The sequence below is a fragment of the Chryseobacterium sp. JUb7 genome (genome assembly GCF_024806495.1).
GTDB lineage: Bacteria > Bacteroidota > Bacteroidia > Flavobacteriales > Weeksellaceae > Chryseobacterium.
Window position 1 is genome coordinate 519,041 of record NZ_JANUFF010000002.1, and the last position, 57,671, is coordinate 576,711.

Sequence of the window (57,671 nt, forward strand, 5' to 3'; positions counted from 1 at the left end):
TTTCGCCATTCCTAAGACTTGTAATAAAGTCTACATTAAGATTTTTATCTGTAAGTAGCTTCATCTGCTTTTCCGTTTTATCCGGAAGCCATTCATCATCAGAATCCAAAAATGCAATATAATCTCCTTTTGCAATACTCAAACCTTTGTTTCTTGCTTTTGAAACGCCTCCATTTGGCTGATCAACAATTATAATACAGATGTCCGGATGAGTATTTTTATAATGCTCGACGACATTTTTACTTTGATCTTCAGAACCGTCATTAATCACAATCACTTCAAATTCATCCAGATTATAATTTTGATGAACAACAGAATCTAAAGCTTTAACAATAGTCTCTTCAGCATTATACATTGGAATTATTACGGAAATCATGATTTGGTTTTTAGGATGACAGAAAAAGAATCAGGAATTGCTTTCATTATAGGGAAGCCTGTTCATGATAGACCTCCCCAGAGATATTTCGTCAGCATATTCCAGTTCGTCACCCACAGAAATACCTCTGGCAATACTGGAAAAATTAACATTAAAACCTTTAAATTTCTTATAAATATAATAGGCTGTGGTATCCCCTTCCATCGTAGCACTCAAAGCAAAGATAAATTCTTTTACTTTACCTTCATTAAGCTTCTTTTCAATGCTCGAAATATTCAGTTGGTTAGGTCCTACTCCTTCCATTGGAGAAATTTTACCTCCCAAGATCAAATATTTCCCTGTATATTTCCCTGTATTTTCAATAGCAATAACATCACGAACATCCTCAACAATGCAGATCAACTGATCATTTCTCTTTTCATTGCTGCATATTTCACAAATCTCAAAATCCGAAAAATTATGACATTCTTTACAGTATTTTATCTCATTAACAAGATTAATCACTGAATTCCCCAAAGTTACCGCTCGGGAATTGGGTTGTTTTAATAAATGTAATGCCAAACGCAAAGCCGTTTTCCTGCCAATCCCGGGCAGTCCCGAGATTTCATCTACTGCTTTTGCTAAAACTTTACTAGGATAATCCATAGCTACAAAAATAGCGATAATAGTTGTAAAGTGTAAATAGTCACTTTACAATTATAAAACAATTCATGATTCATTTATAAAATAAATTCAATGTTTCTGTTTTCTGTTATCATTATCCCAACATAAGTGCTCATCAACGTAACTTATCATTGTATCTTTAAAAAAACTTCTATCTTTGCTCCTCCTAAATATTAATTGAAAATTTAAACTAAATGGTACTTAACAATTTAAATTATCCTCTGGATTTTAAATTCAAAATCACGACTCTTGCCAGTGATTTCAACATTACAGACAGGAACGGAAACTATGTGGCTTACGTTCGTCAGAAAATGTTTAAACTAAAAGAAGATGTCATCGTTTTCAATGACGAAAGCAAATCAAAAGAACTTTTCAGAATCCGTGCTAACAAATGGATTGATTTTAACGCTTCTTATGCATTAACTGAAGTAAACACCGGAAAAAACTACGGCAGACTGGCAAGAAAAGGAATGCGTTCTATCTGGAAAGCCAGCTATGATATTCTGGATGCTCAGGATCAGCCTAAGTTTAAAGTTCAGGAAAACAGTGCATGGGTAAGATTCTGGGATAATTTCGTAGGTGAAATACCAATCATCGGCATGTTTACAGGATATTTTCTTAATCCTACTTACACGGTAACAGGAATTGACGGAAAAGCCTATTTTAAACTTAAAAAAATGCCTTCTTTCTTTGGAAGAAGATTTCAGCTGGACAGACTTATTGATATTGACGATGAGGAAGAAAGCTTAGTAATCCTTTCATTATTAATGATGACCCTTCTTGAAAGATCAAGAGGATAAAATAACACAAAACCACAAACAATGAAATACCTAATTATTTTCTTTTCGGCGTTCCTTTTGGTCGCTTGTAAAAAAGACAAAACAACTGTTTCTGATAAAGGAACCGCAGATTCCATTAACATCGTTCAGGATTCTGCAAAAACAGAGGCTTCCTTAGGAAAAATTTTAGTGGAAACTTTTCCGTTTCCTACTGAAATTAAAGAATGTTCATGCTATTTTGCCAAAAATAAAGCTGATTTTGAAGCTGAAAAATACATTTACGCTGATGATGCCGGTAAAACAGCTTATATGAAACTGGACGGTAAAAGAATAGCCATGAAGCTGATCTCATCCAGCGACATGGAAGTGGATGAAGAATTAACCAAAGAAATTGAAAGTGACAACTATAAAATTTCAGTAAAAGGTAAAAAAATAAAACATGAAGAGGCCCTCCTGTTTGAAGGGACGCTGACGATTGAAAAACCTGACGGAACTGTAGAAACAATGCCTATCTACGGAGAATGCGGATGCTAATCCCGTTTCCAACAAAAATAATGCTCCTGAATTTACGGGAGCATTTTTTATTTCGTAATTTTGAGAAAAATAAATTTCATGGAATTATCTAATATAGAACCGCAGATAATATGGAAAAATTTCTCCAAATTAAATGCTGTTCCAAGACCATCAAAAAAAGAGGAAAAAGTAATTGCTTTCATCAAAGAATTTGGTGAAAATCTAGGATTGGAAACAACAGTAGATGAAGTAGGAAATGTGATCATCAGAAAACCCGCCACGGCAGGTATGGAAAATCGTAAATCGGTGGTTCTTCAGTCTCACCTGGACATGGTTTGCCAGAAAAACAATGACGTTAATTTTGATTTTGAAACAGAAGGTATCAAGATGGAAGTTGACGGTGACTGGGTAAAAGCTAAAGGAACAACTCTTGGAGCTGACAACGGTTTGGGAGTTGCTACTATTATGTCGATTCTTGAAAGCTCAGATATTGCTCACCCCGCTTTGGAAGCACTTTTCACTATTGATGAAGAAACAGGTATGACAGGAGCTCTAGGATTAAAGCCTGGTCAATTAACCGGACAAATTTTATTAAATCTTGATACTGAAGAAGACGATGAAATTGATATCGGCTGTGCCGGTGGAATTGATGTAACGATTACACAAAACTATGAAACTGAAGCTCCCAAAGGTCAAATCGTAAGAATTGAAGTAAAAGGATTACAAGGAGGTCACTCCGGAATGGATATCCACAAAGGTTTCGGAAATGCCAATATGATCTTAGGAAGACTTCTTTACAAGGGTCTGGAAAAAGAAAACATTCAGTTGATCTCTATTGATGGTGGCGGATTGAGAAATGCGATTCCAAGAGAAGCTGTAGCTATTGTTTCAGTAAGAAATGCTCAGGAATTCATCGAAGAGGCAACTACCGGACTTAAAAAAGAAATTTTAGAAGAATTTGCAACGGTAGAACCTAATATTCATATTAATATTGAAAACTCCACAAGTTCTGATCAAGCTGTTTCGGAAACTGATTCTAAAAAAATCATCCTGACATTAAAGTCTCTTCACAACGGAGTTTACAGAATGAGCCCTGATGTAAAAGATCTTGTTGAATCTTCAAATAACGTAGCAAGAGTTGAGTTAAAAGGTGGAGCGCTTAAAATTTTAAACCTTTCAAGATCATCTGTAGATTCATCTAAAGATTCTGTAGCAGAGCAATTAAAATCTGTTGCGGAACTAGCAGGAATGAATACAGAATTCAGCGGTTCTTATCCTGGATGGAAACCGAAGCCGGGGTCTGAAATTGTTCAGCTGATGGAAAAAATCTATGTTGAAAAATTCACAGAAAAGCCTCATGTTGTAGCTTGTCACGCTGGTCTTGAATGTGGAATTATTGGCGCCAATTATCCGGAAATGGAGATGGTAAGCTTTGGTCCAACGATCAGAGGAGCTCACTCTCCCGATGAAAAAGCAAATATTTCTTCAACGCAGAAATTCTGGAGTTTCACTAAAGATATTTTAGCGAATATTCCTCAAAAATAAACTGCAAAAATTTATATTTGGATATCCAGAGTCATTTGATTTTGGATATTCTTTTTTTTAATAAAGTAAGAAACGATACACCAATTATGAAACTCAAAACATTATTCGTTTTATTTTTAATTTCCTTTAAAGCATACAGTCAGGAGAAAGTAGCCGGTGATGCACTCTATTTTGAAAATTAAACTGCTTACACTCAGGCAGATCATAAAAAGTTTACCGGAATTTCACAGTATAAAAAGAAAAACGGGAATCTCAGCTATGAGACTATTTATGAAAACGGGAATCTTATAAAAGCATTGGCTTATTATAGATTTAAAGACAAACAGATGGTATCGGATGAATTTATTTATGATCCTAAAACATCTAAAAAGGTAAAACATTTCCGCTATAGTTCAGACGGATTGCAGTATTGGGAAACGCAATTTGATGAGAATGAAACCAAAACAGCTTACGATATATACAAAAATAAAATACTGATTGTGCACCAGGAATTCAAAAATAAAAAAAAGCATGGAAGTTGGCTCTGCATCAATAAGAATGGGGCAAAATGTGTAACGGAATACAATAACGGAAAAAAAATAAAACCAGAAACAAGATTATAAATTATTATGAAAAGTATCACTGTATTTTGCGGTTCAAGTTTCGGTTCTGATGATCTCTTTAAAGATCAGGCTACTTTACTTGGGCAAACCTTGGCAAAACAAAATATTCAATTGATTTATGGCGGCGCAAATGTTGGTTTAATGGGAGCTGTCGCAGACGGAGCATTAAATTCAGGAGGAAAAGTTACAGGAGTCCTTCCCCACTTTTTACAATCCAAAGAAATCGCACACAAAGAACTGACCGAGCTCATTCTTGTCGAAACCATGCATGAAAGAAAAACCAAAATGAATGAGCTCTGTGATGGAGTGATCGTTCTGCCAGGAGGGTACGGAACACTGGAAGAGTTTTTCGAAATGATCACCTGGGCACAGCTCGGACTTCATAAAAAACCAATTGCTGTTTTAAATATTGACGGGTTTTATGATGATTTGATCAAACTCGTTCAAACTATGGTTGACAAAGGGTTTTTAAAGCAAATCAATCGTGATATGCTATTAATAAGCAATACCATTGATGAATTATTAGAAATGATGAAAAATTATCAGGCTCCGAGTGTAGGAAAATGGATTTCGAAGGAGGAATTATAGTACATTTGTAATATCACAAAGAAAAGAAATATACAATCATGAAAAATATTATTTTATCTGCCAGTTTATTTGCAAGTCATTTATTTTTAGCACAGTATAATTATCCTAAGACTCCGGAAAAGCCCGTTACAGATGATTATTTCGGAACTAAAATTACAGATAACTACAGATGGCTGGAAGACATTAAAAATCCTGAAGTGGAAAAATGGTTTAAGGCTCAGTCAGATTTCAGCCATAGCGTTATTGATAAAATTCCACATCGTGAGGATCTTTATAAACGCATGAAAGAAGTGCAGGAAATGAACGGTGATTCTTTCAGTACAGTATTTCAGAGGGAAAATAAATATTTTTACACTAAGACCAGAAAAAATGAAAGCCTTTCTAAACTCTATTCGAGAGATCTTTCCACTGGAAAAGAAACATTAATATTTGATCCTGAAACTCTTGGTAATAAAACTCAAATTACCAGTTTCGCAATTGACTCCAAAGCCAAAAAAATTGCCCTTTTATTATCAAAATCCGGAGGGGAAATTTGTCATTTAAGAATTTTAGATCTTGGTACAAAAAAACTACTGAATGATGAGATCGGTCCGATATGGAGCGAATTTGCATTCGAATTTACCCCGGATGACAAGGCAATTACGTATACCAAAATGAGTACCGCAGATCCAAACAGCAATATGCTTCTAAAAGATATGAAAGCGATGCTGCATGTACTTGGTACTGATACAAAAACAGATAAAATATTAGCATCAAGAGAGGATTATCCCGGACTGAATGCTTTAACGGAACAATTTCCTATGATCAATTTCACGGACGATTACCAACATATTGTTCTTCGGTTAGGCTCTGTAAAATCCGAAAGCCCTATTTTTGTCGCTCCTTATTCAGAATTAAAAAATAAAAAAATAAATTGGCGACAGATTGTGAAGCCATCAGATGATATCACTGATGTATTTATTTCCGGAGATCAACTTTTCCTGCTGACTCACAAAGATTCTCCAAACTATAAAATTACACTAACAAGCTTATCAAAGCCTGATTTTAATAACGCAAAAGTCGTTGTCCCGGAAAATAAAGACAAAGTAATTATCAGTATTCACAATTCCAAAAACTATCTTTATTATTCATTAGGAGATGGTATTGTAAGAGATAAGTATCAGGTAAATATCAATACACTGGCTGGAAAAAAAGTTGATCTTCCGACTGGAGTTAATAGTTCACTATCGCTCAATCAGCGTGAAAATGATAATATTTTCTGTAATAATGTCAACTGGCTGACTCCTTTAACGACCTATGAGTATAATCCGGAAAAAGGCAGTCCTGTAAAAAGTAAATTTCTTAATTCTGAGACCAATTTTCCTGACTATAATAAATTGTATGCTGTAAAGGAAGTTGAAATTAAAAGCCACGATGGGGTTATGGTTCCCCTTTCTATTATCTACCCTAAAAACATAAAAATGGATGGTAATAATCCTGCGTATATTACAGGGTATGGCGGATATGGATTTTCTTATGAGCCTCGTTTTTCAACAAGACTTTCGGTACTGCTGGAACAGGGAGTTGTACTTGCCATTGCCCATGTAAGAGGAGGTGGTGAAAAAGGTGAAAAATGGCACGAGGCAGGCATGAAAGCTACGAAGCCAAACACCTGGAAAGACTTTATTGCCTGTTCAGAATATTTAGTAAACCAAAAGTATACGTCTCCGTCAAAATTAATCGGAAACGGAGTAAGTGCAGGAGGAATCCTTATTGGCAGGGCGATTACTGAAAGACCGGATCTTTTTGCTGTGGCAATTGCGGAAGTTGGATTAACCAATGCTATAAGAACAGAAGTAACCGCAAATGGCCCCAACCAAATCCCCGAAATAGGCACCTTAAAAAGTGAAGAAGATACAAAGTATTTACTTGAAATGGACGCCCAGAGTAAAGTGAAAAAGGGCGCGAAATATCCTGCAGTAATTATACGAGTAGGAATGAACGATTCCAGAGTAGTTCCCTGGATGCCTGGTAAATTTGCAGGAATTCTGCAAAATAATTCAGCTTCAGGAAAGCCAGTTTTACTGTATGCAAACTATGATAATGGTCACTTTACCAGCGATTTTGATGTAGTCTTTAAAGAATATGCAGATATTTATTCATTTGCTTTGTGGCAGGTAGGACATCCGAAGTTTCAACCTTCAAAGAACTAAAATAGATGAAAGGTTTGTTAATAAAACACAAAAATTTAGATATCTTATTTGTGGAAATTATAAAATCATTTACTATACCTGCACAAAAACAAATAAAATTATCATTTCAAATACTTTTGATGCAAGATAAAATCCTTTAAAATAAAACAAAATAATTTTTTGACTAAAAACAAAAAACTCCCGAAGACAATCTTCGGGAGTTTTTATATAATGTAAATAAAACTTCTAAGGATAAGGAGCGATTTCCACTTCAAGCCCTTCCATTTCCATCACCATATGCAACTGACAACCCAGTCTGCTGTTTTCTTTCACATGGAAAGCTTCAGCAAGCATAGCGTCTTCTTCATCTCCCATCGGCTCAAGCCCGGGATCATTGGTTACATATACCTGGCACGAAGCGCACATCGCCATTCCTCCACAAACTCCGATGGTTCCTTCTTCTGCCAATTCATATGAACGGATGATTTCCATTAAATTCATGGACATATCCGTTGGGGCAACAACCTCGTGAGTTACACCTTCTCTATCGGTGATTTTTATATTTATATCGCTCATTTTAATTGATAGTTGATCTTTTGTAGTTGATGGTAAAAGCAAGTTTTAACTTTCAACTCATAACCGTCAACTGGCAACAAATTTAGTCAATTTTTTTAACAACAGCTTTCTCTGCTTCTTTTCTACTTCCGTCGAAACCATCTACACCACTCACGGTTGTATATTTCAGCACGAATTTTTTACCCGGATTCAATCTGTTATAAACACTCTGGCACATTAAAGTCGCCTCATGGAAACCACAAAGAATAAGCTTTAGTTTTCCCGGATACGTATTGATATCTCCGATGGCGTAGATTCCGTCAATATTTGTCTGATAATCCAAAGCGTTATTTACAACGATTGCATTTTTTTCAATATTTAATCCCCAGTTTCCAATTTCACCCAATTTCGGAGTCAGACCGAATAACGGAATAAAATAATCAGTTTCAATATCGTAAGCATCCTGACCATCAACCTGTACTGTGATAGCCTCCACTTTTCCATCCCCTTTAATAGCAGTAACTTCAGCTGGAGTAATTAATTTAATTTTTCCTTGATTTTTCAGCTCCTGAACCTTTTCTACAGAATCCAAAGCTCCTCTGAACTCATTTCTTCTGTGAATCAATGTTACTTCACTTGCAACATTTGATAAAAATACACTCCAGTCAAGCGCAGAATCCCCACCTCCGGCGATTACCACTTTTTTGTTTCTGAAATGTTCAGGTTCTTTTACGAAATATTCAAGACCTTTTTCTTCATAATCAGCAACATTGTCCATCGTAGGTTTTCTAGGCTCGAAAGTTCCCAAACCACCTGCAATAGCGATCGCTTTAGCTCTGTGAACCGTTCCTTTGTTGGTAACAACTTCAAACCATTCATCATCTACTTTTGTATAAGAAACAGCTGTTTCTCCCAATGTAAATCCAGGCTGAAACTGCTTGATCTGCTCCATTAAGTTATCTACCAATTCTCCTGCATTTACAGAAGGATAACCCGGAATATCGAAAATAGGTTTTTTAGGATACAATTCTGCCAGCTGCCCTCCAGGTTGAGGAAGTGCATCGATAATGTGGCATTTCATTTTAAGCAAACCTGCTTCAAATACAGCAAAAAGTCCCGTTGGTCCTGCTCCTATAATCAATATGTCTGTAGTTATCATAATTTTAAAGATAATTTAATTATATATGTAGCCGCAAATTTACTAATTTTAATGCGAAGCATATTTAATTCAGTCTAAATAAAAAACTGAGATTTATCAAATACCATGAAAATTTAAATTTGGCAACCTTTTTGTAAACCACTTAACATGAAGAAAATATTTGTTATTTTAACTTTATTTCTATTCTGTTTGGGTACAGCCCAGATAGATAACATAGCTAACGGCGAATCCATAACCCTCAGGATTCATTATGGTTTTTTAAACGCCGGCACCGCTAATCTAACCACAAAAACCACAACCTATCAGGGCGTTCCACACCTTTATGTAAAAGGTACAGGGGCAACCACAGGTGCTGTAAAAGCATTCTTTAAGGTAGAAGATTTATACGAAAGTTTTATCAATATACAAACTGGGCTTCCTAGCTTTTATGTAAGAAATGTCAAAGAAGGCAGCTATCGTCAACACTTTGAAACGGTTTTTAATCATGATAATAATACGTTAATCTTAACGGATAAAAAAACGCCTGCCAACGGTTCTAAGGTCATAAAATCTGTAAAAGGAGTTCAGGATATGCTTTCCTGCTTTTATTATTTAAGAAGCAAAAGCCCCTCGGAGTTAAAAGTAGGGACCATTATCAATATGAATGTATGGATTGACGATGAGATGTTTCCTTTTCAGCTGAAAGTAGTGGGAACAGAAAATTTAAAAACAAAATTCGGAACAATTAATTGTTTAAAAATTATTCCGTCTGTAAAGAGCGGAAGAGTCTTTAAAGAAAAGGAAGGGGTAACAATGTGGGTATCCAATGATGCCAACCATATTCCGATGCTTTTGAAGGCCGAATTGGCTGTAGGTTCTCTGAAAGCAAGTATTGATGATTATAAAAATGTGAAATATCCTTTAAAATTCACAAATTAAAAATATAGTTAGTTTTAAATAAAGATGTCTGCAGTTTTTTTGCAGGCATTTTTTATTTAAAATTCTTTGTATCTATTATTTTATTGCTTTGCTGAAAATCTTAATTTTCTTGTGCCTTAAAGGTGCTCGGATAAAATACGTCGCGCTTTTGCAATCTCCAACAAAATATTTTCTATTTTTTATAAAAGCAAACCGTCTTTCATGTAATATATTTCAAATCTAGATTGTCTTAATAGTAACGATATCCAACATCCTGAAAACTCAATGACTTATATTACAATAAGCGTATCGCTATATATTGAATGTTTTTATTGTAGACGCTTCGAAAATGAAATCGGAGCGTCTTTTATTGACACAGTGTAAATTTTTAATATAGTTACTTCGTTTTTAATTACGTTTTGTTTCTAAGGTCAGTAATTAAAAACAAAAAGCTCCGAAAATTTTCGGAGCTTTGATTTTCTATCATCTGTGTTAGTGTGTGTGTATAGGATTCTGAATCCTTTTTAATCTTTTATGTCTGTCAAAACCAAAGATTTTTTATTTGTTGTTTTTGTTATTACAAATGTACCAACATATGGGTATAAAACCATCATACATGCTGTAGATATATATCTTTCAGATTGTAGATATTTTTCTACAAATCAAGTTAATATCCTTTAATTAAATAAGGCATATTACTTTCTTCGCATTTTTTTATAATCCTATTTTATATTTATAGGTAATAGAATAAATTAAATAACAAATCTGAAATCATATACCCAATAAAAAAACCTCTGAATTGATCAGAGGTTTTGGCTTTTCTATCATCTGTATTTGTGGAGTCTTTGATTCTTTCTCATCATTTGTGTTACAAGGAGAACCAAAGGTTATTTTTTTAATAGTTTGTCTTATTTGACTGTACAAATGTACCAACATCAAAGCATATTATCACATCAAAGTCTGTAGATATATATCGTTCTGCTTGTAGATATTTATCTACAGTTATAGGATTTCTTTTATAATAAAATAAAACCTACAACATACTTTTGTTTTTGAATAAGGACTAGTCACAAAAAGAAAAAACCTCCGATCGTTTCGGAGGTTTCTTTTCTGATCATTTGTGTGTGTTTGTGTTGAGAAGTTTTACTTCCTTTTCATCATATGTGTTTTTTATAGAAATCAAAAGGTTAATTAAAAATATCTTGTTCTTTTTTCTATTACAAATGTACCAACATCTCAACATACTATCATACTAAATAATGTAGATATATATCGTTTTATTATAGATATTTTTCTACAAAACAACTAATTATATTATTTAAAAATAGTTAAAGTATATTTTATCGGAAAAATTTTCAAACTTTTAGCTAACAATTATTTCAGCAATATCTCTGATAATAAAAACAAAAAAACCTCTGGTCAATTTCAGAGGTTTTGGATTTTTCGATCATCTGTGTTTGTGTAGGAACTTTAACTTTTTTAAATCATCTGTGTTGTATCGACTTTGATTCTTTCTCATCATTTGTGTTTGTAAGCAGAACCAAAGTCTTTTGTAAATAACTTGTCTTGTTTGTAATACAAATGTACCAACATATAAGCTTATCATCATCTTAATTCTTGTAGATATAGATCGTACAGTCTGTAGATATTTTTCTACTAATCATATCAATTACACCCATGCAATCAGTTAAAATAATAATTATGTGAAAAATATTCTAATTTCTATCTATAATGAAAATCTAATTAGAATGATGGATCTCATTACTGTATAAGCAAAACAAAAACCTCTGGTCAATTTCAGAGGTTTTGGATTTTTCGATCATCTGTGTTTGTGTAGGAACTTTAACTTTTTTAAATCATCTGTGTTGTATCGACTTTGATTCTTTCTCATCATTTGTGTTTGTAAGCAGAACCAAAGTCTTTTGTAAATAACTTGTCTTGTTTGTAATACAAATGTACCAACATATAAGCTTATCATCATCTTAATTCTTGTAGATATAGATCGTACAGTATGTAGATATTTTTCTACTAATCATATCAATTACACCCATGCAATCAGTTAAAATAATAATTATGTGAAAAATATTCTAATTTCTATCTATAATGAAAATCTAATTAGAATGATGGATCTCATTACTGTATAAGCAAAACAAAAACCTCTGGTCAATTTCAGAGGTTTTGGATTTTTCGATCATCTGTGTTTGTGTAGGAACTTTAACTTTTTTAAATCATCTGTGTTGTATCGACTTTGATTCTTTCTCATCATTTGTGTTTGTAAGCAGAACCAAAGTCTTCTTTAAATAACTTGTCTTGTTTGTATTACAAATATACCAACATAAAGAAATAGAATTACCACAAATGATGTAGATATATATCGGCAGGTCTGTAGATATTTATCTACAATTTTATTATTTATTTTTAATAAGCTCAATAAGCTCTACAATATTTTCTATTCCAAGTTTATCAAATATCCTTCTTTTAATAGTGCTTACTGTATTTTGTTTAACGTCCAGTCTGTTGGCAATTTCAAGGTTTCCATATCCTTCTGCATACATTTCTGCAATTTGCAGTTCTCGCTCAGTTAGAGATGATAATGGATTGATAAGAGTAGGATTTTTCATTGAATTCATCAACAAGGCCTGTGTCGTAGGTGAGATGTATTCTCCTTTTTCCAGCATTTTAAGAATTGCCTGTTTTATTTCTTCCTCTTCACTCATTTTGCTTAGAAAGCCATTGGCACCAGCATTTATAAACTTAAGCGCATATTTATCTTCTTCAATTCCCGTAAAAACCAGAATTTTAGTCTCCGGACTTATTTTTTTTATTTCCGGTAAAATAGTCATGCTGTTTCCATCAGGAAAATGAGCATCTATTATTGTAATGTCTATAGACTGATTTTTTACAGTTTCCAATGCCTGCTGCAGATTTGAAGCCTGAAAAATTTCACAATCAAGCTCAATATCTTCCAATAGAAAAACAATCCCCTGTCTTATCAGACTATGATCATCTGCAAGCAGAATCTGTATCGTTTTATTATTTATCTGATTCATTTATTACGATTTAAATTTATCGAAAAAATTACGGTCGTTCCTTTGTTCACTTCGCTGGATACTGATATGTTGCCATCATATAGCTCTACAATTTCCTTACATAAACTTAATCCCAGACCAGCTCCCAGGTTTTCTATATCTTCTGATAATATTCCCTGATAGTAAGGTTCAAATATTTTTTCCAAATCGGATTTGGAAATTCCAATTCCGGTATCACTTATTTTTGTTGTAAAAGAAATTATATTGTCATCGATAGTTTCCGTGGTTATGTTTACATTAATCTCTCCATTTTCAGTAAACTTATTGGCATTACCGAGAATATTCATAAAGACCTGATTTATTTTCTTATTGTCCGAATACACAGTAAGATCAGGATGTATATTTTCGGTAATGATAAATCTGTTATTTCTTGTTTCTATATAAGGTTCAATAGAATTCAGGATTGATCGGGTCTCGTCTTTCAGATTAAAGACCACAGGAATCAGTTTATTTTCCACTGCCTGATTTTTGGTATATTCCAGAATCTGGTTTGCCTGTATCAATAACGTATCGTTTGTGAAACTTATGGATTTAAGATATTCCTTAATTTTCTCATCATCTGTTTTCTTATTAATTCGATTGATGAAAAGACCTATAATTTTTAACGGTGATCGCAATTCGTGACTCAGCATTCCCAAAATCCTGTTTTTAAAATTCAGGTTTTCTTTAATTTGTGTGTTGGCAGCATTCAGTTTCTTCTCGTAAATAAATGCTATTCTGGTTAATAGCATGATCAGTATGGATACGACAAACATCAGAATCATCGATCCGAATATTAAATACGTCCTGATCCTGTTATTTTTTGAATTCTGTTTATTATATTCTTTTTCAAGATCGGCTTTAGATTCTTTGATAGCAGATTCATAAATATTCATCAATCCATCACTGTAAATCAATAGATTACTGAACATTTTATAAATTTCACTGTTATTATTCTGTTTTTCGGTAGCGTTTATCTGTATTTTTTTAACCTCGCCTGAATAATGATTATTCACCAATTTAAAAATACTGTCCAATTCTTTACGGATAACAGAAGCATCGGGAGTTTTCCCTTGTTTCAGAGTAATAACAGTACTTTCTTTGCGTACATTTTCCTTTCCTGATATTGCGTCCCCCAAACGCCCAAACAGTCCCTTTTTCTTAACCGTATCAGAATAGGTTTTCGTTTCAACATTGAAATTAAATTTATCTAAGCTATTTCCAAAATCATATTTCTCAAGCTTAGGAACATCATTGCGGATTTTAAAATTCGGTTTAGTTGAAAACTGATACGTAGAATCAATTAATAATTTTAATTTTTTAATTTCTAATGAATCTTTTTTTTGAGAGGCCAAAGTCGTTTTCAGCTTTGGATATTTATTTTTATAATGACTGATACTGTCTAAATTATTGCCCAGTTTGTTTAAAGACTGAAAGTAAGATGCCAGATATTGATCATCCTCACTCATGACATATTTCTGAAGATAGGTCTGGGCATTGATCAGTTCTTTTCTGGAATTATCTGTCAAATTTTCCAACGAGTGCACCTCTTTCAATTGTTGTTCAATAAAAGTTAAGTTTTTCCTATTGATAAATTCATTATAAAAAAAAGCAGCTATGATGATTTGTATCAATAAAATACAGATAATGAGAGAATAATGAACAATTTTTCTTAATTTAAAATTCAACAGTTTTCCAAACATTTTTTTCTCTGATTTATTATAAAATTAATAAAAAATCCTGTAAATTAAATTTTTACAGGATTTGATTTATTTAAGTTTAACTTTTTTTATAAAGTTTTAAACTGTTCTAAGGTTCTGATATCATTTTCAAAGAACATTCTGATGTCGCTCATTTGATAAAGAAGCATTACAATTCTTTCAATTCCCATTCCAAAAGCATATCCGGAATATTTCTCAGCGTCAATATTTACATTTTTCAGAACAGCAGGATCTACCATACCGCAACCCATAATTTCAAGCCAGCCTGTTCCTTTTGTAATTCTGTAATCTGTCTCTGAATTTAATCCCCAATATACGTCAATTTCTGCACTTGGCTCTGTAAAAGGGAAGTAAGAAGGTCTCATTCTGATTTTAGATTTTCCGAAAAGTTCAGTCGTAAAAAACTGAATCGTCTGTTTTAAATCTGCAAAACTTACATTCTCATCAATATACAATCCTTCAATCTGATGAAAAATACAGTGTGAACGTGAAGAAACCGCTTCATTTCTAAACACTCTTCCCGGAGATAAAATCCTGATCGGAGGTTTATTCTCCTCCATATAACGGATCTGTACCGAAGAAGTATGGGTTCTCAACAGAATATCTGGGTTTTGTTCAATAAAGAAAGTATCCTGCATATCTCTTGCCGGATGATATTCAGGAAGATTCAAGGCGGTAAAGTTGTGCCAGTCGTCTTCAATTTCTGGTCCGTCTGCTACTGCGAATCCGATAGATTTGAAAATTTCAATGATTCTGTTTTTCACTAAATTAATAGGATGTCTGGAACCCAAATCCAACGGAAAAGCCGGTTTCGTAAGATCTTCTTTTTCTAAGATAATAGAAGATTCGGAAGAATTTTTCAAATCCTCCAATTTAACGTTAACAGCCTGCTTCAAGGTATTGATTTTCTGACCGAATTCTTTCTTCTGATCGTTAGGAACTTCTTTGAATTTTTCAAAAAAATCATTCAGAATTCCTTTCTTACCATTATACTTGATGCGGAAGTTTTCGATCTCTTCCTTAGATGTAGTACTGAAGCTGTTTACCTCAACCAGTAGTTCTTCTATCTTTTCTATCATTGTTTTACCCTTTCTAAATGTTTTGCAAAAATACGGTTTTTCAATGGAATAATTTTCCTTAATCTGTTAAAAAAAATCTGCCTCTTATTCGGAGGCAGACTTCAATCACTTATTTCACTTAAATAAAAAAATTATTTTTTTTCTAAAGCTTTAACGTTTATCTGAAGAGTTACCTCATCTTTAATGACTCCGTTTTCAGCAGGAGCCTGGAATTTTACACCAAACTCTTCTCTTTTGATATCTTTGGGTTCAGTATTAATGCTTACTTCACCATCTTTCAAAGCTACATTTGCTTTAAACTGTACAGGCTTTGTAATTCCTTTTACCGTTAAATTTCCATCCAGAGTTGTATTATAATCACCTTCCATAGCAGGGGTAACTTTTGTAATTTCATAAGAAGCTGTAGGAAACTTTTCAACTTCAAAGAAATCTCCACTTTTAAGATGACCATTTAGTTTTCCTAATTGTTCAGCATCATTCTTAAGATCCTCAGAAGTTAAAGAATTCATATCAGCAACAAATTTTCCGCTTTCAAGCTTTCCTTCTTTCACTGTAACATCACCACTTTCAAACTTTATCGTTCCAAAATGGCTGGTGCTTTCAGATTTAAAAATTTTATATCCTTTCCACTCTACTCTACTGTTTAAAGTATCCAGTACATATTGAATCCCATCTTTTGTAGTAGCCACTTCATTGCTTTCACTGGTAAGAGGTTTTTCTTTTTTACAGGAAACCACTACAACAGCAGCAAAAAGAGCCGGAATAGCTATCGAAAACAGTCTTTTTTTCATATTTATATTAATTTTATTACTAGTGCTAATATAATAAAAAATTCCATTGCTTCCTAAAAACGTAACATTTCATTACATTTGTAATATGCTATTAGAAATAAACAATTTATACTTCTCTCACACAAAGGAAAAACCTCTGTTTCAGAACCTGAATCTAAGGTTTGAGGAAGGTAAAATTATTGCATTAGCTGGGGAAAGCGGATGCGGAAAATCGACTTTATTGAATCTAATTTACGGGCTTCTCGATTGGGAAAGCGGGCAGATTATTTTTAAAGAAACACCCCTTTTGGGGCCTAAAGGAAATCTTGTTCCGGGAGAAGCGGACATGAAATTTGTAGCTCAGAATTTTGATTTAATGCCTTATGCTACAGTAGCTGAAAATGTAGGAAAATTCATTTCAAATATTAATCTGACTCAGAAAAAGGAAACCGTTACAGAGCTTCTTGAAGTCGTAGGGTTATCAGAATACGCAAATATTCTGCCTAAATATCTAAGTGGTGGGCAACAGCAGAGAGTAGCCATTGCCAGAGCTCTTTCTGTACTTCCGAAACTTTTGATCCTTGATGAACCTTTCAGTAATCTTGATTTTTCAAGAAAAATTGAATTGCGCGAAAAGCTGTTCAAATATGTCAAACAGAATAATATTTCGCTGCTTATTTCTACTCATGAGCTACAGGATGTCATTCCATGGCTGGATCAGATTGTTATTCTACAAGATGGAAGACTCATCCAGAATGAAAATCCGGAAGAAATATATAGAAATCCCTACAATCCTTACGTGGCAAAACTTTTTGGTGAGGTAAATATTTTCAGTGAGGATGAAATAGCATATTTTAATCTTTCAAAATTCTGCTATTACCCTAAAGAGATAAAAATCTCTGAAACCGGCTTTGAAACAGAAGTTTTAGAAAGCAGGTTTGCAGGCAACCATTATTGGAATAAATTAAAAGTGAAGGAAAAAGAGCTGATAATTTATACGGATCACAAAATCCAGGGAATAGTTAAAATTTCTTTTACGTAAATTAAATTATCCACAATTTGTGATCTTTCAATAATTCAAAAAAGTAAAAAAAATAGTTGGAGAGCATTCACCTACAGAGTCTTTCAATACGGTAAAATTCATATTCATTCCTACTATTAAGAAGTTAATTTTGTCATCTTAACTATAACATAACCTACACATTTACTAACACTTATTGTAAATTTGTGGATAAAAAAAAAATACAAACATAAGATTTGTGTTTAAAACTTTTTCTTACATTTGTATTTCCACAGCATAAGGAAATTTTTGGTTAATTCTCTTTCTGCCTTAAAGACGGACATTAGTCATGTTGAAAAACGAGACAATCAAGTTTTTGAAAGATTACACTGTCCAATTTTTTCCTTTTTTTTATGCTTTTTTCACAAATTCTGATTTCAGAGCCATTGAACCGAAACCATCAATTTTACAATCAATATTATGGTCGCTGTCTGGTCTCAAACGAATATTTTTAACTTTGGTTCCTGCTTTCACCGGTTTTGGAGCACCTTTTACAGGAAGATCTTTAATAACCACCACAGAATCTCCATCTTGCAGCTCATTACCATTCGAATCTAAAATTTTTCCTGAATTTAAGGCTTCTGTAGTAATTTCTTCCGGATTCCATTCATAGAAGCATTGGGAACACACCATCATATCATCACTCGGATAGGTAAATTCGGAACTACATTTCGGACAAAGTACAGTATCACTCATATTTTTAATTTTTTGCAAAGGTAGGATTTTTGAGTTATGAGTTTGAAATTATCAGTTATTAGATTGTAAGTAAATTTAATTTTAACATGATATTTATTATGTATTTTAACGAGTTCCCACTATTTATTTTAAATTAAAACAAGAATTAACTCATAATTCATAACTTACAATTTATAACTAAAAAACGTTTAAAATTTCGTATTTTTGCAGATTCAAAATAGCAGAACCCAATTTTATGGAACTTATTCACAGAAATTTAGCAATCGGAATTCACGATGCTTTACAAGAAACATTTTTCGAGAAAAATAAATATGCCGATAAAGTCATTGAAAGACTTTTAAAAGCACACAGAAAATGGGGAAGCCAAGACAGAGCGGTTGTTTCTGAGATTTTCTATAATATCATCCGTTGGAAAAAACGTCTTGAATACTATATGGGTGAAGGGGTAAAACCTAATAATATTTACAAATTGATCATTGCTTATCTTCTTTGGAGCAAGACAAATTATAAAAAATTTGAAGAATTTGACGGAATAAAAATCGCTGATATCCTTACAAAGCTTAAAAAAAATACAGTTCCTACCAAAGCTATTGAACATTCTATTCCTGAATGGCTTGCTGAAACTTTGGAAAAAGAATTAGGAGACCAATGGGAAAAGGAAATGCTAGCTTTAAACGAGCAGGCTCCGACAGTTTTAAGAGCAAACTCTTTAAGGACGACTCCAAGAGAGCTTATTTCTGATCTTTCTGATGAAAATATTGTAGCTTATCCTATCAAAAACTATCCTGATGCGGTACAGTTAGAAGAAAAAAAGAACGTTTTTCTTACAACTGCATTTAAAGAAGGATTATTTGAAGTTCAGGATGCTTCATCTCAAAAAATCGGATATTTTCTTGATGTAAAAGAAGGTCAGAGAGTTGTTGACGCTTGTGCAGGTGCAGGAGGAAAAACCCTTCACTTGGCTGCTTTGATGGGAAACAAAGGACAGATCATTGCCTTAGATATTTTCGAATGGAAACTGGCAGAGTTGAAGCGTCGTGCAAAAAGAGCCGGAGCCCACAACATCGAAACACGTATGATTTCTGATAATAAAGTAATCAAAAGACTGCATGAAAAAGCAGACAGATTATTGATCGATGCCCCATGTTCAGGTCTTGGAGTTTTGAAAAGAAATCCGGACAGCAAATGGAAAATCGATCAGGATTTTATTGACAGAATTAAAAAAGAGCAGCAACAGATTCTTCAGGATTACTCTAAAATGCTAAAAAAAGGAGGACAGATGGTTTATGCAACATGTTCAATCCTTCCTTCAGAAAATAGCGGACAGGTTGAGGAATTCATTAAAAACAATCCGAATTTCAGAATGCTTAAGGATGAGAAAGTAATGCCTAGTCAGGGCTACGATGGATTCTATATGGCTTTAATTGAAAGAGTTTCTTAAATAATATAATAGCATTTATATCAAAATATCAAGACTACTCTATTTCAGGGTAGTCTTTTTGTTGACCGTTGATTCAGTAATTTAATTCTAATCATCTGGAATTAATATTGGCAAATGATATTTTCAATTCGTAAGAGTAACCTTCAAATAAAGTTTTACACTTATCCTCTAAAAACTATTTTAAAATTCACAAAGTTGATAGTCTGTTAACTAAAATTTATCTTTGTGAAAAACCATTTTCTATTATGCGTCAAAGAATTTTAGTAAGTTTCTTTAGCTTTTTATTCTGCCTGAATTTTGCGCAGACCTATGAAGTTCAATACATCAGTTCATACAACGGAAAAGTACTGACCGAACAAACTCCTACGCTGGTTTGGGCTAATGACAAAGAAAATTTCATTCTCAACAATAAAATCAGAGAACAAAAAGCAGAATATCCTTTCGAAATAACAAAAGTTGAGAAACCGTCAAATGCGGTCATTTCTTTTGCTTTCTTAAAACCAAACGAGATAATCTCAGCTTCAGATACGGAATCTGTCGGAAAACAAACTTTCGAGCTCACGAATGAAACAAAAAAAATCTTAGGCTATAACTGTAAAAAAGCAGTTACTAAAATCAACTCAAATACTATTGAAGTATGGTATACCAATGACTTAAAAATCAAAGGCGGACCATCCAGCCTTGGACAAAACCTGGGCTTTGTACTGGAAATTGAAAGGAATAAAAATTCAGTGATTACAGCCAATTCCATTAAAAAAGTAAAAAAAACAGATATTGAAAATCTAATAAAAGGATCGATCAACCCTACCGATCAGTTAGGATATAAAGATCTTCTGTGGAAAAGCAGATTCACAACATTACCCGTTTTTGACAACGAAACCATTAATTTTTCAGACCAGTCAAAATCTGACCAGAACATAAAAAGATTCGCCAACGGAACAATTATTCTTAAAAAAATTAAGTTTCCTAAAATCTCAGAAGGCGAACTTATTTTCGCAGAACTGAAGCAACAGTCAAATGGTGACGCTTATGACAGAACAGGAACTGTTTTTGTTGTTCCGCAGGATAAATCCCAATCTTTCTTCGACGGACTGGAAAAAGGTGCTAAAACACTTCCTACCTATGACAATGGAAACGGAAAACAGTATTACGGAATAACTGCTACAGAAAAATACAGTCCTTCCATTGAAATGATGCGTTTTTTTACCGCATTCGGGATTAATAAATTTAATCATATTCAATTAAAAGATAAAAACTGGCAAAGCATAAGTCCTTACCGTCAGGATATCACAGAACTTAAACCTTCTCTTTCTGAAAAAGAACTTTGGGTAGGTGTATTTATCGGAAATTATGATAAAGGCGGGCACAAAGTGAGTTTAGAAATTACCATTCACAAAAGCGATCAGACCGTCAGTAAAAACAATACAGTTATTCCTTTATTCAATAGCTTAAACATTATGGAAATGGACGGACAGGATTATTCTACCATGTTTAATCAGGACAAAGGTTTGTTTGTAGAGTTTACATTAAAAAAAGATTTAAAAAATGCGCAGCTGAGATACATCACCACAGGTCATGGCGGTTGGGAAAACGGAGACGAATTCGTTCCTAAAGCCAATTCTATTTTTCTGGACGGAAAAATGACGTACTCTTTTGTACCGTGGAGATCAGACTGCGGCTCTTACCGTCTTTACAATCCTGCATCAGGAAATTTTCCGGACGGACTTTCATCATCGGACCTGAGCAGATCAAACTGGTGTCCGGGAACAGTTACCAATCCGAACTTTATTCAATTGGGAGATTTAAAAGCGGGAAAACACACCATCCAGGTGATAATTCCACAAGGTCCTACAGAAGGAACGAGCTTTAGTTCCTGGAATGTTTCAGGAGTATTACTAGGGTCTGAATAAAAACAAAACCTTCTCGCAAACTGAATTGCAAGAAGGTAAAAACACAAATGATGAAAAAAAATTATTTCGAGCCACAAAGTAAAGCCAAAAATTCCAATTATTAATTAACATAGATTAATAAATATTTCATTTTTATTTCGTATACAGATAATGATTTCGATTGCACAGCGAAAAAAATCAACCAAAATCATGTTTTTCATTGAAAATAATTAAAATTTTACTTTAAAATAAATTATTACATTAAAAATTTAAACTTAATTAAAATTTTTATTGTTAATTTTAAACTACAGTTATACTTTTGTTTCAAATAAATGATAAAAAATGTGCGGAATTGTATGCTTGTTTGATGCCAAACAAAAAACAGAAATATTAAGACCTCAGGTCTTGGAAATGTCAAAAAAAATTCGTCATAGAGGACCGGATTGGAGCGGCGTATTTCAAAATGAAAAAGTAATTTTCTCTCACGAAAGACTGGCAATTGTAGATCCTACTTCAGGAAAACAGCCGTTATTTTCTAAAGACGGCACTCTTGTTTTAGCCGTAAACGGAGAAATATATAACCATAGAGAATTAAAAGAAGAGTTTCCTGATTATGAATTTCAGACTCAATCTGACTGTGAAGTTATTTTAGCACTTTATGAGAAATACGGAAAAGATTTTATAGAAAAACTTAACGGAATTTTCGCTTTTTCACTCTACGATATCAAAAATGACACCTATTTAATTGCCCGCGACCATATGGGAATCTGCCCTCTTTATCACGGGTGGGATAAAAACGGAAATTATTATGTTGCTTCTGAACTGAAAGCATTAGAAGGAATCTGCAAAACGATTGAAACATTTTTACCAGGACACCTTGTGCACAGTAAAGACGGAAACCAGCTTCAACAATGGTATAAAAGAGACTGGGAAAGTTTTGATCATGTAAAAGATAACGAGACTGATATTTCAAAAATTAGAAAAGGCCTTGAAGATGCCGTTCACAGACAATTAATGAGTGATGTTCCTTATGGTGTTCTTCTTTCTGGAGGATTGGATTCGTCGGTCATTTCTGCGATCACGGCGAAGTTTGCAAGACAAAGAATTGAAAGCGGGGATACTCAGGAAGCCTGGTATCCAAGGTTACACAGTTTTGCCGTTGGACTGGTTGGTTCTCCGGATCTTGCCGCTGCTCAAAAAGCAGCAGAACATATCGGATCTGTCCACCACGAAGTTAACTTTACGGTTCAGGAAGGTCTTGATGCTATCCGGGATGTAATTTATCATTTAGAAACCTATGACGTAACGACAATCAGAGCATCTACCCCGATGTACCTTTTAGCAAGAGTTATCAAATCAATGGGGATCAAAATGGTACTTTCCGGAGAAGGATCCGATGAGCTGTTTGGTGGATATCTGTATTTCCATAAGGCACCGAATGCAAAAGAATTTCACGATGAAACCGTAAGAAAATTAGGAAAACTCCATCTTTACGATTGTCTGAGGGCTAATAAGGCTTTAATGAGCTGGGGAATTGAGGGCCGTGTCCCTTTCCTCGATAAAGAATTCATGGATATCGCGATGGCAGTAAATCCTCAGGATAAAATGATCAGTATTTCTGAAGGAAAAATTGAAAAATGGGTCTTAAGAAAAGCTTTTGAAGATATGCTTCCGGATTCTATTGTCTGGAGACAAAAAGAACAGTTTTCAGATGGTGTCGGGTATTCCTGGATTGATACCTTAAAAGAAGTTGCTGAAAAAGAAGTCACTGATGAGATGATGGCTAATGCTAAATTCAGATTTCCGCTCAATACTCCACAGAATAAAGAAGAATATCGTTACCGAACCATTTTTGAAGAACATTTTCCAAGTGAAACCGCTGCTGCAACAGTTCCTTCTGTACCCTCAGTAGCCTGCTCCACTCCTATCGCGCTGGAATGGGACGAAGCCTTCAAAAAAATGAATGATCCAAGCGGAAGAGCGGTAAAAGTACATGAAACGTCTTATGAATAAAGGATTTAGAGACCGGGGTTTATGGCTTATTTTAAATGAGTTATAATTAATTTTAATTCACAATCTGAACCAAATCCTACGCCCTAAAACCTATTACCTGAAAAATAATTTTATTAATCCTGTAGCGATACAGGATTTTCTTTTGAATTAACGATAATAATATTGTCAGATTTTAACCGTTAATCAAAAATAATATCTAATAAATAATTATATTTGGAAAACGAAAATATCAATTATAAGAAAATGAGAAGAAACCTTACTATTTTATTTGCCTTATTATCTATATCTTTTGCTTTTGGACAAGGAAAATATGGCAAATATCTTAATTCAAGAAAGCTTGCTTTATCCTATAAAAGTGTGAAGGATGCTGATAAAGATGACTACTATCAACAATATTATTGGTTAGTAAAAGCTGAGCAGCTAAAAACTTACCCCCACCTTAAAGATGTAAAACCTGTGGTTTTATACGAATTCGTAAAGAAGGTAAACCCTCAGAATACTACTAAAAAATTAGATGACAGAGGAAAAGAACTTAGAAAAACTGCAGAATTATCATTGGATCAGTATTTTAAAAATAAAAATTTCGAGAATAATTCTGTATTGATGTATAATCTTGAAACCTATGTAGATCCTTCTAAAGGTCAGTATTATACTAAAGTAGATGCTGAAAAAATTAAGGAGCTCGTTCCGAAAGAATTGTTTGCTTTCAATTCCAATAACAGAAATACAGGTGAAGATAAAACATTCTATCTTTGGATTGACAAGAAAAAAGACGGTTTCAATATTGTAGATATTATTCCAAACGAAAAGGACAATAAGGATTTCTATGCAAGAGTAAAACAATATCTTCCAACATATAAATTCTCCAAATATGTTCCTTCAGTGAAAAAAGGTAATAAAACAGACAAAACAGACGTAAACTTTTACTACATCATGCCTTTTGAACAAAACACTGATAATATAGAATACAAAACAGAGGACTTCAAAACTTTTTATTTAAGCCAGTACAGAAAAGCCGGTGACGAATGGAAAGGAGTAGAAAAATCCAGAAAATAAAACTAAAAGTCTTGTGAAATTTCGCAAGACTTTTTTAATTTTATATGGATTTCTTTATCTAAAAGAATGGACTGTTTTTTGAACAGTAGTCTTTGAACAAAAAAAATCTGGAACTTTTTGGTTTCAGTGAATAAAAAATGTCAGAAGTAATCTCACAACCCAATTCAATTAAAAAAATTCTCCCGTTGATTCTTGCAACCGCTATTTTTATGCAAATGCTGGATTCAACAATCCTTAACACCTCTTTACCATCTATCGCAAGAGATCTTCAGGAATCTCCGCTCAATATGCAGAATGCAATCATCAGCTATGTATTGACATTGGCAGTATTTATGCCGGCAAGCGGATTTCTGGCAGACAGGTTCGGAACCCAAAAGATCTTTATTTTTTCTTTAATTCTTTTCAGTTTGGGATCGTTGTTTTGTGCAATGTCCCAAAACCTTACCCACCTTGTAATTTCCAGAGTTATTCAGGGTGTTGGAGGAAGTTTAATGACCCCTGTCGGAAAATTAGCTTTGATCAAAACCTTCGATAAAAATGAATTATTAAAAGCTATGAATTTCGCCATTATCCCTGCGCTGATTGGACCCGTTTTAGGGCCTTTAGTGGGTGGATATATGGTAGATTATCTTTCCTGGCACTGGATTTTTTTAATTAATATTCCCATCGGAATTCTTGGAATTGTTTTAGGATTAAAATTTATGCCCAATTATAAATCTGAAAATGTAGATTTTGATTTAAAAGGCTTTCTTATTTTTGCAGCTGCCTCTCTCCTGCTTTCTGTTTCTCTGGAACTATTCGGGGATCTTCAGAATACCACTCCGGTTTTAGTGGTTTTCATTCTGGGTTTCCTTTTTATGTATTATTATTACAGACATGCAAAAAGAGATAACAGCCCGATTTTTCCGCTCAACTTGTTTCAGGTAAGAACTTTCAGAGTAGGAATTGTAGGAAACCTGGCTACCAGACTGGGAATCAGTGCTATTCCACTGTTACTTCCTTTAATGATTCAGATTGCTTATAAACAATCGGCTGTCACTTCAGGATGGATTATCGCTCCGATGGCTATCACTGCGATGTTCGGAAAATCTTACGTCATTAAAATCTTAAATAAATTCGGGTACCGACAGACTTTAATGACCAATACTTTCATTATCGGAACTTTGATCTGTCTTCTTGCTATTCCTGATGTTCACACGTCTTTATATTGGTTTATCCCGATTATTGCCATCTTAGGATTTTTCAACTCAATTCAGTTCACCTCTATGAATACCATCTCCATTGCCGATCTGAGAAATTTTCAAACCAGCAGCGGAAATTCCCTATTGGCCGTAAATCAGCAGCTTGCCATTGGTTTCGGAATCGCTTTCGGACTGATTGTTTTAAAAATATTTGAAAACTCAGATTTTATAAAAGGGGAAGTTCATAATGCTTTCAGATATACATTCCTTACGGTCGGAATCTTAACTATTTTTTCAGGTTTTGTATTCAGAAGACTTCACATTTCTGACGGAAAAAACATGAAATCGAAAGAAGATTAATAAAAATAGTGTAGATCATTTGCAGCAGTTGTTTATTAAACCATTTATCAAACCATTCACATAAAATCCTCGTCCCTTAATTATCACAGATCAATGGATCTGATTTTCCTGTGTCGTAATTTTGCTCTATTAATACCACACTATTATGGCAACTAAAAAAGTAGAAAAAATAATACCTCCAAAGCCTGCTCATTTTGTGGGTGACGGTTTTAGAGTTCATAATTTTATTCCGGGCATTCATGGATTGGATATGAAAAGAATGGATCCTTTCATCATGCTTGATTATAATTCAAAATTTCATTTTAACGGAACAGATCAGCCCCGAGGGGTCGGCGTACACCCTCACAGAGGTTTTGAAACCGTAACCATCGCTTATCAGGGTCGCGTTCAGCATCATGACAGTGCCGGCGGTGGCGGAATTATCGGAGAAGGAGATGTACAGTGGATGACTGCCGCAAAAGGTGTTCTTCACAAAGAATACCATGAAACGGAGTGGGCAAAAACAGGCGGAATCTTCCAGATGGTTCAGCTTTGGGTCAATCTTCCTTCTGTTTATAAAATGAGCTGTCCGAAATATCAGGCTATTAAAAAAGCTGATATGAAAAAAATTGATCTTGACGAAAATGGTTTCATCGAATTGATTTCCGGCCAGTATCAGGATCAAAAAGGTCCCGCTTTCACTTTCAGTCCGGTTCATATGATGAATGCAAAACTGAAGAAAGGCGGAAAAGCAAATTTTAATTTCCCTGCAAACTTTAATACGGGAGCGCTGATTGTAGAAGGAAATATCATCATCAACGGAGAGGAAAAAGCGCCCACCAATAATTTTGTTTTATTCAAAAATGAAGGAGAGCAGTTCACTATTGAAGCAACAGAAGATTCAGTCGTTTTAATCATCAGCGGGATGCCTTTGGAAGAACCTATTTATCCACATGGACCCTTTGTAATGAATTCCAGAGAAGAAATTATGCAGGCTTTTGAAGATTATAATCTGGGAAGATTCGGATATCTGGCAGATTAATATAGATTTTAATTATTTCTTTTTTCTTAATTTTATTTAGCTGGATTTTGCAAAGACACAAAGTTTATTGATAAGCATCATGCTTTAATTTATCTTTGATAAAATTGTTAGCTTAACTTTTGTCATACCGAGCTAACTCAAAGAATTTGTGTCTTTGTGAACATCCAACATAATTAAAAAAAATTATGAAACAGGAATTTGAAAATATACCTCTAATAAATACAGGCAGCCGATTTGAAATTGAGTTCAACGGGCATTTAGCCTTCATCGATTATCGCGAAATGGGAAGCCAGATCGCTTTAAATCATACCGAAGCAGATTTACTTATCTCAGGAACAGTGGTCGAAAAGACATTACACTACATCGAAGACCATCAAAAGAAAGCACTCCCCTTTTGTCCGTACGTCGCCTCATTCATTAAAAAAAATCCCGAATGGAAACGCGTTGTCGATGAAAGGTTTCATGGATACGATCAACTTTAAATTTCATTAAAGTACCATAAATAGTAGAAAATTTACCTACATTAGCTTAAACAAAAATTGAAAAACCACTTTATACACCATGTCAAACATAGGACTTATCATTGAAGAAAAATCGGCAGATATAGGAAACTTTTTAGTGGGAAGACTATTGCCTTTCCGTGAAAAAAGAGCAGTCGGACCATTTGTTTTTATCGATCATATGGGACCTTCTGATTTAAAAGATTATCAGAATCTTGACGTTCCTCCACATCCGCATATCGGACTTTCAACATTAACTTATCTTCTGGAAGGATCGATATTTCACAGAGACAGTATTGGCAGTGCCCTAGAAATCCAGCCGGGAGCTGTAAACTGGATGACAGCCGGAAAAGGTGTTGTACATTCAGAAAGGACTCCCGAATATCTGAGACATTCCGATAAAAGACTTCACGGCTTTCAGATCTGGGTAGGACTACCGAAGCATCTGGAACAGTCTGAACCCACTTTTCATCATATCGAATCCAACGAGATTCCGGTTTGGGAAGAAGACGGAATTCAATATAAATTAATCGCAGGAGAGGCATTCGGAAAAAAATCTCCGGTTCCGGTCCACAGCAAATTATTTTTTATTGAAATTAAAACAAAAGAAGCTAAAAAAATAAGCATCGGAAAGGATCTTTATGGCGAAGCTGCCATGTATGTTTTGGATGGCACAGTTTCCACAGACGGAAATTCTTATGGTTCAAAACAATTAATGATTGCCAAAGATACCAAACTCTGCGAATTTGATATGAGCGAAAACGGAACCGTTTATCTTTTTGGCGGTGAGCCTTTCGATGAAGAACGTTTTATATTCTGGAATTTTGTAAATTCAGACAAAGAACTGATCGACCAGGCAAAAGTAAACTGGAATGATCAGAATCATGAGGCTTTTCCTCTTGTTCCAGGAGATGAAGAAGAATATGTTCCGCTTCCGAAAGCAATTTTAAACAGAAAACCATAGAGTATTATAAAAATATAAACGATGAAAATATTAGCATTTGCAGGAAGTACATCTTCCACATCTATTAACAGGGAACTGGTAAAATTTGTTTTAAAAGATTTTCAGGATGAAGAAATTAATTTAATTGATTTAAATGATTTCGATATGCCCGTTTTTTCTGTAGACCGCGAAAAGAAAGGTTTTCCGGATGAAGCTCATCATTTTCTCAAAGTAATTGAAGAATGCGACATCATTATATGTTCTCTGGCTGAGCACAACAGGTCTTACAGTGCAGCATTCAAAAATGTTTTCGACTGGGCCTCGAGGATTAATGTTAAGGTTTTTCAAAACAAACCCATGCTTTTATTATCAACCTCTCCGGGAGGCTATGGTGGCGGAAATGTAATGAATACCGCAAAAACATTTTTCCCTCAATTCGGAGCCGATATTAAAGATACTTTTTCGATTTCTAAATTTTATGAAAATTTCGATTTGGAAAGTGGTATTATTAACCCGGAAATGCTGAAAGAACTGAAAGATAAAATTGCGAATTTTAAAAATCAAATCAAAAACTGAACATTAATTATATCAAACTAAAAAAATGGCAGTAACCGTAAAAGCAAGTTTAGGAAGAGAAAAATATTATACAGAAGTTATCGCAGGTGAAAACAAACTGATAACCGATGAGCCTATTGATAAAGGCGGTCAAAACAAAGGGTTCAACCCGTTTGAAATCCTGGCAACTTCTTTGGCCAGCTGTACAGCAGCAACATTGAGAATGTATATCGACAGAAAAGAATGGAATGTGGAAAAAATAGATGTAGAAGTGGAACTTGAAAATTTTCCGTTAACAAAACTTGCTGTTTTCAAAAGAAACATTAGCTTTGAAGGAACGAATCTTGATGAAGAACAAATGAAAAGACTTCATACTATCGCGGATGCATGCCCGGTACATAAAATGTTAACAAACGAAATAGAAATTCAAACCAAATTTTCATAATATGACAGAAGTAAAACAAAACAACGACGAGAAACACGGAAGTTTTGAAGCTTTCATAGACGGAACCCGCGCAGGATTAATGACTTATACCTGGGCCGGAGAGGAGAGATTTATTATAGACCATACGGAAGTAGGTGACGAATATAATGGTAAGGGCGTAGGCAAAGATATGCTTTTAGCTGCGGTAGATTTCGCAAGAAAAAATGGAAAAACAATCATTCCGCTTTGTCCTTTTGCAAAAGCTACCTTTCAGAAACATGAAGAACTTCAGGATGTTTTAGTTAATCAGACTCAGGCTTAGTTTTAAACTAAGATTAAGGTTGAAATTCAGAATATTTTTTTCAATCTTACTCTTAGACTCAACCTTAATATATACAAACCTTTCGGAATACAGATCCGGAAGGTTTTTTCTTTTCTGAACAGAACATAAAAAAACTATATTTGTAAAATTTTAATCGAGTAAATATGTCTCCAATTGTATTATTATCCATCATTATCATCTATTTCGCATTGCTGCTTTGGGTAGCTTACAGAACCGGAAAAGGAAGTGATAATGAAAGTTTCTTCATCGGAAACCGTAAAAGTAATTGGATGCTCGTAGCCTTCGGAATGATCGGAACATCTCTTTCAGGAGTTACTTTTGTGAGTGTTCCGGGTGCTGTGGGAAATGATAAATTTGCCTATTTGCAGATTACTTTAGGCTATCTTATTGGATATATTGTCATAGCCTATGTTCTCCTTCCTTTATATTATCGATTAAAACTGACATCAATTTACGGTTATCTTCAACAAAGAATGGGACAGCTTTCTTACAAATCAGGAGCCTGGATTTTCATTGTTTCAAGATTGGTGGGAGCTACAGCAAGACTCTACCTTGTTGTCAATATATTACAGGTTTCCATTTTAGACAGCTTGGGAGTTCCGTTTATTGTGACTACACTGATCATCCTCTCAATGATCATTCTTTACACTTATGAGGGCGGAGTGAAAACTATCGTATGGACTGATACACTGCAGACTTCATGCATGCTTTTAGGATTGATTATCTGTACCGTTTACATGCTGAATCATTTAGGATTGAATGTTGGAGAAAGTTTAACTGCCATGAATGAAAAAGGATACACCAGAATCTTTGATTTTGATCCTAATCAAAAAAGTTTCTTTATCAAACAAGTATTGGCAGGGGCATTCATTACCATTACCATGACCGGAATCGATCAGGAAATGATGCAGAAGAGTTTATCTGTTACCAAACTGAAAGATTCACAGAAAAATATGGTTACCCTGGGCTTCATTCTGCTTGGAGTAATTTCATTGTTTCTTTATATGGGCGGGCTTCTGCACCTTTATGGAGCTGAAGAACATGTAGCGAGCGCAGGAGATCAGTTATTTCCTGATATTGCATTAAATCATATGCCGCCATTTATTTCGATTATTTTTATCATTGCTTTGATTTCGGCTTTATTCCCAAGTGCAGACGGTGCGATGACCGCTCTAACCTCCTCTTTATGCATCGATGTTTTCGGAATGAAAGAAAAAAAAGACTGGGATGATAAGAAAAAAGAAAGGTTCAGAAAAAATATACATTTGATTGTAGCATTTTCTTTCCTGATTATGGTTGTTATTTTCAAACTGATTAACGATAATTCCATGATTGGATTGATCCTGAAACTGGCAGGATTTACGTACGGACCTTTATTAGGACTTTTTGCTTTCGGAATTTTCACGAAATATAAAGTTCAGGATAAATTAGTACCTTTTGTCTGTATCGCCTCTCCTATTGCTTCTTATTTTATTGACAAATATCAGGAAGTCCTTTTCGGAGAATTCAAAATAGGATTGGAATTATTAATAATTAATGGACTACTTACCTTCATCGGATTGTGGATGATAAGAGATAAATCACGTTAGTATCTATAAATTTATTAAATGAAATATTTATTAATTCTTACTTTTCTGTTTATAAAATGTAATTCTCAAAATAAAAATATCATCCCTGTAACTAAAAGTTTCAAAGTTGTACATTCGAATCTGATTAATGAGAATGATTTAGATAAATATGAATTAGCCGATTATGGAAAAATCAGAAATGAACAGGCTCCAATTGGTGATCAGATATCAAGAATGTGGCAAAATTTTGGCAAGCCTGAAACAATAATGTTTGAAGGATTTGATTATTATATTCAAGATGAAAAAAGTGGAGTTATATTTATTGCTTATTTTGGAGCCGGAGGCCCGGCTTATGCTTCGTCAAAAGATGATATTCCAAAAATAAATGCAATAATTAAAGATTTTGAAAATCTGTTAGATAATTCCATAAATGCAGATTGTGAAATTGAAATTCAGAATGATTTTGGAACTTTTTTGTGTGGAGCAAAGAATGGAATTCCATATGACAGAGAAAAATAATATATTTAGTTTGATCTAATTTTATCATAACAAATCAATTAAAAGATTGCTTCTACGCTCGAAGTATTTATCATAAAAATTCAAAATCCGGGTTTCTAATCCGGATTTTTGCATTTCCGTAAGCCAGTAAAAAATTGTAAATTCGCGTGCAAATAAATCTTATATAATGAGTAAAAGTATCGAAGAGTTAAAATCTCTTACTACGCAAATCAGAAGAGACATTTTAAGAATGGTTCACGCTGTAAATTCTGGTCACCCGGGTGGAAGTTTAGGTTGTACAGAATACTTCACAGCCCTTTATGGAAAGGTAATGAACTACAAACTTCCTTTCACGATGGAAGGTAAAAATGAAGATCATTTCTATCTTTCAAACGGACACATTTCTCCGGTTTACTATTCGACTTTAGCTAGATTCGACTTTTTCCCGGTAGATGAGTTGAGAACTTTCAGAAAATTAAATTCAAGATTGCAAGGTCACCCGACTACTCACGAAGGGCTTGAAGGAATCAGAATAGCTTCAGGATCTCTTGGTCAGGGGCTTTCTGTAGCTCTTGGTGTAGCTCAGGGTAAAAAATTAGATGGTGACACATCTCTTGTTTATACACTTCACGGAGATGGTGAATTACAAGAAGGACAGGTTTGGGAAGCATTTATGTATGCTGCTGCTAAAAAAGTTGATAATATCATTTCAACAATTGACTACAATGGCCGCCAGATTGACGGAGATACCGATGATGTATTAAGCTTAGGCAATCTTCATGCAAAATTAGAAGCATTCGGGTGGATCGTTTTGGAAGAGAAAAACGGAAATGATCTTGAGGCTGTCATTGCTATTTTAGAAAAAGCGAAAACAGAAACCGGAAAAGGAAAACCTGTTGTGATCATCCTTCATACAGAGATGGGATTCGGAGTAGATTATATGATGGGAAGCCATGCTTGGCACGGAAAAGCTCCTAATGACGAGCAATTGGAGACTGCATTCAAACAATTATATTTAGAAGCTCCGGCTGATTACTAATATCTTTTATCATTTTTTTAAGTTACCATGAAAAAGCTTTTATTCATCTGTTTATTTTTCAGTTTCTTTCTGGGGATTTCTCAGGAAAAGAAAATTAATTTCGACAAGGAAATTGATTATAAGATAATGGATAAAAATAAGTTTGATGGTTTTCTGAAAACATACACCAGCAAAAGCGGTGAGTTTTTAACTAAAATAACGATTAAAAATTTACCCGTATATTTTTTTACAGACAAGATCGGAACCTCTTCGGTAGGTTTAGAAATGAACAATCGTCTTGAAGGTTCTGATATATTAAATTCATCAATGTATTATGGATTTAATAATTATTCTTACCTCTCAGACGATAAAAAAGAATACCGTCTTGAAAGTAAAAAAATGGATACCAAAGAAACCATACTGGGAATTCCGTGTTCTCATTATTTATTGAATTTTAAACAGAAAGACAGTGATGAAAGGAAGGAATCTTTTAAGGTATGCATTGATGATCACTCATCATACAATAATGTTCCTGTTCTGAGCGGACTGATTAATTTCTTTGATAAAAATACAAAGATTAAAAGTTCGGGGCTGAAAGGACTTATCTTAAAAGGTGGTCCGGAGAAAACGTATGATACAGAGTATTTTGTAGCATCTTCTATGAAAGACTCTAAAGACTTTGTTTATTTTGATCATCTGAAAACGATGATGAAACAACAAAGGAAGCAGGACTCTATCATGCTGGCTCATCAAAAGGAAGAAGAAGATATGGTAACAGATACAGTAGCTTATGCAGATTCTTCATTTGTAGAGATAGATTCTACTACTGCTTTAGCTAGTCCTACACATTACGTTCAAGTTGATTCTTACATTCCGAATTATGTTTCTGAATATAAAAAAATTCAAAGTGATGCTTCTGACTTAGCAATAAACAATACGATCAATAAGAATCTTCTGAAGGGAATTCCAAAACACTGTAAAAACTTTGAAGCAGAAATTCCTTCATTTAATCATAAAGGTCTTAAAGGTCATTTGAAAAATTATGTCGGTCAGATGTGTGATATGTATCTTACCCAATCCGATAACCATTCAGTGGGAATCAAAATCACATTGGATGAAATAAGAAGAGAGGTTCTGTATCTCAATGAAATTCAGGAAAAACTTGATCAATCTGATAAAAAGAAATTAAACAATTATTTAAAAAATCTCGATTAAAAAAATAAAAATGAAATATACATATACAGAAAAAAAGGATACTCGTTCAGGATTCGGAGCCGGATTAGCTGAGCTTGCTGATAAAAATCCTAATGTAGTAGCACTTTGTGCAGACCTTATCGGTTCTTTGAAAATGGAGAAATTCATTGAAAAAGCTCCGGAAAGATTCTTTCAGGTAGGTATCGCAGAAGCCAATATGATAGGACTTGCTGCAGGTCTTAGCATTACAGGAAAAATTCCTTTCACAGGAACTTTCGCGAACTTCTCTACTTCAAGAGTATATGACCAGATCCGTCAGTCTGTTGCCTATTCAGGTAAAAATGTAAAAATCTGTGCATCTCACGCAGGTCTTACACTAGGAGAAGACGGAGCAACCCACCAGGTACTGGAAGATATCGGTATGATGAAAATGCTACCTGGAATGACGGTAATCAATCCTTGTGACTACAACCAGACAAAAGCTGCTACTATTGCCATTGCTGATCACGAAGGTCCTGTATATTTAAGATTCGGAAGACCTACAGTTCCGGTTTTCATTCCTGAAGATATGCCTTTCGAAATCGGAAAAGGGATTCTTTTACAGGAAGGTACAGATGTGACAATTGTTGCAACTGGTCACCTTGTTTGGGAATCTTTAGTTGCTGCTGACGAACTTGAAAAAGAAGGTATTTCTTGTGAGGTAATCAACATCCACACAATTAAGCCTCTTGACGAAGAAATCATCTTAAAATCGGTTGAAAAAACCGGTAAAATCGTAACGGCTGAAGAACACAACTATCTTGGTGGTTTAGGAGAATCTGTTGCGGGAATGCTTGCGAGAAAGAGACCGACAAGACAGGAATTCGTAGCTGTAAACGATTCTTTCGGAGAATCTGCGACACCTGCTGAATTAATGAAAAAATATAAAATCGACTCTACTGCTGTAAAAGAAGCAATAAAGAGAATTTTAGAAAAATAATTCTTTGCATCGATACAAAGCAAAAGCATCCAATTTCTGGATGCTTTTTTGTTTATTTACGTTTTTTAAAATGAAAAATGAAAAAAGCTACCAGCCAGGACAGAGAAATTGCGGTTGATATATTATGCCGTGCTTTTATTAATATTATGGTCCCGAATTCAATTAATTATGTCATAAAAAAATCCGGTAACAGATATAAAACACTTAAAATATTAATGGAGTATCAATTTGATCTTTCTTTACTGTACGGAAGTATATTTTTGAGTGATGATAATAATGGTTGTATTTTATATTTAGATCAGCCTAAATTCAGCCCAAAACGATTCATTCTTGAGCTTAAATTACTTTTCTGCTGTATTGGATTTGAAAATATATTTAAGGTCTTAAAAAGAGAGAAACTTCTGAAGAGTTTTCATCCTGAAGAAAAATTCATTCACCTTTGGTTAATGGCCGTTTGTCCTGATGAACAGGGAAAGGGAATTGGAACTAAGCTGTTGCAGGAATCTTTGGCAATGTACAGAGGTGAGCTCATATATGTAGAAACGACCACTCCTGAAAATCGTACTTTTTACAGTCAAAATGGTTTCAAAATTTTTCATGAAACTTTTGAACTGGATTACCCTCTTTATTTTTTAAATAAAACAGAACATTAATTTAAATAAAAAAACGGACCGAAGCCCGTTTGCATTATCTTGTTGTGATTGATTGACTATTTAAAAAATTTCCATTTCGGAATAATTGCCAGCATTCCGAATCCCGTAAAAAGGAAAAGATTGGTAACATCCGTGTATAAAAATGTCGATAAATAATAATTATGCATAAAGAAATGCAGAACCAACAAAGCCGGAAAAGTAAAAATGCCTGCTTTTTTATAAAAGAACATCAGCACAAGGCTTACAACCATCAGGAAATCTATTGAGAAAATGATATAGAAATACCATCTCGGAATATTAAGAAACTCATGTTGCAAATATTCATCAAAATCAATTCCCAGTCCCATAATGGTAAACAACATCAAAGAAGCAAATGCCAAAATAAAGCCCCATCCTTTCTTCGGATCCTCGTCAAAATAACTGTATTCTTCCATAGGTACAAAAATAAAGAACTTATGAGAGATTTCATAAGTTCTTTTGTATAATATTCGTTTAAAATTTGAATTAAATAGAAATAGCGTTGATCAATCTATTTTTGTCACTTAAGTATTCTTCCATAGAAATCATACTTTCAGTTCTCATTACATCTTGAATGTCGTCTATTTGATAAATAATTCTCTTAGCATCATCAGTATTCTTAGCTCTTACTTTACAGAAAATGTTATATTTTCCTGAAATAACGCTTGCTTCAATAACGTTAGGAATTGTTGAAAGTTCTTTCAATACCTCCTGCGTTCTGTTTGATTTTGTTAAAAGAATCCCGATGAAAGCTGTAAAGTGATAGTCCAGCTTGCCATAATCGATATTAAGAGATGATCCCAAAATAATACCCGCATCTTCCATTTTCTTCACTCTTACGTGAATTGTTCCAGCAGAAACATCCATCTGCTTTGCAATCTCTGTAAAAGGCATTCTTGTGTTCTCTACCAAGAAATCAAGAATTTTCTTGTCTATTTCGTCCAGTTGATAGTTCATATTAGTTAAATTACAATTTTCTTAAAAAATATAAGTATTTTTTGCAAATTTATAAAAAATAATTTAACTAAAAAAATTATATCAAACATTAACAATAATTAACACGGATGATAAAAATCATTAAAATATTCAGATTATTTACCCCCTGATTTTGTAGAATCTGTTTTTATTTCAGTTTTGGCATCTGCCTGTTTTTTATCTTTTTTCTTCTTTTTAAACAAAGAATTGAAGCTCTTCGTCCATACAATACCTCCACCATAGGCTTGATTAGCAGTTCCGTTTGACCCTGCTCCATTTACCATACCGATGTTTGAAGGCTTTGAATATCCTCTTAAAATTAAACCTCCGTCATTCTTTTTAGAAATGTCATACTCAATTGACCCTTCACCTGAGAGGTAATTTGTCTCCGTATTTTCAGTTTTTGTCAAAGGAATTCCAAGTCCAGTTTTCACCTTAATACGTGGTGAAAGCGCAAAGCTAACCCCTGCATTGGCACGGTCTCCTGTATTGGAATACTGATCTCCCTTTACATAATTAAGGTCAATCTGAAATTCGTTACTCATTGTATTAAGAACTGAGCCTAGCTGTTTCAACAGCATATTGTAACCAGAAGATTCGGCTACACCGGCCACATCTACATCTACTCCACCCGTATTGGAAACATTGAAACTATTCAGTAACAGAATAGATCCGAACTGAAGAACTTTTTCCCCTTCCTGACTCATTTTTGCAGCCAGTGTTTCTTTCACCTGACTGGAAACATCCAGCGCAGAAACATTAAGATCCACTTTTGGATCTATCAGTGACTGTGTGATATTAGCCTGCAGCAAAATACTGATCGGCTGAAGACTTCCCATATTCAGATATTCTCCTGCATTGGAAACCATTCTTACATAATTTGCACTGATATCAAGAGCAGGCTTCATCGCATCACCATCCCAGCGGATACTGCTTCCTTTCTCAATCTGGAATGTTTTATTAAGGATCGCTTTGGATACGAATGTTCCGTTATCCACTTTATAAGTACCGCCCATGGCAATATTCCCCTGTCTGCTCATCTGGAATCTCAAATCGTCAGCAACCCCTTTTACAGTAATATTTCCAACATCATCTCCGACCAAGACATTTACCGTTGTCCCCTTATCAACATCAAGATTGAAATCGATATTCATATTGGCGCCTGTTTTTTTCTTTTCTTCAAGGGTGATCAATCCGTCTTTTCCTTCTTTTAAGAACCTCAGCATTTTAAACTCTTCAACATTTGAAGTCGACCCTGAATTAAAAGTAAAGGTACTTCCATTCAGCGCTTTCATATTTGGTGTTGAAATACTTAATCCGGAAACAGGTCCGTCCACATATAAATCTCCCTGCCCATATACCCTTCCCCAGAAAAGATCATAATCTTTTTGGGTTGTATTAAGCATCAGTAAATTATCCGCCCTCATTACAAGGTTGACGCCCATCGAAGAAAGAGTTTCAAACTGTATCGCTCCTGAAATATTTCCTTTGGAGTTTGATCTTCCGTCATGTACTTCAATATTGTTAAGAATTGCAAGACCTTTTGTTAAAGGAATAACAGTATCATCAAATGAATAATCAACTCCGGTGAATAAAAGTTTCAGACCAAAACCTTTCAAAGCAATATCTCCACTGTAATCAAGATCATTAAACTTACCTGTAACTTTAAGATCTCCGGTTGCCTTACCTCTTAAATTTCCAAAAATGGTGTGTACAAACTGCTGTGCAAAAGCAACATCAAAATCCCGCATTTCAGCAGTCAAATCAATGGTTGGAGAAGCCGTATTATTATTGATTGTTCCGATAACACTCAGATTATTATTACCCAGAACTCCTGCAGAAGCGACTTTGATATCAATATCATAAACATTTAATGAAAAACCATTGGTTGCCGAGATGGTGATATTTCCCATATCATTTCCATTCATTTTAATGTCATCAATCGTCATATCCACCAAAGGCTGAAGCGTACTTTTGTCCATTTTGATCTTCACACTCCCATTGGCAAGCCCCTTGATATCCATAGAATTTCCACCGGACTGCATGTCCAGAAGCTTTTCAATGGCAAAATTGTCGATATCGGCATCTACATAAAAATCTTTTGCCGATTTAAACTGTGCATCTTTTATCAAAAGAGCACTGTTATCAGAATAGATTCTCAGGTTATGAATATCAAAATCTGCTGTTTTCTTCCGGTACGTAATAGAATGATCCAATTCAGGGCTGGTATCAATTGCCCAGGTAACATTATTAAATTTTACTTCTGTGGGTTCAAATCTGAATACATAATCACCTATCGTATTGGTAGATTGATTGACGTTAATAGCATACTCTTTCAGATTATCATTCGTTTCATCTTCCTGGTTACCATGCTTGAATTTCGTAGCCAGATGGAGAATAGAATTATTCTCGTTTCTGCCACTCAGTGTAATATCTTTAAGGATATTTTTATTGTATTCTATCCTGTTTATTTTTGCAAAAATCTGTTCGTCAAGATTGGCGGTATTAATTCTCACCATGACACTATCGACCATCGCACTGTCTTTGGAGATATTCCCCCTTTCGTTAATTTTATACTCAGGGTTTGCTGCTGCCAAAGCTTTATCTGCCTCTGTGATTTCTTCTTTTTTGGTCATCAGATACTTTAGAGAAGCTGCATCCAGATTTAATACTAAATTATTAGAATTCCCATCATACTTCCCTTCCACTTTAGCTCCCTGCGGAAGTTTGAGATCTGGCAGAAAATAACTTACCAGCCCCTGCTGAACATCAAAATTCATATCAAATTCCTGTCCTCGGTACAGTTTTCTGGGTGGCGGACCTACCAGTATTTTACCCAGCCCGTTCTGAACCATTCCTGATAAATCTGCAAGGCTGTATCTTCCCGAAATTTTACCATTAACAGCTCCCGGAGCATCAACATCAATCACACGGTTTCCTCCTTCAACAAAAGTCTTAAGCTTAGCATTCGGAATAATATATTTTTGATCAGCTGTTGCAAAGTTCACCTGATTAGCCTCTATATCCAGAATAAGATCATTAATCGTAGACATAGACATTTTACCAACCACCTGACCGCTTACAATCTGATTTCCGGGCTTATCTGTGAAATAATTCATATTCAGATAGCTCACATCAGCATCCACATCCATTGAAATCCTTGGAGTACTGAAATCAATCAGCCCTTTTACAGTGGCTTTTGCCTGTTCATCATTTACCGTAATCAGTCCATTATATTTTTTATGATCCAGTAAACCGTCCAGATTAAGATTATTGATCTCCTTATTCATAATCTCAATACTTGAAATTTGAGATTTTGTAGTAAGGCGCATCGTATTAACGTCAAAACTCTGTCCGTTAACATCAAAATTTCCGGAGATTAAACCTACCGATTTATTTTTTGTAATAACTGAAGTATTCAGATCTCTTACCTCCAGATATCCGCTGTATTTTGGAAGTGTTGTGCTGTATCCTGTAAGAGAAAACTTGGTAATTTTTGCCTGTCCTATTCCTGTCATCAGATTACCCGCTGACACATATACCTGTTGGGGAGTCACTCGCGCAGCTCCATTGTACTTTAATTTTCCAAAATCATCAGCAAAATTCTTCATTTTTGTAGAAATAAATGAAGGCATCATTGCTTTCAGATCTTTATATGTGAAATCTGTTGAAAGATTATTCGTCTCAATTAAAAAATTTCCTTTTAATAAATTGTCAACCCTCATTGTTTTGGTTGCAATATTTACATCAGGATTTCGGATCAGAAAATTTTCAAGATGGAACTTATTCAAAGGCCCGGTCATTTTTCCGGAGACATTGAAAGGTTTAAAATTATCCCAGTTAGTCACAAAATAGCTGATATCATAACCACTCAGCTGGCTTCCCTGCTGAAGGTTCATATCCCAGCGCACTCTGTCTGCAAAATCGGCCCATGATCCTTTATTAAGGTTAAATTTAATATCTCCCTGTAAAAGGGTGTGATCCGTATTTAATGTCAAATCTTTCAGAGACAGAAAATCCTGAGTCATCGAAAGTTCAGTTGAAAAAGTATCTACTGTATGAGATTTTCCCCATCTGGTGGTGACAAAGGACATATTATTAATCAAAGCAGAAATATTAGCTCCGTTTACTTTAACATTCGGAGCTTTTAAGTTGAACTTTGTAGCAGTCAACCACTTCCCTGCTTCTCCAGGCGAATTCTGATTAACAATAGAAACTTTGGAATCAAGAATCTGAAGTCTTGAGTTTAACTGAAAAGGAGGTTTGTTCGGATCTCTTTTTTTTCCACTGTCGAATAATTGTGTAAAACGGATAAAGTTTGAAATACTGTCACCTTTATAAGTAATAACTTTTACATCCGCATTTTTAAGAGTAAGAGAATTAAAGCTTAAAGAGTTATTTTTTCCGATATTAGTGGCTAGGGAAAACCAGTCGGAATTAGCTGTGAATTCCTTTGCGGTAATAAAATCAAGTCCTTTATAATCTTTAATTTTTAAGCCTTTGATTTTTACATTTCCAAAAAAATTAACTTCCACACTCTCCGTAGACATTTTAGCCTTAAAATCTCTGTTTACGATTTGTAAAGCCTGATTGGCAGCCCATTGCTTGGTAACCGGAAGATTGATGATGATGATTATGGCGGTGGTAAGAAAAAATCCGAGCCAGAAAATAATCAATAACAATTTTGCCCACCACGAATAGCTCGTAACATCTTTTACGGCCTGTTTTCCGAATTCTTCAGCAGTTTCTACGGGATGATGAATAGCATCTGAAGCCAGCTCAGATGCTTCTTTCACTGTTTCCTTCACTACCCCTTCAGCATTTTCAACAGCTTTTTGTACCTGATCACCTAAGTTGCCAGCTACTGATTTTTTGTTCTCATTCTCGTTATTATTCTCTAACTTTGCCATTATTATGAGCGACTCTATAATTTTAGGTATTGAATCGTCTTGCGACGACACATCAGCAGCTATCATCAAGGGAAATTCTATTCTGTCTAATATTGCAGCGAATCAGGCTATCCATAAAGAATATGGAGGCGTTGTTCCCGAGTTGGCATCGCGTGCACATCAGCAAAATATCATCCCCGTTGTTGAAAAATCTTTAACTAAAGCAAATATACAACAAAATGCAATTTCTGCTATAGGATTTACACGTGGACCCGGACTTTTAGGATCACTTCTTGTAGGAACATCATTTGCTAAGTCTTTGGCAATGAGTTTGGATGTTCCGTTAATTGAAGTAAACCACCTCCAGGCGCACATTTTAGCGCATTTCATTGAGGATGCAAATCCTATGCCGCCCAAATTTCCTTTTTTGTGCCTTACCGTAAGTGGTGGGCATACCATGATTGTTTTGGTGAAGGACTATTTTGATATGGAAATCATTGGAAAAACCATTGATGATGCCGCAGGAGAAGCATTTGACAAGATTGGAAAAATCTTTGATCTGGATTATCCTGCAGGTCCGATTATCGATAAACTGGCTAAAGAGGGAAATCCTGATACTTTTAAATTTAATAAACCAAAACTGGAGAATTACGATTATTCTTTCAGCGGAGTAAAGACTTCTGTATTATATTTTATACAAAAAGAAGTTAAAAAAGATCCGGATTTTATTAAAAATAATTTAATTGATCTGTGTGCCTCAGTTCAGAAAACCATTATTGAAATTCTGATGACCAAACTGGAAAAAGCGGCAAAAGATTTAGAGATAAGAGAAGTAGCAATTGCCGGTGGAGTTTCTGCCAATTCGGCTTTGAGAAAAGCCATGCAGGACAATCATGAAAAATTAAACTGGAATATTTACATTCCAAAATTTGAATATACGACAGACAATGCCGCAATGATTGCCATGGTAGCTCAGCTGAAATATGAAAGAGGAGAATTTACGGATCTGAGAACTTCCGCAACCGCAAAATATGATTTATGAAAATACTGCTAGAAGAAAAAATACTAGGAACACAATCTAAGAAGAATTCAAAATATTATTGGGTACTGGAAACCATAACAGGAAAAAACGAAGTTGTAGCTGAAGCTGAAGAAGATGATTTTCTGATGAGCAGTTCTGAAATAGGATATATTCAGAATATAAAAGAAGAAATTATTGAAAAAATAAATTCAGAGAATGTTTTTAGTTTTGCGTATGAGCCGAAAGAAGGAGATTATTTATCTATTAAAAACAATTTGAGAAAAAATGAATATCTGAATATGATTTTCATGAATAATGTTTGGGTTGAAGAAATTTATTTATGCTCATACCGTGATTGCGAAGGTGATATTTATACTACCATAAAAACCGGAGTAGCATTTTTGAGCGAGAATGAAATTTACTTTTAATAATCATTTATAAATAAAATTCAGGCAGATTTTAAATATCAATATATGAAACTTTTTTTTGGCGAAATAAATAACGGACAAGTAATAATTAATGACGAAGAACAGCAACACATTGTAAAAGTCCTTCGAATGAAAAATGGTGAAGAAATTCACGTAACCGATGGTAAAGGAAGTTTAGCATCCGGCACATTGATTATTGAAGGTAAAAAAGCCAATATTACCGTATCTGAAATAAAAACAGATTATCCGGACTTCAGCCCGAAACTTCATATTGCGATAGCTCCCACAAAAAATATAGACCGTATTGAGTTTTTCGCAGAAAAGGCTGTAGAAATGGGGATTTCTGAGATCACCATTTTACAAACTGAAAAAACAGAACGTAAAAATATCAATATCGACAAGCTCAGAAAACAGGCTGTCGCTGCTTCAAAACAAAGTCTGAGATTTCATTTTCCGATCATCAATGATTCTGTTAAATTACAGGATTTTCTGAAAAATATTAATTCTTCAACTACGTTTGTTGCCCACTGCCATGAGAATTTGGAGAGAATAGAGTTGCAAAAAATACCAAAATCTGAAGAAATTACGTTCTTAATCGGTCCTGAGGGAGATTTTTCGGAGAAAGAAATCAACTATTTATCCGACCAAAAAGTAAGAGCTGTATCACTTGGGAGCCAAAGACTTAGAACCGAAACGGCCGGAATATTCGTTGCTGCATGGAATTACTTAACTTAAAATTAATCACTTATAATTGAATAACTTAGTATATTTTTAATAATTTTGCGCACCAAATTAACATACCGTGAAGCGCATTTATCTATTTTTAGTATTTTTTTTATTTCAATTTTATTTTTCTCAACTCGACAACACGCACTATTTACAGCCTATTATTTTTGGAGGGTATGATACAACGACCATTACCGAAGAATATATTTATCTGTCGACTCCATCAACATCCAATATCACTGTTACCGTGAAAATGGCAGACGAAACAACCATTCCAAGGTTGTCTGTCTTAAATATCAACAGCAATACCACTACCATTGTGACCAATGGTACTGTGACATTTAATAATGGAACCCCGCTAAGAATATCCGTAGTCAATGCATCCAACGCTATTCTGGCTCCCGGAGCAACTCCCATGACAGTAGCTACAACCAGAGCAGGAACAATTATTCCCGCCAATATCGGAGGGATGGTATTTCGCTCAGCAGATAATTTCTTTGTTAATTACAGAGGATTATCCGGCTCTCAGGCAGGTTCTGTACTTACAAAAGGGAAAGTTGCTTTAGGAAAAACCTTTTTTTGGGGAGGTACTCCTAATGAATTTACGACCAGTGTAGCGGAAGTAGGAAACATGGTTTCTATTATGGCTACTGAAAATAACACTGTAGTCACCATTAATAATATTGATGCAGGTACACAATTTATTAACGGGTCCAGCGCCACTCCACTTACAGGAACCACTTTTACAAGAACATTAAATAAAGGTGAGTCTTTTGTGTTATATGCAAAAGTAAAAACCGGAGCTTTCAGTTTACAGGATACCGGCTGGCTGGGAGCCAAAATAACTTCTGATAAAAATATAGCGGTTACCGTAGGAGGTTTAATGCAGCAAGGAAGTGTAGAATCAGGAACTGTTTCTGACGGCAGAGACTTTGCTGTTGATCAGCTTGTCCCTGTTGAACAGCTCGGAAACGAATATGTTGTCATGCAGGGAAATGGCGGAGCTTATGAAAGAGTAATCGTAGTAGCTACCCAAGCCAATACAACCATAAGCCTGAACGGAAATACAGCAGCGAATTATACACTGACAAATATTGGTGATTATCAGATTATTCCGGCCTCATTCTTCACCAGCAAAAATATGTACATCAAATCCAATAAGGCAGTATATGTTTTTCATAAAATCTTCGGAAGCTCAGCCCTTAATACCAACAGCTTTATGTTTATCCCTCCGTTATCATGTTTCGGGCAGACCGAAGTGAATATGATCCCTGACGGTAAACGTATCGGAGCTACAGTTTATCCGAATACCGAACTTGCCGTTCTGGCAGCAAGCGGAACAGCGAATGCGCCCGTTGTCACAGTCGGAGGAACAGCTTTAGCAGCTACAGTTGCAGCAGGAACAGCAGTACCCGGAAATGCCAACTGGAGAAGCTACAGATACAATATTGCAGATGCAGCAGGAGGAACAGCCACGATTAAAAACGTGAAAATAAGCTCTGCGGGAACAATACAGGCAGAATTAGTGGGAGCCAGCGGTGCAGCAGGATTCGGAGGATATTATTCAGGATTTGGAACATCTCCTATTGTCAATGTAAATGTTACCAACAGTCCGACCTCAAGACCTTGTACAGGTAATACCGGAACTTCATCGTTATCTGTAACATCAGGTTTAGGAACATATCAATGGTATAAAAACAATGTAATCATAGCCGGAGCGACCAGCAATACCTATGCGATACCGGCAGGCGATACGACCTCAGCAGAATACAACGTTATCATAAACGTTCCGGGAGGTTGTACCCTATATTCAAACGTCGTTAAATCCTATCCTTGCCCATGTTACAAACCCGGAGCTACAGGAACACCCGAAATCACAAAAATAGGAATCTCAACAAGAGCTTCTAAAAGTACGGCAAACTGGCCTGCAGATGCTAATAATGCATTTTTTGCTCTTGAATCTAATGATAAAGGATTTGTGATCACCAGAATTCCTGATCCGGAAACAGCAATCACCAATCCTATAGACGGAATGATGGTATTTGATACCGACGATGTATGTCTAAAAATATACAACGGAACAAAATGGAGCTGTATTAACCAAACATGTAACTAATTATGACGACTAAAATAAACACCCTTATTATATTTCTTTTTATTTCCATTGCTGCTCATGCACAAATCGGATTCGAAAAACCTACTGTAGACGGAAGCGGATTACTAGATTTTCCGACCGGAACAACGAAAGGAATTATACTTCCACAAGTCAACAACAGTGCTAATATGACCGATACCTCAGCGGGAACGCTGGTTTTCGACGGTACTACTTCAAAAGTAAAATATTACAACGGAACTGCATGGGTAGATCTTACCGGACAGGTGGGAACTTCAAGATCTTTGCTTGCCGGAACCGAACAAAACAGATCGAAAGGAGTCATCATAGGAGCTCCCGATTCCACAGCGAAAGGAGTTATGGTATTGGAATCACAAAATAAAGCATTAATTCTTCCCAAAATCATCAATCCGGCTGCCAATGTAAAGTCACCAAGCGCAGGGATGATGTGCTATGACCCCGTTGCCAAGCTCGTTTGCTTTTACAACGGATCCAATTGGGCCTTTTGGGGAAATATAGAATAATAAAAAATAAGACAGCTGATTGAGCTGTCTTATTTTTTTATCTATAAATTGAAACTTCTAAAAAGTAAGGTTTTGATCTTTCAGATATTTGTCGAAAATCTGCTGTCCGCTTCTTATCGAGTTGACTGCCCAACGGATTTTCATTCTTAAAAGTTTTTCTTCGTCAAGTTTATAATCAATATCCGACTTCAGAAGCTTTTGTTTTAATTCGTACATACAAATCGAAGCCGCCACAGAAACATTAAAACTCCTTGTAAAGCCATACATCGGAATAGCCAGTGTTTCATCTGCAAAATCTAAAATCTCCTGAGAAACCCCTTCCATCTCTGTACCGAAAACTAATGCAATAGGCTCTGTAATTTCATATTCAGGAAGCATTTTCGCATTATTTTCCAATGAAACAGCAACTATTTTATAGCCTCTGTCTTTAATCTTCTGAAAAGATTCCATACTTCGGGGAAGCTTTTCAACCTCAACCCAAGTGTCGGCACCTTTTGTCACACGAAGATTAGGTTCAAAACTGTATTCTTCCTGCAAAGCCACCACTTTATGAAATCCACACGCCTCCACAGAACGCACAATCGCTGCTGCATTTCGGAACTGATAAACATCTTCCACCACAGGCAGGATAAAATCTGAACTTTCAGGCGAGAAATGTTCGATTTTCTGTAATCTTTCTTCTGTTAAAAACTGTTTTAAATACTCAAAAGTTTGTGCTAAATCTTCCATTCATTTTCAAATCTTTGCAAATTAACGTAATTTTGAGGAATGAACCTTAACTGAGATTCATTTTACTTAATACAAACTGCTACATGAAACGAAAAGTACTGCTCATCTACACCGGAGGTACCATCGGTATGGAAAAAGATTATGAAACCGGAAGCCTTCGTGCTTTTGATTTTGGCAATATCTTCGAAAAAATGCCTGAAATGAAGCTGATGGAATGTGAAGTTTTCGTGCATCCTTTCGCAAAACCCCTCGACTCTTCAGATATGGGACCGGAAGAATGGAAAATCATTGCTAATTATATTCATGAAAATTATAAAAAATATGATGGTTTTTTAATCCTTCATGGTACAGATACGATGTCTTATACGGCTTCTGCATTGAGTTTTATGTTAAAAGGCTTAACAAAACCTGTGATCTTAACCGGCTCACAGCTTCCGATCGGAGATTTAAGAACAGATGCTAAAGAAAATCTTCTGACCAGCTTGTATTATGCAAGTTTATATGAGCAAAACGAAGCCGTTATTCAGGAAGTGGCGATTTATTTTGAATATAAATTACTGAGGGGAAACAGAACCCTTAAATATTCTGCTGAGTATTTTGATGCCTATTCAAGTCCGAATTACCCTATTCTAGGGCAATCGGGAGTACATTTAAATATTATTAAAGATAATTTATACCGGTGTGATCCGCGAATCGAATTTCATGTAGATGAAAATGTATGTGAAGATGTACTGTTCTGGAGAATTTTTCCAGGGATGAAGCTGAATCACTTCAAAGAAATTCCGAAAATGAAAGTTCTGATTCTTCAGGTTTTTGGTTCAGGGACAATCTTCAGCAGCGAAAAAACTCAGGAAACCCTTCAGCAGATCCGAAACAACGGAACTGAAATCGTAGTGGTAAGTCAGTGTATTTCAGGAGGAATATCGTTTGGAAAATATGAAAACAGTAATATTTTCTCAAGAATCGGTGCTATCAGCGGGAAAGATATGACTGCCGAATCTGCAATTACCAAAGCCATGCATTTAATTGACAATCCAAATTACAGAGGGAGTTTCGCAGATAATTTCTCGAGAAGCCTTTGTGGAGAAATTACTGAGTAATTCGCATTAATAATTTGCTAATTCAATAAATTACCTTATTTTTGCAATCTCAATTAGAGAGGTGTCCGAGTGGTTGAAGGAGCTACCCTGGAAAGGTAGTATGCGGGTAACTGTATCGAGGGTTCGAATCCCTTCCTCTCTGCTGAAAATCAAAGTCTTAAGTTATAAAACTTAAGACTTTTTTTATTTAAAAAAAACTGTGTGAATTCCCGATATTCTGTCCGGGAGTTTTTTGTTCCTAAAATATTCCTAAATCCAGGGTTTACTTTGTCTTGATTTTAAACAGTATTAAAAACATTTCAGTAAACGATCAATTGACAACCCTATTAAATTTGTTCCAATGAAGAAAGTCTTATGCCTCTTATTACCATTCCTGTTTTTCGGCAGTTTTTTACAAGCACAGATAAGCCCACCGGGTTTGGGAGACGCAAACACCGCTTTTTGGTCAGCGTTTGGAGTAAAACATAAGCTGGATTCCCTAGGCACGAAAGAATCTTTAAGCTATGTAGCGATAGGAAGAAAAAGCAGTCCTGATCAAGATAACTTATTTTCGAAACAGGCCATTTTTGTATTAAATCATGAGGTCTATAACTCTTTTGCTCCTCACCAGCAGTACAGCTATGCCGTGAGCTACCGTCGACAGCCTGAGTATGAAAGCCGGGAACCTTACGAAAAAGAAGGGATGGAACAGGAATTCAGACTGTATGGAAGATATGCATATACTTTTAATCTTGGTGAAAAATGGAAGCTTAAAAATACCATCCGTCAGGAATTCAGAAAGTTTTTTGATGCTGACTTTCATGAAACCGATGAAAATTTTCAATTAAGAACCCGCATTAAAAGTCAGGTAACCTATAGTTTATCCAAGAAAAATAATCAGAAGCTGGCTTTGAGCGTCGAAGAATTGTTTTCGGTAAGTTATCTGAATACCCCCAACACACAATGGACCTCTTTCGGATATCGGGAAATGCGTATTGCAGCTTACTATATGTTTGCTATTCCGAAATCCCCTTTCACCGTTGATATCGGCTATATGGATGATCTGATCAGAGGAAGCAGAAGCATCCATAACGGAGGTGTACATTATCTGGCTGCTGATCTTATCTGGAATTTACCTTACAGAAATCATTAATTCCTTGTCATCTTGTTAATAGAAACCACCTGATCAAAAATTGTTCAGGTGGTTTTGTTTGAAAATACTAACTAACAATTTTCAAACTATAATTTAGTAATGAATGGTGGTGTATTATTTAGTTACAGATCGTCAGAAACTGATGGCTCATCTGGACTTTAAATCTGGCATCGGACTTCAGTTTTGAATAAATACTGTATTCGGAAGCGTTTATTTCTTTTAATTTGTGATCGATATATTCTGCAATCTGCACAATTGAGAAGATAAAATCTCTGTACGCTGCCATATCAACAGTTTGCCCATAGACAGGAAGGTAAGCCTTCAAAAAAGGAATCGTTGACTGATGCTGATTATAATTAACACAGTATCCGGCACCTTCTCTGGGTAGAATAATCTGATAATCATTGATGGAATCTAAGATACTTTTGTTTTCGTCAATTCTGTTCTTCGAATGATGTTTGTTGATTTTATCTAAAATATGCTGTGCATATTCCATCATGGTAATGTTTTTCCATTCGAAGATATGGTTCATGCTTTTTGTATTTTTGAAACGTTTCCCGCCTTCATCTTCACAAGACGTGCAGAAAGCGATCCCTATTTTGTCGTAATATGGAAAAAAGCAGTCTTTAATCTGGAGGGTGGCATCTGCCATAAGCCTGTCATTCGCAAAATTATAATACAGATAAGGGCTGTATAAATCTGTAAGAGCTTTCAGATAATCAATCTCGCTTGTATTATAATATTCTTCGAACCATTTTTCAAGATTGTTGTAATATGCACTCTCGAATTCTGTAAAACTTAAATAAAATGGCAGTTCCATAGCTTTGTAATTTTGATAATACAAATCTAGGAGCGTAATGCGTCAAAACTTGACGCTTAAAAAATTATTTCAAATATTTTTTACGATAAAAAACTGAAGTCCTTTCCGACAAAGTAATCAAAACAGAACCTTAAATCAACTTACTTTTTACTTTTTACTTTTTACTTTTTACTTTTTATTTATCATAATTCATCATAATATATTCGAAATAATGAATCATCTTCATATAGTTTTCGATGCTGATATATTCGTTGGTGCTATGGATAGACTGCTGCTCAGTGTTATTGATTTTAACAGGCATAAATCTATAGATATTTTTACTTACAATCTGATATTTATAGGCATCTGTACCTCCAACCGTGAGATAAGGCGTGGCAATTGCCGTAGGGTAAATTTCTTTAATTCCGGCTTCTATTAATCTGAAAGCTTTTGTATTGGTAGGGGAAACTGCAGATGCTTCTCTCGTATTGTCAATTTCCTCAACTTCAACATCGAATCCTTCCGTTGCTTTTGCAATATGATCTTTCACTTCTTTCACCGTATTGCCCGGAAGCAATCTGAAATTAACCACAAACTCAACTTCCGGAGAAAGTACATTCGTCCCGTCGCTTCCCTTCATCATGGTAAGTGCTGTTGTGGTACGGACTAATGCATTGGTAGAATTATTTTTAGTCAGCTGTGACAAAAGTAAAGGTTTCAGCAGCCACTGATTGGAAATAGCGAGTCTGTTGGCAAATGGCATAGAGCCACCAATATTATCAAAGAAATTTTTAATCAATGGAGTAATCACCGGTTTCATCTGATGATCTTCCAGTCGCTGCATAATCACTGCCGCTTTTCCGATCGCACTTTCTGTAGGAGGCATAGATGAATGTCCGCCCAAGCCTTTTACTTTGATTTTTGCGGAAAGAAAACCTTTTTCAGCACAGCCAATGACCGCTACATCAGAATCTATTCCTGCTACACTCCCCTTTCTTAAAATTAATCCGCCTTCATCATAAACTGCATCAAACTTTAATCCTTTTTTTCTGAAATCAGCAGCAATCTGAGCCGCTCCTTTCTGTCCGCCTACCTCTTCATCAAAACCAAAAGCCAGATAAATATCACGTTGCGGAACATGACCGCTTTTCATGATATTCGACATTGATTCCATTAATGAAAAAAGCATTCCCTTCATATCAATCGTACCTCTTCCATAGATCCTGCCATTCGCTACCGCCCCTGAAAAAGGAGCATATTCCCAATCTTCAGCAATTTTGGAAACGGGAGGTAAAGCTTTCTCATCGGGTCTGAAAATATTTTCATCTTTTGATATAATATCCGCCTCCCCAGGAGGAACGACATCAATATGGGAAAGAAATAAAATAGGATCAAGATTGGAATTACTCCCTTTTAGTTTAAAAACCAATCCATACGTATTAACTTCATAATGCTCGGTATTCTGATATACCAGAGGATACGATTTTATAAGATATTCTTTAAAAGTCTCAAACGTTGAATAATCAAAATCGCCCAACTCTCCTGTAGAAACCGTTGGTATTTTTATGCCCCCAGAAAGCCGCTGCAGCGCGGAGTCATTTTTCACAAATTTCCAGCCTTCAATATCTCCCGAAGCAATTTTCTTAAAGGGATAGGTAAAGTTTTTGATTAAAACTACTGCAATGAGGATGATAAGAATACCTAGCAGGAGAAAGAGGATTTTTTTCATGGTGATTGGGTTTGTTATACAAATATAAAAATAAAGAGACTACTTTTTCAAGCAGTCCCTTCTATATAATCTCTATTTTTTTTTTAAAGTATCTTTTTTTTCAAAATTGTTATAATACCAAAGTTTTATTTTTCCTTCTAAGGATTTTGGTTTTTTATTTGGATTAAAAGCTTCTACACCATTATTTTCTATCAATTCTTTACTAAAACCCTTCTCAGTAAAAAATCGTTTCCTATTTATATTAGCAATTGTTACATAGAAAACGGCAGTTAGTATAATTATCAGAAAAAAAAACATAAAATATTTTTTGTTATAATTACTATTTCTATTGAAATCACTAAATTTTTCACTATACAAATAATAGCCTAGAAAAATACTTACAATAATGGCTAAGCTAACGTATACTATAGGCCCCTCATGAAATGCTTTTTTACTTATTAGCAAATGTAATAAAGCATAAAATGTATATACATTAATAAGGAGAATAATCCCAAAAATAATGAAAATAGTAAATTTTGCCAATTTAATATTTCCATTATCTTGCTTAATATAATGCAAATAGATATTGTAAATTATTAACCTAAAAAATTTAATCATATTATTGTTTATTTGGTTTATCAAAAAGAGTATCTCCTGAATAGTATTCATACAAAGCTTTTCCTCCAAAATATGTAAGCGATGCAGCCGCTCCCCAAGGTCCCAAAAAGCCAACAACCCCCATTACTGTATCTACAGTAAATTCAGTTCCAGATATACTATCTTGTCCTAAATATTGATATGTAGTAATTCCAAGCCCAACTCCTCCGGCTATTCTTCCTAACCATTTTAATCCAGTTGCTCCTTTGCTTAATGCACTAGCAGAAAAAATACTACCCGTAGAAGCTTTTCCTGCAAGCATTGTAGCTTTCGTCATTAGTGGAGCTTCCCAACCAGAATTCCATTTTGCTAATCCTTTTCCGATTAGAAAACTACTTGTTTCTATTACCCCAGTCGACTTTACAAGATCATTTGAATGGCTTGTAGCAAAATCACCATACTCACTTAATTCTTTTAAAAGTTTCCCAAGCCAATCAGTCTTTTTAGCTGTAAGAAAAATTTCTGGTACTTCAACATCTATGGTCTCACCAATATTAAGACCTGTGCCTACATCATTACTTTTTGCTTTTAAAGCTTTCATTAACGAACTATAAGCCTGTGTATCCCCAAATGGTATACACCCTATTCAAACTGATTATCAGTTAGTTACATCTAATAATTATGTATATCTTGCTCTTGCACTTATTCCTGTCGTTGCTCTTCATGAAATATCAATATTCCCTGTTTCATCTACCCTTCTTCCATCTACGATAATTACTATCTTCAAATTGAATAACTCCGAATTTTGGTATAAGCTACAAGATCAGATTCTTTATCCTATAAAATTCAACTGCCGGGATTATCTAATCACGGATTTTAAATATTAAGTCTAATATTAAGGAAATTTTCTGAAAGTATACTTTAAAATAGCTCCATTTTTTTTCTTTAATAGTAAGGTATCTCCATATGGCTTTTTAATTATACTATCACCTTTTTCTGCGGTAGAAAGGAAAATACTATTATTATTTAAATCACTGGTTATCGGATAAAAAACATATTGTTTATCAGAGAATATTATCTTGATTCCTTTTGCATAATAATCAACATCTTTAACTTCTTCATGTAAATTACTTTCATTAAATTCTAAAAAATTTTCATTAGCCGTTTTCTGTAAATTATCTCCAGTTGAAAAATAATATACGATAATTATAACTAAAAAAATAATAATTGGTATATATTTTTTTATCATTTGCTATCTTGTTCTTAAATCTTTAATCATATATGTATTCGAAAAACCAGCAGCAGCATTTACAGGAACAGGTCCTGCTGGAGCACCCACACCAATATTTATTCGTCCTCTTATTAGTTAATTTCCAGAAGAAGTAATATCTCCTGTTACACCAAGCTCTCCATCTGCTGGACGTGAGGATGACCCCAGATAGTAAGGAAATCAGTGCTTTTAAGCTAATAGAAACAGTTATTATAATAGCTAGTGACTTGCTTGAAGACCATGCAACACCCAACTATAACCTGCTCCAAGACCTGAAATTCCAGATTCTTTATCATTAAATATCAAATTTTATCTTATGGAAATTTTAAAAAAGTATATTTAAAAATATTACCATTTTTTTTCTTTAGTATTAAGGTATCTTGAATTGTTTTTTTTATAATACTTTCACCTTTTTCTACTGTGTAAAGAAAAATATTATTATTATTTAATTTACTAGTTCTAGGGTAAAAAATAACAGTATCCTTTTCCAGTTGTAACATAGTACCTCTAGCATATTCCTTTACTCCAATTAACGGTCCTTTCAAATTACTTTTAGCAAAATTAATATAATTAATTTCATTTCTTTTATCCATGTAATTACCCCATTAATAAAAATTAATTACAGCTAATAATATTATTAATATCAAAAAAAATATTTTATCATAAATGTGTTTAAAATACCTACAGAAGCTGTAGCTGTTAAAAACTGGCTTAAAGTTAGTAACTCGGTTTAGCTCCTAACTTATTCCAGCATCCACTCCAGCAATTCAGGAGAACCTAATGCCTAGGAATCTTTATACCAATCTGATAAATCAATAAATGTACCCATGTAGAGTTTTTTCATATCTAGAGTTTAAATTATTATTAGTTTAAATTCGCTGCAAAAATAATCATTTTACATCACTGTATTAAGACTTATTAAAAAGATTTAATGTGAATATGAACATTATTTCATATCATCTATGCAAAGCTAATAACACACTGCGACAAAACCTGTCGTAATATATCTGATGCAAAAATTTATCTAATGGTTGGAAATTAAAAAGCTTAATCCCTCTCAGAATTAAGCTTAAAAATATCCGTTTTTACTTCAATATTATTTTTAAACAGGATTCAATCCCGAAAAATTATTCTTATTATCCAATTCCTGTTTTCTTTTTCTGATAAAATCTGTCGGACGGATTCCGTTGAGCTCATAGAAAAGATCAGAAAAATTTTGTCTGGATGCAATTCCGCATTCTTTGGCTAAGGTTTCTATTCCATATTTAAGGTATTCTTTGTTTTCGAATAAAAGAGTGGTGATGTAATTTATTCTTAGCTCACTTAAGTATTTATTGAAATTCATTCCTTTATATTCGTTGATAACCTGAGACAGATAATTTGTATTGGTTCCCAGCTGGGTTGATAATTTATTAATTGTCAGTCCTTTTTGTGTAAATTCTTTTTTATCTTCAAATATTTTCAGTTTTCTTAGCAGCTCCTCTACGATATTTTCATCAAGATTGGTTTTCTTCTCCTCAGAAACAGGATAAGATTTTTCATCTAACTGATCTTGTTGCTGTGAAAACTTTTCTTCCAGTAGAACATATTTTTGTTGAATATCTTTCTCTCTTTTATATCTTATAATCAATAAAACGATTAAAGCTATTGCAAAGACAATCAATCCAATAATGATAACACTTCCCCATGAGTTGGCTCTTTCAAGTTGTTTTTTTTCGTCAATTAATGTTTTTGTATCATATTCTTTATGAATTTTAGGCGCTAAATAAATAAAATCCTTTGAAATAATACTATCAGCCTTTAAAAGCTGGCTCGTATAATATAATTGTAACTCCTGATCTCTTTCTTTTTTATAATGATTGATCAGGATTTCATAATTTTCTCTCAATTCAGGAAGAATAAACTGATGCTTCTGAAAAATAGAATCTACTTTTTTGAAATAGACGATAGATTCTGTCTGATTTCTTAGGCTCTGAAAGCTTTTTCCTATATAAAAATAATCCACCGAAAGCCATGCAAAATCATTAGTATTTTTGATAAAATGCATAGACAGGTTTAAATTTTCAATTGCCAATGCATATTGATTCCTTGTATAATCTGAAATTCCTTTACTTAATAAAAAATATCCTTTTTCCTGAGCATAATCTGTATTGTTTTCCGTTTCACTTAATCCTTTTCGGATAGCAGCATCTGCTTCATCATATTTTTCTAAATGCCTATAACAAATAACCAATTGGCGTAAACTGTTCAGATAGCCTTTTTTATTATTATAGATTTCGTTGGGATGTAAATTAGATTTTGTTCGAGCACCGTAATATTCAATACATTTTTGAAATAGTTCCGAAGCTTCCTGATAATATCCGAGATAACTTTTAACTACCCCTATATGATATAAATTCTGGTATTTTAAAAAATCATTTTTAGTATTTTTAGAATATTCGTAGGCTTTCAGGTATTCATTGAGTGCCGGCTGGAATTTTTTATAGTGGTAATAATACACAACCCCCTTTTCAATATAAGCAGTACTGATAAGGTCTTTGTCAGCAGACTGTTTAGCAGCCCAAATCGTACTGTCGGCATAAATCAGTTTCTGTTCCTTTAAAGAAGAATAAAAAACACCGTCTTTATATCCCTGAACGAGTCTTTCAAAGTTCTTCTCCTTTTTTGCTTTATTAATATAAGCTTGTATATAAGGAAGTGCTTTGGGATTATTTTCTTCAAAATTTTCGTATTTCGTCCTCAGTTTAAAATAGTCGCTGTAACCTTCCTGAGAAAAGAAAAGTTTAAAAAATATCAAAAATGATATAATAATTAGTTTTTTAATCACTTTAAAGAGTTAGATAGGTGTAAGTTTTACACCAAAAATACATAAAATCCGTTGAATTTTATCATGCAATGATGAATTAATAACAATATTTGAAATTAAAAAAACAAAACATTTAAAAAACTGAAAATCAATTATTTAAATATGTCCTAATTCATAAATTAGGACGTCTTAATTTCCCAATAGAGACAACAAGTGTTTTTTTTTATGGCTTTATGCCTATAATTTCGAATCCAGAATTATAAACGTAAACCTGGCCGGGATAACCTTTAAAATCATAAGATGATATGAAAAAGTTTATCTCTTTTAAAATTATAGCTTTGGGATTTTTAGCATTGAGCTTACAGTCCTGCAGACAAGATGATGAGAATAATCTGTCAAATTTTGAAGAAAATAGTATAAATAATAAAAATACAGAACAGCAAATAACGTCGAGAGACACCCTGAAAAATCCGGAATCCGGATATGAAGATCCACCGGTAAAAAACGGGACCCATTGGAAAAACAACAAATGAATTAATATAAATATCCTTTTTAAAATTTTATATAATTAAAAAAAACACTAAATCATTCTATATAAAATACCATCCTTTTAGCAGTCATGTTACCAGGATGGTTTAAATCCAATTGTTATTGAAAAAAAACTAATACCCATGTAGATATAATTTAGTTGTTATCATTTCCTGCAAGTAATTGCGAAAGGTTCAGTGATTGTATTGAACCTTTTTTATTTTGAAACTTCTCAATTATTATAATCGAAAAGAGACTATCCGTTTGGGTAGCCTCTTTTCTTTTTTAAAACATTAAGGATTTACAATCACTTCCAGCCTCCGCCTAAGCTCTTATAAATATCCACAACTGTACTCAGTTGTTTTTGTTTAGCCTCAACCAGTTCCATTTTTGCATCCAGTGCATCTCTTTGGTTCAGAAGAACTTCAAG

54 protein-coding genes and 1 tRNA gene (2 of these 55 running past the window's edge) are annotated in these 57,671 nt (G+C 34.4%); 34 read left to right on the plus strand and 21 right to left on the minus strand.

The annotated features are described in order from the left end of the window. On the minus strand, positions 1-376 hold the beginning of the coding sequence (locus M2373_RS05950; RefSeq protein ID WP_259108594.1) for a glycosyltransferase family 2 protein. 416 nt of this gene lie to the left of the window's left edge; only the first 376 of its 792 coding nucleotides appear in the window; it begins with the start codon at positions 374-376; the stop codon falls past the left edge of the window. Between the two features lie 30 nt (positions 377-406). Further along, a complete protein-coding gene (gene recR, locus M2373_RS05955; RefSeq protein ID WP_259108596.1) occupies positions 407-1,021 on the minus strand; it encodes a recombination mediator RecR in 615 nt (204 codons plus the stop codon). A gap of 212 nt (positions 1,022-1,233) precedes the next feature. Between recR and M2373_RS05960 the strand changes: the two genes are divergently transcribed. The 6 genes from M2373_RS05960 (at position 1,234) to M2373_RS05985 (ending at position 7,258) form a co-directional block, all read left to right on the plus strand. After that, positions 1,234-1,839, plus strand: coding sequence for a hypothetical protein (locus tag M2373_RS05960; protein ID WP_259108598.1), 606 nt, complete (start codon positions 1,234-1,236; stop codon positions 1,837-1,839). Positions 1,840-1,860: 21 nt separating this feature from the next. Further along, a complete protein-coding gene (locus M2373_RS05965; protein WP_259108600.1) occupies positions 1,861-2,352 on the plus strand; it encodes a hypothetical protein in 492 nt (163 codons plus the stop codon). Between the two features lie 78 nt (positions 2,353-2,430). Beyond that, positions 2,431-3,876 carry an aminoacyl-histidine dipeptidase gene (locus M2373_RS05970; RefSeq protein ID WP_259108603.1) on the plus strand — a complete coding sequence of 482 codons (1,446 nt, stop codon included), beginning with the start codon at positions 2,431-2,433 and terminating at the stop codon, positions 3,874-3,876. Positions 3,877-4,172: 296 nt separating this feature from the next. Beyond that, positions 4,173-4,478 (plus strand): hypothetical protein, encoded by a 306-nt coding sequence (locus M2373_RS05975; protein WP_259108605.1) that lies wholly within the window; start codon positions 4,173-4,175, stop codon positions 4,476-4,478. Between the two features lie 6 nt (positions 4,479-4,484). After that, on the plus strand, positions 4,485-5,066 hold the full coding sequence (locus M2373_RS05980; RefSeq protein ID WP_259108608.1) for a TIGR00730 family Rossman fold protein: 582 nt from the start codon (positions 4,485-4,487) through the stop codon (positions 5,064-5,066). Between the two features lie 38 nt (positions 5,067-5,104). Beyond that, positions 5,105-7,258, plus strand: a complete 2,154-nt coding sequence (locus M2373_RS05985; protein ID WP_259108610.1) for a prolyl oligopeptidase family serine peptidase — start codon at positions 5,105-5,107, stop codon at positions 7,256-7,258. A 225-nt stretch (positions 7,259-7,483) separates the two neighbouring features. Here the strand turns inward: M2373_RS05985 and M2373_RS05990 are convergent, their stop codons facing one another. Together M2373_RS05990 and M2373_RS05995 are read right to left on the minus strand one after the other, a co-directional pair. Beyond that, on the minus strand, positions 7,484-7,813 hold the full coding sequence (locus M2373_RS05990) for a 2Fe-2S iron-sulfur cluster-binding protein (RefSeq protein ID WP_259108611.1): 330 nt from the start codon (positions 7,811-7,813) through the stop codon (positions 7,484-7,486). A gap of 82 nt (positions 7,814-7,895) precedes the next feature. After that, complete coding sequence (locus M2373_RS05995; RefSeq protein WP_259108612.1) at positions 7,896-8,951, minus strand: NAD(P)/FAD-dependent oxidoreductase; 1,056 nt, start codon at positions 8,949-8,951, stop codon at positions 7,896-7,898. A gap of 147 nt (positions 8,952-9,098) precedes the next feature. On the opposite strand from M2373_RS05995, the gene M2373_RS06000 reads away from it, so the two are divergent. Then, the gene (locus M2373_RS06000) at positions 9,099-9,869 is read left to right on the plus strand and encodes a DUF3108 domain-containing protein (RefSeq protein WP_259108613.1); all 771 of its coding nucleotides are present in this window, start codon (positions 9,099-9,101) and stop codon (positions 9,867-9,869) included. 2,387 nt (positions 9,870-12,256) lie between these two features. Here M2373_RS06000 and M2373_RS06005 read toward each other — a convergent pair. The 4 genes from M2373_RS06005 to M2373_RS06020 all read right to left on the minus strand — a co-directional run bounded on the left by M2373_RS06005 (position 12,257) and on the right by M2373_RS06020 (position 16,507). Next, positions 12,257-12,898, minus strand: coding sequence for a response regulator transcription factor (locus M2373_RS06005; RefSeq protein WP_259108614.1), 642 nt, complete (start codon positions 12,896-12,898; stop codon positions 12,257-12,259). Next, entirely contained in the window at positions 12,895-14,445 is a 1,551-nt protein-coding gene (locus tag M2373_RS06010; protein WP_259108615.1) for a HAMP domain-containing sensor histidine kinase, read from the minus strand. Before M2373_RS06010 ends, M2373_RS06005 begins: the two co-directional genes overlap by 4 nt. A gap of 260 nt (positions 14,446-14,705) precedes the next feature. Continuing rightward, the gene (pheS, locus tag M2373_RS06015; RefSeq protein WP_259108616.1) at positions 14,706-15,716 is read right to left on the minus strand and encodes a phenylalanine--tRNA ligase subunit alpha; all 1,011 of its coding nucleotides are present in this window, start codon (positions 15,714-15,716) and stop codon (positions 14,706-14,708) included. Positions 15,717-15,847: 131 nt separating this feature from the next. After that, positions 15,848-16,507: a YceI family protein gene (locus tag M2373_RS06020; RefSeq protein WP_259108617.1), complete on the minus strand. Its 660-nt coding sequence runs from the start codon at positions 16,505-16,507 to the stop codon at positions 15,848-15,850. Positions 16,508-16,592: 85 nt separating this feature from the next. Here M2373_RS06020 and M2373_RS06025 point away from each other — a divergent pair, with 85 nt between their 5' ends. After that, a complete protein-coding gene (locus M2373_RS06025; protein WP_259108618.1) occupies positions 16,593-17,528 on the plus strand; it encodes a sulfate/molybdate ABC transporter ATP-binding protein in 936 nt (311 codons plus the stop codon). A gap of 369 nt (positions 17,529-17,897) precedes the next feature. On the opposite strand, the gene M2373_RS06030 is transcribed toward M2373_RS06025, so the two are convergent. Beyond that, a complete protein-coding gene (locus M2373_RS06030) occupies positions 17,898-18,242 on the minus strand; it encodes a zinc ribbon domain-containing protein YjdM (protein ID WP_259108620.1) in 345 nt (114 codons plus the stop codon). Between the two features lie 235 nt (positions 18,243-18,477). On the opposite strand from M2373_RS06030, the gene M2373_RS06035 reads away from it, so the two are divergent. From M2373_RS06035 to M2373_RS06115, 17 genes are all read left to right on the plus strand, one after another. After that, complete coding sequence (locus M2373_RS06035) at positions 18,478-19,683, plus strand: RsmB/NOP family class I SAM-dependent RNA methyltransferase (protein ID WP_259108623.1); 1,206 nt, start codon at positions 18,478-18,480, stop codon at positions 19,681-19,683. Positions 19,684-19,928: 245 nt separating this feature from the next. After that, positions 19,929-21,593 (plus strand): GLPGLI family protein, encoded by a 1,665-nt coding sequence (locus tag M2373_RS06040; RefSeq protein ID WP_259108625.1) that lies wholly within the window; start codon positions 19,929-19,931, stop codon positions 21,591-21,593. A gap of 321 nt (positions 21,594-21,914) precedes the next feature. After that, positions 21,915-23,585: an asparagine synthase B gene (gene asnB / locus M2373_RS06045; protein ID WP_259108627.1), complete on the plus strand. Its 1,671-nt coding sequence runs from the start codon at positions 21,915-21,917 to the stop codon at positions 23,583-23,585. A gap of 213 nt (positions 23,586-23,798) precedes the next feature. After that, positions 23,799-24,641 (plus strand): hypothetical protein, encoded by an 843-nt coding sequence (locus M2373_RS06050; protein WP_259108629.1) that lies wholly within the window; start codon positions 23,799-23,801, stop codon positions 24,639-24,641. Positions 24,642-24,778: 137 nt separating this feature from the next. Then, the gene (locus M2373_RS06055) at positions 24,779-26,182 is read left to right on the plus strand and encodes an MFS transporter (RefSeq protein ID WP_259108632.1); all 1,404 of its coding nucleotides are present in this window, start codon (positions 24,779-24,781) and stop codon (positions 26,180-26,182) included. Positions 26,183-26,327: 145 nt separating this feature from the next. Continuing rightward, positions 26,328-27,203: a pirin family protein gene (locus tag M2373_RS06060; RefSeq protein ID WP_259108633.1), complete on the plus strand. Its 876-nt coding sequence runs from the start codon at positions 26,328-26,330 to the stop codon at positions 27,201-27,203. 185 nt (positions 27,204-27,388) lie between these two features. After that, complete coding sequence (locus M2373_RS06065) at positions 27,389-27,685, plus strand: GNAT family N-acetyltransferase (RefSeq protein WP_259108634.1); 297 nt, start codon at positions 27,389-27,391, stop codon at positions 27,683-27,685. 79 nt (positions 27,686-27,764) lie between these two features. Continuing rightward, the gene (locus M2373_RS06070; RefSeq protein WP_259108635.1) at positions 27,765-28,667 is read left to right on the plus strand and encodes a pirin family protein; all 903 of its coding nucleotides are present in this window, start codon (positions 27,765-27,767) and stop codon (positions 28,665-28,667) included. A gap of 21 nt (positions 28,668-28,688) precedes the next feature. Then, entirely contained in the window at positions 28,689-29,222 is a 534-nt protein-coding gene (locus M2373_RS06075; RefSeq protein ID WP_259108636.1) for an NADPH-dependent FMN reductase, read from the plus strand. Between the two features lie 25 nt (positions 29,223-29,247). Continuing rightward, positions 29,248-29,646 (plus strand): OsmC family protein, encoded by a 399-nt coding sequence (locus M2373_RS06080; RefSeq protein ID WP_259108637.1) that lies wholly within the window; start codon positions 29,248-29,250, stop codon positions 29,644-29,646. 1 nt (position 29,647) lies between these two features. Beyond that, positions 29,648-29,947, plus strand: a complete 300-nt coding sequence (locus tag M2373_RS06085; RefSeq protein WP_259108638.1) for a GNAT family N-acetyltransferase — start codon at positions 29,648-29,650, stop codon at positions 29,945-29,947. A 164-nt stretch (positions 29,948-30,111) separates the two neighbouring features. Further along, the gene (locus M2373_RS06090) at positions 30,112-31,557 is read left to right on the plus strand and encodes a sodium:solute symporter (RefSeq protein ID WP_259108639.1); all 1,446 of its coding nucleotides are present in this window, start codon (positions 30,112-30,114) and stop codon (positions 31,555-31,557) included. Between the two features lie 18 nt (positions 31,558-31,575). Next, positions 31,576-32,055, plus strand: a complete 480-nt coding sequence (locus M2373_RS06095; RefSeq protein ID WP_259108641.1) for a hypothetical protein — start codon at positions 31,576-31,578, stop codon at positions 32,053-32,055. A gap of 166 nt (positions 32,056-32,221) precedes the next feature. Beyond that, positions 32,222-33,073: a transketolase gene (locus tag M2373_RS06100; protein ID WP_259108643.1), complete on the plus strand. Its 852-nt coding sequence runs from the start codon at positions 32,222-32,224 to the stop codon at positions 33,071-33,073. 27 nt (positions 33,074-33,100) lie between these two features. Further along, the gene (locus M2373_RS06105; protein ID WP_259108645.1) at positions 33,101-34,267 is read left to right on the plus strand and encodes a hypothetical protein; all 1,167 of its coding nucleotides are present in this window, start codon (positions 33,101-33,103) and stop codon (positions 34,265-34,267) included. A gap of 10 nt (positions 34,268-34,277) precedes the next feature. Next, entirely contained in the window at positions 34,278-35,225 is a 948-nt protein-coding gene (locus M2373_RS06110; protein WP_259108647.1) for a transketolase family protein, read from the plus strand. 77 nt (positions 35,226-35,302) lie between these two features. Further along, positions 35,303-35,878: a GNAT family N-acetyltransferase gene (locus M2373_RS06115; protein WP_259108650.1), complete on the plus strand. Its 576-nt coding sequence runs from the start codon at positions 35,303-35,305 to the stop codon at positions 35,876-35,878. Positions 35,879-35,934: 56 nt separating this feature from the next. Here M2373_RS06115 and M2373_RS06120 read toward each other — a convergent pair whose 3' ends face one another. The 3 genes from M2373_RS06120 to M2373_RS06130 form a co-directional block, all read right to left on the minus strand. Beyond that, complete coding sequence (locus M2373_RS06120) at positions 35,935-36,312, minus strand: hypothetical protein (protein ID WP_259108652.1); 378 nt, start codon at positions 36,310-36,312, stop codon at positions 35,935-35,937. Between the two features lie 70 nt (positions 36,313-36,382). Further along, positions 36,383-36,853, minus strand: coding sequence for an Lrp/AsnC family transcriptional regulator (locus M2373_RS06125; protein WP_034682046.1), 471 nt, complete (start codon positions 36,851-36,853; stop codon positions 36,383-36,385). 134 nt (positions 36,854-36,987) lie between these two features. Beyond that, positions 36,988-41,781 carry a translocation/assembly module TamB gene (locus M2373_RS06130; RefSeq protein ID WP_259108659.1) on the minus strand — a complete coding sequence of 1,598 codons (4,794 nt, stop codon included), beginning with the start codon at positions 41,779-41,781 and terminating at the stop codon, positions 36,988-36,990. 4 nt (positions 41,782-41,785) lie between these two features. On the opposite strand from M2373_RS06130, the gene tsaD reads away from it, so the two are divergent. From tsaD to M2373_RS06155, 5 genes are all read left to right on the plus strand, one after another. Continuing rightward, positions 41,786-42,802: a tRNA (adenosine(37)-N6)-threonylcarbamoyltransferase complex transferase subunit TsaD gene (gene tsaD / locus M2373_RS06135; protein ID WP_259108661.1), complete on the plus strand. Its 1,017-nt coding sequence runs from the start codon at positions 41,786-41,788 to the stop codon at positions 42,800-42,802. Continuing rightward, positions 42,799-43,209 (plus strand): hypothetical protein, encoded by a 411-nt coding sequence (locus tag M2373_RS06140; protein ID WP_259108663.1) that lies wholly within the window; start codon positions 42,799-42,801, stop codon positions 43,207-43,209. The genes tsaD and M2373_RS06140 overlap by 4 nt, the downstream gene beginning before the upstream one ends. A gap of 45 nt (positions 43,210-43,254) precedes the next feature. Then, positions 43,255-43,944, plus strand: coding sequence for a 16S rRNA (uracil(1498)-N(3))-methyltransferase (locus M2373_RS06145; RefSeq protein ID WP_259108665.1), 690 nt, complete (start codon positions 43,255-43,257; stop codon positions 43,942-43,944). Between the two features lie 67 nt (positions 43,945-44,011). Then, on the plus strand, positions 44,012-46,051 hold the full coding sequence (locus tag M2373_RS06150) for an IgGFc-binding protein (RefSeq protein WP_259108667.1): 2,040 nt from the start codon (positions 44,012-44,014) through the stop codon (positions 46,049-46,051). A gap of 2 nt (positions 46,052-46,053) precedes the next feature. Beyond that, positions 46,054-46,572, plus strand: coding sequence for a hypothetical protein (locus M2373_RS06155; RefSeq protein WP_259108669.1), 519 nt, complete (start codon positions 46,054-46,056; stop codon positions 46,570-46,572). A gap of 57 nt (positions 46,573-46,629) precedes the next feature. Here the strand turns inward: M2373_RS06155 and M2373_RS06160 are convergent, their stop codons facing one another. Then, positions 46,630-47,301, minus strand: a complete 672-nt coding sequence (locus M2373_RS06160) for an RNA methyltransferase (RefSeq protein ID WP_259108670.1) — start codon at positions 47,299-47,301, stop codon at positions 46,630-46,632. 83 nt (positions 47,302-47,384) lie between these two features. Here M2373_RS06160 and M2373_RS06165 point away from each other — a divergent pair, with 83 nt between their 5' ends. The 3 genes from M2373_RS06165 to M2373_RS06175 all read left to right on the plus strand — a co-directional run bounded on the left by M2373_RS06165 (position 47,385) and on the right by M2373_RS06175 (position 49,533). Further along, entirely contained in the window at positions 47,385-48,401 is a 1,017-nt protein-coding gene (locus M2373_RS06165) for an asparaginase (RefSeq protein ID WP_259108671.1), read from the plus strand. 55 nt (positions 48,402-48,456) lie between these two features. After that, positions 48,457-48,543: transfer RNA gene (locus M2373_RS06170), tRNA-Ser, on the plus strand. Between the two features lie 198 nt (positions 48,544-48,741). Further along, entirely contained in the window at positions 48,742-49,533 is a 792-nt protein-coding gene (locus M2373_RS06175; protein ID WP_259108672.1) for a DUF2490 domain-containing protein, read from the plus strand. A gap of 118 nt (positions 49,534-49,651) precedes the next feature. Here M2373_RS06175 and M2373_RS06180 read toward each other — a convergent pair whose 3' ends face one another. The 7 genes from M2373_RS06180 to M2373_RS06210 all read right to left on the minus strand — a co-directional run bounded on the left by M2373_RS06180 (position 49,652) and on the right by M2373_RS06210 (position 56,734). Then, positions 49,652-50,353 carry a hypothetical protein gene (locus M2373_RS06180; RefSeq protein WP_259108673.1) on the minus strand — a complete coding sequence of 234 codons (702 nt, stop codon included), beginning with the start codon at positions 50,351-50,353 and terminating at the stop codon, positions 49,652-49,654. A 175-nt stretch (positions 50,354-50,528) separates the two neighbouring features. Then, positions 50,529-52,061, minus strand: coding sequence for a M20/M25/M40 family metallo-hydrolase (locus M2373_RS06185; protein WP_259108674.1), 1,533 nt, complete (start codon positions 52,059-52,061; stop codon positions 50,529-50,531). Positions 52,062-52,133: 72 nt separating this feature from the next. Continuing rightward, positions 52,134-52,658 (minus strand): hypothetical protein, encoded by a 525-nt coding sequence (locus M2373_RS06190; RefSeq protein WP_259108675.1) that lies wholly within the window; start codon positions 52,656-52,658, stop codon positions 52,134-52,136. Position 52,659: 1 nt separating this feature from the next. Next, positions 52,660-53,238, minus strand: a complete 579-nt coding sequence (locus M2373_RS06195; protein ID WP_259108676.1) for a hypothetical protein — start codon at positions 53,236-53,238, stop codon at positions 52,660-52,662. A 294-nt stretch (positions 53,239-53,532) separates the two neighbouring features. Further along, positions 53,533-53,886, minus strand: coding sequence for a hypothetical protein (locus tag M2373_RS06200; protein WP_259108677.1), 354 nt, complete (start codon positions 53,884-53,886; stop codon positions 53,533-53,535). A 335-nt stretch (positions 53,887-54,221) separates the two neighbouring features. Continuing rightward, complete coding sequence (locus tag M2373_RS06205) at positions 54,222-54,500, minus strand: hypothetical protein (protein WP_259108679.1); 279 nt, start codon at positions 54,498-54,500, stop codon at positions 54,222-54,224. A gap of 509 nt (positions 54,501-55,009) precedes the next feature. Then, complete coding sequence (locus M2373_RS06210; protein ID WP_259108682.1) at positions 55,010-56,734, minus strand: AraC family transcriptional regulator; 1,725 nt, start codon at positions 56,732-56,734, stop codon at positions 55,010-55,012. A 284-nt stretch (positions 56,735-57,018) separates the two neighbouring features. On the opposite strand from M2373_RS06210, the gene M2373_RS06215 reads away from it, so the two are divergent. Then, positions 57,019-57,246, plus strand: coding sequence for a hypothetical protein (locus tag M2373_RS06215; RefSeq protein WP_259108684.1), 228 nt, complete (start codon positions 57,019-57,021; stop codon positions 57,244-57,246). A gap of 302 nt (positions 57,247-57,548) precedes the next feature. Here M2373_RS06215 and M2373_RS06220 read toward each other — a convergent pair whose 3' ends face one another. Continuing rightward, on the minus strand, positions 57,549-57,671 hold the 3' portion of the coding sequence (locus M2373_RS06220) for a TolC family protein (protein WP_259108686.1). Its footprint extends 1,320 nt past the window's final position; 123 of the gene's 1,443 nt are visible here — the last part of the coding sequence; its start codon lies beyond the right edge, outside the window; it ends in the stop codon at positions 57,549-57,551.

Coding starts and splice junctions, on each gene's coding strand:
- recR (WP_259108596.1), bottom strand. CDS start 1,021: ATGGATTATCCTAGTAAAGTTTTAGCAAAAGCAGTAGATGAAATCTCG.
- M2373_RS05960 (WP_259108598.1), top strand. CDS start 1,234: ATGGTACTTAACAATTTAAATTATCCTCTGGATTTTAAATTCAAAATC.
- M2373_RS05965 (WP_259108600.1), top strand. CDS start 1,861: ATGAAATACCTAATTATTTTCTTTTCGGCGTTCCTTTTGGTCGCTTGT.
- M2373_RS05970 (WP_259108603.1), top strand. CDS start 2,431: ATGGAATTATCTAATATAGAACCGCAGATAATATGGAAAAATTTCTCC.
- M2373_RS05980 (WP_259108608.1), top strand. CDS start 4,485: ATGAAAAGTATCACTGTATTTTGCGGTTCAAGTTTCGGTTCTGATGAT.
- M2373_RS05985 (WP_259108610.1), top strand. CDS start 5,105: ATGAAAAATATTATTTTATCTGCCAGTTTATTTGCAAGTCATTTATTT.
- M2373_RS05990 (WP_259108611.1), bottom strand. CDS start 7,813: ATGAGCGATATAAATATAAAAATCACCGATAGAGAAGGTGTAACTCAC.
- M2373_RS05995 (WP_259108612.1), bottom strand. CDS start 8,951: ATGATAACTACAGACATATTGATTATAGGAGCAGGACCAACGGGACTT.
- M2373_RS06000 (WP_259108613.1), top strand. CDS start 9,099: ATGAAGAAAATATTTGTTATTTTAACTTTATTTCTATTCTGTTTGGGT.
- M2373_RS06005 (WP_259108614.1), bottom strand. CDS start 12,898: ATGAATCAGATAAATAATAAAACGATACAGATTCTGCTTGCAGATGAT.
- pheS (WP_259108616.1), bottom strand. CDS start 15,716: ATGATAGAAAAGATAGAAGAACTACTGGTTGAGGTAAACAGCTTCAGT.
- M2373_RS06020 (WP_259108617.1), bottom strand. CDS start 16,507: ATGAAAAAAAGACTGTTTTCGATAGCTATTCCGGCTCTTTTTGCTGCT.
- M2373_RS06025 (WP_259108618.1), top strand. CDS start 16,593: ATGCTATTAGAAATAAACAATTTATACTTCTCTCACACAAAGGAAAAA.
- M2373_RS06030 (WP_259108620.1), bottom strand. CDS start 18,242: ATGAGTGATACTGTACTTTGTCCGAAATGTAGTTCCGAATTTACCTAT.
- M2373_RS06035 (WP_259108623.1), top strand. CDS start 18,478: ATGGAACTTATTCACAGAAATTTAGCAATCGGAATTCACGATGCTTTA.
- M2373_RS06040 (WP_259108625.1), top strand. CDS start 19,929: ATGCGTCAAAGAATTTTAGTAAGTTTCTTTAGCTTTTTATTCTGCCTG.
- asnB (WP_259108627.1), top strand. CDS start 21,915: ATGTGCGGAATTGTATGCTTGTTTGATGCCAAACAAAAAACAGAAATA.
- M2373_RS06055 (WP_259108632.1), top strand. CDS start 24,779: ATGTCAGAAGTAATCTCACAACCCAATTCAATTAAAAAAATTCTCCCG.
- M2373_RS06060 (WP_259108633.1), top strand. CDS start 26,328: ATGGCAACTAAAAAAGTAGAAAAAATAATACCTCCAAAGCCTGCTCAT.
- M2373_RS06065 (WP_259108634.1), top strand. CDS start 27,389: ATGAAACAGGAATTTGAAAATATACCTCTAATAAATACAGGCAGCCGA.
- M2373_RS06070 (WP_259108635.1), top strand. CDS start 27,765: ATGTCAAACATAGGACTTATCATTGAAGAAAAATCGGCAGATATAGGA.
- M2373_RS06075 (WP_259108636.1), top strand. CDS start 28,689: ATGAAAATATTAGCATTTGCAGGAAGTACATCTTCCACATCTATTAAC.
- M2373_RS06080 (WP_259108637.1), top strand. CDS start 29,248: ATGGCAGTAACCGTAAAAGCAAGTTTAGGAAGAGAAAAATATTATACA.
- M2373_RS06085 (WP_259108638.1), top strand. CDS start 29,648: ATGACAGAAGTAAAACAAAACAACGACGAGAAACACGGAAGTTTTGAA.
- M2373_RS06090 (WP_259108639.1), top strand. CDS start 30,112: ATGTCTCCAATTGTATTATTATCCATCATTATCATCTATTTCGCATTG.
- M2373_RS06095 (WP_259108641.1), top strand. CDS start 31,576: ATGAAATATTTATTAATTCTTACTTTTCTGTTTATAAAATGTAATTCT.
- M2373_RS06100 (WP_259108643.1), top strand. CDS start 32,222: ATGAGTAAAAGTATCGAAGAGTTAAAATCTCTTACTACGCAAATCAGA.
- M2373_RS06105 (WP_259108645.1), top strand. CDS start 33,101: ATGAAAAAGCTTTTATTCATCTGTTTATTTTTCAGTTTCTTTCTGGGG.
- M2373_RS06110 (WP_259108647.1), top strand. CDS start 34,278: ATGAAATATACATATACAGAAAAAAAGGATACTCGTTCAGGATTCGGA.
- M2373_RS06115 (WP_259108650.1), top strand. CDS start 35,303: ATGAAAAAAGCTACCAGCCAGGACAGAGAAATTGCGGTTGATATATTA.
- M2373_RS06120 (WP_259108652.1), bottom strand. CDS start 36,312: ATGGAAGAATACAGTTATTTTGACGAGGATCCGAAGAAAGGATGGGGC.
- M2373_RS06125 (WP_034682046.1), bottom strand. CDS start 36,853: ATGAACTATCAACTGGACGAAATAGACAAGAAAATTCTTGATTTCTTG.
- M2373_RS06130 (WP_259108659.1), bottom strand. CDS start 41,781: ATGGCAAAGTTAGAGAATAATAACGAGAATGAGAACAAAAAATCAGTA.
- tsaD (WP_259108661.1), top strand. CDS start 41,786: ATGAGCGACTCTATAATTTTAGGTATTGAATCGTCTTGCGACGACACA.
- M2373_RS06140 (WP_259108663.1), top strand. CDS start 42,799: ATGAAAATACTGCTAGAAGAAAAAATACTAGGAACACAATCTAAGAAG.
- M2373_RS06145 (WP_259108665.1), top strand. CDS start 43,255: ATGAAACTTTTTTTTGGCGAAATAAATAACGGACAAGTAATAATTAAT.
- M2373_RS06155 (WP_259108669.1), top strand. CDS start 46,054: ATGACGACTAAAATAAACACCCTTATTATATTTCTTTTTATTTCCATT.
- M2373_RS06160 (WP_259108670.1), bottom strand. CDS start 47,301: ATGGAAGATTTAGCACAAACTTTTGAGTATTTAAAACAGTTTTTAACA.
- M2373_RS06165 (WP_259108671.1), top strand. CDS start 47,385: ATGAAACGAAAAGTACTGCTCATCTACACCGGAGGTACCATCGGTATG.
- M2373_RS06175 (WP_259108672.1), top strand. CDS start 48,742: ATGAAGAAAGTCTTATGCCTCTTATTACCATTCCTGTTTTTCGGCAGT.
- M2373_RS06180 (WP_259108673.1), bottom strand. CDS start 50,353: ATGGAACTGCCATTTTATTTAAGTTTTACAGAATTCGAGAGTGCATAT.
- M2373_RS06185 (WP_259108674.1), bottom strand. CDS start 52,061: ATGAAAAAAATCCTCTTTCTCCTGCTAGGTATTCTTATCATCCTCATT.
- M2373_RS06190 (WP_259108675.1), bottom strand. CDS start 52,658: ATGATTAAATTTTTTAGGTTAATAATTTACAATATCTATTTGCATTAT.
- M2373_RS06195 (WP_259108676.1), bottom strand. CDS start 53,238: ATGAAAGCTTTAAAAGCAAAAAGTAATGATGTAGGCACAGGTCTTAAT.
- M2373_RS06200 (WP_259108677.1), bottom strand. CDS start 53,886: ATGATAAAAAAATATATACCAATTATTATTTTTTTAGTTATAATTATC.
- M2373_RS06205 (WP_259108679.1), bottom strand. CDS start 54,500: ATGGATAAAAGAAATGAAATTAATTATATTAATTTTGCTAAAAGTAAT.
- M2373_RS06215 (WP_259108684.1), top strand. CDS start 57,019: ATGAAAAAGTTTATCTCTTTTAAAATTATAGCTTTGGGATTTTTAGCA.